We start from the raw sequence: 54880 nt of genomic DNA, 5'->3' as shown, positions 1-54880 counted from the left end.
GCAACTTGCGCCGCTTCCGCCGCCTTGCGCGCCTCGACCTGGGCACGCAGACCGGCGATGCGCTCCTGGATCGAGGCCCGGACATCTTCGAGCGAGGGATACGACGCCTCGATCTCGGCCCGGATCCGCTCGTAGAGCGGATCGCCGGGACGGGGGTCGCGGCGGCTGTTGCGATGGGGGTCGCCATAGCGCTCGGGCAGGCGCTGGCGCAGCAGGAACAGCATGAGCTGGGTATCGTGGCGCGTCCAGGTGGCGACCACTTCGCCCCCGCTGACCACCGGCCGTTCCTCGCCCCGGATCGCCCGTTCGAGCGCGCAGTCCTCCAGCCGCATCATGCCCCGGTCCACCGCGAGGTTCCAGGCCCGCGCAAAGCCTTCCGCGCCGGGCAGGGCGCGCAGCTTGTAGAGCGCCTCCATCGACGCCCCGATCGCCCGCGCCGCCTGGGTGACGATGCCCGAGGCCGCCAGCGCCGCGATGAAGGCGCGCTGCCGCTCCGGCGTGATCGAGTTGGCACGCGGCGCCTTGTGGACATAGGCCGCGAAGCCGAGCAGCGGATCCTCGGGATCGATCGCATCCTCGAAGAAGGCCGCGCGCGATGTCCGCCGCCCCGGCCGCACGGACGCGCAGCGCACCCGTTCCTCCCCGACCCGGGGAGGGCGACTGCCGACGAAGTCGGTATCGGAGGGGCAGGGGCAATCCGCCCCGCCTCGATCGAGAGACGACACCCCCGAACCTGCCCCGCCCCGCTCCCGCCGAGCCGCCTTCCCGCGACGACGTTTCGAGGAACCCTGACCTGAAGATTTTCTGCCGGAAGACATAAGACAACCCCGCTCTCGCTGTTGAACCTGTGTTCCCAATGGCAGGCCGGTTTAACGTGAGCGGGTGGCTGTAGGAAAATTGTTTGCAGGAAGGGCCAATTCGCGGGCTTTCATAGACTTTCGATGCACCACTTATCAGCTTCCGGCGTTCGGTTGCGAGCGTTCTACGTCATATAGGGGGGGCGGTCAGGCAGCTTTCGGAGTAAAATCGTGCAATCATGCCATTCCGGTTTCGGCAGCGCGGCTGCGCGCCGCCTGTGACGGAAACGGGTGGCTAGCTGCCATTGCGCCGCTCGCGACAGCTTTGCTCAGCGGTCGCATGCCAATCTCTGGCCACTCCGTGGAGCATCACCATGCAGGCGGGAAGAGCAAGCGCGATCAAGAACACTCGAAGCTTCGGCGCGAACTTCATTTTTTCCATAAAGATCGCGCTCAAGCCGAAAATGGGGATTAGGCCCACCTTCGTGAGACCGTAGAAATAGCCATACGGTTCGCAAGGGGTTGCGGTGCTGAAAACAAGATAAGCGACCGACGCGAGCGCAGCGACAAAAAACAAAAGGCTCAGTACGGTAGCGAGAGCGGGAACTAGCCAGCGTTCGAACATGAAGCTGTTTGATAATCGCAAATCGAACGACGGCAATGGGGCGGATCCGGTCAGGCAGCTTTCGGAGTAAAATCGTGCAATTTTACCATTCCGGTCCCGGGAGCGCTGCTGTGCGCGTTCTATGACGAAAACGGTGGGTGAGCCGCCGTTAGGCATCTTACCTCGACGCAATCTGCCTCGGCTGCTGCAACACCCGTTCAGTTCGGAATGTGACGTTTCCGTGTCGCAAGCCAAGCCCCGCAAGCTGAGGAAAGCGTCACGGGAAGGCTCCAAACAGCCAGATAGATTAATTTAGGTTCCTGTAAATCATAGCCGTCCATCGCCGACTTCAAGGCAAGCAAAACGATCAGGGCGGTGGGAAATAGACCAATTGCAGTACGAGTAATCGTCCGGGCTGATAGATCCATCGAGCCGCACCACCTCGATAGGACCCAAGCTGCGAGGAAAGTGAGCAAGAGCAAGATGTAATACACAGCAGCTTCCTTGCGGTAACGCGAATTCACTTCGCTACCAAATTTGCGGATAAATCGCAAAAATGCGGTTGCGAGACATGCTCAAAGGCGGTGCATGAAGTTCATGCCAACGTCCCATCTGGGGGCGGGTCTGGTCAGGCCGCTTTCAGATTGAAGTCGCCAATTCCGGCTCCGGAAGAGCGGCTGCGCGGCGCCTAGGCATGAAGTAGCGCCTAGCTTCCGTTCGATCCGGCCACCGTCCCGGACTTGATCCGGGACCGCTGGCAGGGCCGCTCGAAGCCTGAAGGCAGCAGTGGCCCATCGCAAGCTCTCGCCTCAAGAGTACCTGGCGGTTCCGGATCAAGTCCGGGAGGACGCAAATACGCGAGCATGGGAATGCGGGCGGCTTTCCCGCAAGGATGACCTCTTGGCATCTCTCCGCGAACTGTTTGTCATCAAGGTCGGCGCAGCGGAGGCGACCGGCTGCTCCAAGCGATTTCCGCGAGCCGACCGCATCGGGCGTCGGCCATGCTCGCGTCCCGATTTCCTTGACCCGCCGCGCCAAATCTCCTAAGGGCGCGCATCTCCTGCGGGTGTTCTTGCAGGAAACGACATAGAGCTGAACATTGTCCTGTCAGCTTTTCCGGGCCTTTCCCCGCAGCATGGCTGCGGGAAGGGCGGTTCGAAGCCTTCTTTCGCCGAGTCGCGAAAAGGGTGTTCCTACGGGAAGGCGCAGGGCAAAGTAATCCGGTGCTAACGGCCGGGTGGAGTGTTTTTCGGCTCACGTTCGACGGTCGCCAGGTGCGAACCGCCAGCGGGCACGGCTTCGGTCGGGCGCAGGCAGGTTAGGGGCACTCGGGCGCTTCGGCGTGATCTCTCGAAAATATTCCGTCCTTTCAGATGCTCCGGGCTTGGTGTCGGACAGCCCCTTGGGGTGCGAAGGGTTCGCGCCGGTGCCGCCTGTTTCGACGGGAAGCCGCTCCGGTCCGGATCCATCGCACTCCCATTTGAAAGAAGAGTATAGATGCCCACTATCAACCAGCTGATCCGCAAGGGTCGCGAGCCGCAGAAGGCCAAGTCGAAGGTTCCTGCGATGGAGCAGAACCCGCAGAAGCGCGGTGTTTGCACCCGCGTCTACACCACGACCCCGAAGAAGCCGAACTCGGCTCTCCGCAAGGTCGCCAAGGTGCGCCTGACCAACAGCCGCGAAGTCATCTCGTACATCCCGGGTGAAGGCCACAACCTGCAGGAGCACTCGGTCGTGCTCATCCGCGGCGGCCGCGTCCGCGACCTTCCCGGCGTTCGCTACCACATCCTGCGCGGCGTGCTCGACACCCAGGGCGTCAAGGATCGCAAGCAGAGCCGCTCGAAGTACGGCGCCAAGCGTCCGAAGTAAGCCGGCCCGCGGGGCTTTCCGCCTCGCACGGTACAAGATTTACCGGCCGGTGATGCGCACGCTCCCGCCCGAAAGAACAAGGAATATCAACGATGTCACGTCGTCGTCGTCCCGAGAAGCGGGAAATCCTGCCCGATCCCAAGTTCGGTGATCAGGTCCTGTCGAAGTTCATGAACAACCTCATGCTCGATGGTAAGAAGTCGGTCGCCGAATCGATCGTCTATGGCGCCATGGAAACCATGGAAACCCGCGCCAAGACCGACCCGGTCCAGCTGTTCCACGATGCCCTGAACAACGTGAAGCCGCAGATCGAAGTCCGCAGCCGCCGCGTCGGCGGTGCGACCTACCAGGTCCCGGTCGAAGTCCGTCCGGAGCGCGCCCAGGCTCTCGCCATCCGCTGGCTGATCACGGCTGCCCGCAACCGTCCCGAGACCACCATGTCGGCGCGTCTCTCGGGCGAGCTGCTCGATGCTGCCAACAACCGCGGCAATGCCGTGAAGAAGCGCGAAGACACGCACCGCATGGCGGACGCGAACCGCGCCTTCTCGCACTACCGCTGGTAATGTGCGTGGTGTCGCCCGGATCGACCCCTTCGTTGGCGGTCATCCGGGCGTCACACTTTTAATTCAGGGGGCGAGGTCTTATCTGAAGGCCGCCTTGCTCCCGAAACACTCCTGCTAAGGATTCTCACCATGGCACGCAGCCATCCGCTGAACATGTACCGCAACATCGGTATCATGGCGCACATCGACGCTGGTAAGACCACCACTACCGAGCGTATCCTCTACTACACCGGCAAGTCCTACAAGATCGGCGAAGTCCACGACGGCGCTGCGACCATGGACTGGATGGAGCAGGAGCAGGAACGCGGCATCACCATCACCTCGGCTGCGACGACCTGCTTCTGGACCTCCGAGGGCCAGGAATACCGCATCAACATCATCGACACCCCCGGGCACGTCGACTTCACCATCGAAGTCGAACGCTCGCTGCGCGTGCTCGACGGTGCGGTCGCCTGCTTCGACGGCGTTGCCGGCGTCGAACCGCAGTCCGAAACCGTATGGCGTCAGGCCGACAAGTACGGCGTTCCACGCATGTGCTTCATCAACAAGCTCGACCGCACCGGTGCGAACTTCAAGTACTGCGTGCAGTCGATCATCGACCGCCTCGGCGCGACGCCTGCCGTGCTTTACATGCCGATCGGCCTCGAAGCCGACCTGAAGGGCCTGGTCGACCTGGTTCACAACCGCGCGATCGTCTGGAAGGACGAATCGCTCGGCGCCGAATTCTTCTACGAAGAAATCCCGGCCGAACTGGCTGACGAAGCCGCCGAGTACCGCACCAAGCTCATCGAACTTGCCGTCGAGCAGGACGACGAAGCGATGGAAGCCTACCTGGAAGGCAATGAGCCGGACGTCGCCACGCTCAAGAAGCTGATCCGCAAGGGCACGCTGGGCCACGCATTCGTGCCGGTCGTCTGCGGTTCGGCGTTCAAGAACAAGGGCGTTCAGCCCCTGCTCGACGCCGTCGTCGACTACCTGCCTTCGCCGCTCGACATCGAAGACGTCCAGGGCGTCAAGGTCGACAGCGACGAGGCCGACAGCCGTCCGCCGGAAGACACCGCACCGTTCTCGGCGCTCGCCTTCAAGGTCATGAACGATCCCTTCGTGGGCTCGCTCACCTTCATCCGCATCTACTCGGGTACGCTCTCGAAGGGCTCGTACCTGAACTCGGTGAAGGGCAAGAAGGAAAAGGTCGGCCGCATTCTCGAAATGCACGCCAACGACCGTAAGGACATCGAAGAAGCCTTCGCGGGCGACATCGTTGCTCTTGCCGGCATGAAGGAAACCACCACGGGCGACACGCTCTGCGCGGAAAAGGCGCCGATCGTTCTCGAACGCATGGAATTCCCCGAGCCGGTCATCGAACTCTCGGTGGAACCGAAGACCAAGGCCGACCAGGAGAAGATGGGCGTCGCGCTCAACCGTCTCTCGGCCGAGGATCCCTCGTTCCGCGTCTCTACCGACCACGAGTCGGGCCAGACGATCATCAAGGGCATGGGCGAACTTCACCTGGACATCATCGTCGACCGCATGCGTCGCGAGTTCAAGGTCGAAGCCAACGTCGGCGCTCCGCAGGTCGCCTATCGCGAATACCTCGCCAAGGCTGTCGATGTGGACTACACCCACAAGAAGCAGTCGGGCGGTACCGGTCAGTTCGGCCGCGTGAAGATCAAGGTCACGCCGGGCGAGCGCGGTGCGGGCATCACCTTCAAGGACGAGATCAAGGGCGGTAACATTCCGAAGGAATATATCCCCGCGATCGAAAAGGGCATGCGCGAAACCGCTGCCTCGGGTTCGCTGGTCGGCTTCCCGATCATCGACTTCGACATCGTCCTCTACGACGGTGCCTACCACGACGTCGACTCGTCTGCCCTGGCCTTCGAAATCGCCGGTCGCGGTGCTATGCGTGAAGTCGCCCAGAAGGCCGGCATCAAGCTGCTCGAGCCGATCATGAAGGTCGAAGTCGTCACCCCCGAGGAATACCTCGGCGACGTCATCGGCGACATGAACAGCCGTCGTGGGCAGATCCAGGGTACCGACAGCCGCGGCAACGCCCAGGTCGTGGAATCCATGGTCCCGCTGGCCAACATGTTCGGTTACGTGAACCAGCTCCGCTCGTTCACCCAGGGCCGTGCAAACTACTCGATGTTCTTCTCCCATTACGACGAAGTCCCGGCCAACGTCGCGGCTGAAGTCAAGGAGAAGCTTGCCTAACAGGCAAGATAAGACTACGGGCGGCGCCTGTTTCAGCGGGCGCCGTCCATTCCCGCAGATTCGATTTCAAGCGAAAAGAAGGTTTGAACAATGGCGAAGGCAAAATTCGAGCGGAACAAGCCGCACTGCAACATCGGCACCATCGGTCACGTCGACCACGGCAAGACGACCCTGACGGCTGCCATCACCAAGGTCATGTCGGAAGTGTTCGGCGGTGAAGCCGTTGATTTCGCCAACATCGACAAGGCTCCGGAAGAGCGCGAGCGCGGCATCACCATCTCGACCGCTCACGTCGAGTACGAGACCGACGCCCGTCACTACGCGCACGTCGATTGCCCGGGTCACGCCGACTACGTGAAGAACATGATCACCGGTGCTGCCCAGATGGACGGCGCGATCCTGGTCGTGAACGCCGCTGACGGCCCGATGCCGCAGACCCGCGAGCACATCCTGCTTGCTCGCCAGGTCGGCGTGCCGCAGCTCGTCGTGTACATGAACAAGGTCGACCAGGTCGATGACGCCGAGCTCCTGGAGCTCGTTGAACTCGAAGTTCGTGAACTGCTCTCGTCGTACGACTTCGACGGCGACAACATCCCCGTCGTCAAGGGTTCGGCCCTGGCCGCTCTCGAAGGCCGTGACGACGAGATCGGCAAGAACTCGATCCTCGAGCTGATGAAGGCCGTCGACGAATTCATCCCGCAGCCCCCGCGTCCCACCGACAAGGCATTCCTGATGCCCGTCGAAGACGTGTTCTCGATCTCGGGTCGTGGTACGGTCGTCACCGGCCGCGTCGAAACCGGCATCGTCAAGGTTGGTGAAGAAGTCGAAGTCGTCGGTATCCGCGACACGCAGAAGACCACGGTCACCGGCGTCGAAATGTTCCGCAAGCTGCTCGACCAGGGTGAAGCCGGCGACAACATCGGCGCACTGGTGCGCGGCCTGAAGCGTGACGACGTTGAGCGTGGCCAGGTTCTCGCCAAGCCGGGCACCGTGACCCCGCACACCGAGTTCTCGGCTGAAGTCTACGTTCTGTCGAAGGACGAAGGCGGCCGTCACACGCCGTTCTTCGCCAACTACCGTCCGCAGTTCTACTTCCGCACCACCGACGTGACCGGCGAAGTGATCCTGCCCGAGGGCACCGAGATGGTCATGCCCGGCGACAACGTTTCGCTGTCGGTGAAGCTGATCGCTCCGATCGCCATGGACGAAGGTCTCCGCTTCGCAATCCGCGAAGGCGGCCGCACCGTCGGTTCGGGCGTCGTTGCCACGATCACGAAGTAATTCGTCGATCTACAGCTACGGCTAAGTGATTGGCCCGGGCTTCCGAAAGGAAGCCCGGGCTTTTCGTGTCCGGAAGGGTAGGGGCAAAAGACACTTTGTCGGCGCCCTGCAGATTCCCGCAAACTAGGGCTTGATCGACTCGGCGTCCCCGTGTAGGGGCGCGGTTCGAATTTGACGGGACTTTACGTCCTTTGGCTCTTTCTCATCGGTAGTAGGTAATGGAAGCTCAGAACATCCGTATCCGCCTGAAGGCGTTTGACCATCGCGTGCTCGACCAGGCCACTGGTGAAATCGCTGACACGGCCCGTCGCACCGGCGCTCTGATTCGTGGGCCCATTCCCCTGCCGACGAAGATCGAGAAGTTCACGGTCAACCGTGGTCCGCACATCGACAAGAAGTCGCGTGAGCAGTTCGAAGTCCGCACCTACAAGCGCCTGCTTGACATCGTGCAGCCGAACGCAGCTACCGTCGACGCTCTGATGAAGCTCGACCTGGCTGCCGGCGTGAATGTCGAGATCAAGCTGGCCTAAGCCGGTTTGCGAGGCTGCCTTCGGCGGCCCCGACAGTCTTTTGATCGGACTTTAAACGATCGGTGAAATTCGGATCCTCGGATCCAAATTACCTTGTCGGCCCATGGCCGGCTTTGCGGGCCACAGCCTGCAGAGACAGCGCCCCGGACAAAAGGTTCGGGGACACAAGGGATACCTCCGCTGCCTTCCTTCGGGAAGGTGTCGGGAATGCGTCCCCCGTCTCGTTTCCGCGGTCCATGATGGGCTTGCAGGGAACACCTGACCCGGACGGGGTTCGTATCATAGCAGGGTTGGACACGCGTGCGAGGGATGGTCCTGCGTACGCCTCTGTAAGGAGAAAGGTCATGCGTACAGGCGTGATCGCCAAGAAAGTCGGGATGACCCGCCTGTTCCAGGAGGACGGTCGCCATGTGCCCGTCACTGTCCTGGCACTTGAAGACTGTCAGGTGGTTTCGGTTCGTACTGCTGATCGTGACGGCTACGTCGCGGTTCAGCTCGGTGCGGGCGAAGCAAAGCAGAAGAACGTTGCCAAGCCGCAGCGCGAACATTTCGCCAAGGCTCAGGTTCCCCTGAAGATGCGCGTCGCGGAATTCCGCGTCGCCGACGACGCCCTTCTGGAAGTCGGCGCCACGATCGCAGCCTCGCACTTCGTGCCCGGCCAGCTGGTCGATGTAGGCGGCCACACCCAGGGCAAGGGCTTCCAGGGCGCCATGAAGCGCTGGGGCTTCGGCGGTATGCGCGCCACCCACGGTGTTTCGATCTCGCACCGTGCGCACGGTTCGACGGGTAACCGTCAGGATCCGGGCAAGGTGTTCAAGAACAAGAAGATGGCCGGCCACATGGGCGACCGTCAGCGCACCCAGCAGAACCTCGAAGTCGTCCGCGTGGACGACGAGCGTGGCCTGATCTTCGTCAAGGGCTCGGTCCCCGGTTCGAAGAACGCCTGGCTCACCGTGTCGGACGCCGTCAAGGTCAACCGTCACGCCGAGGCTCCGTACCCCGCCGGCATCAAGTCGGTTGCCAACACCAATGATACGGCCGCTGCCGTGACCCCGGCCGAAGCCGCGGCTCCCGAAGCGACCGAAGGCCAGGAGGGCTAATCATGAAGGTTCAGGTCCTCAACATCGACGGTTCGGCCGCCAACGCCGATATCGAGCTTTCGGACGACGTGTTCGGCCTCGAGCCGCGCGCGGACATCCTGCACCGCGTCGTTACCTGGCAGCTCGAAAACCGTCGCGGCATCGCCCGCGCGACCCGCGAGCGTTCGGACGTTGCCCGCACAGGCAAGAAGTTCGGTCGCCAGAAGGGCGGCGGTACGGCGCGTCACGGCGACCGTGCAGCTCCGGTCTTCATCGGCGGTGGTAAGGCTCACGGTGCCCGTCGCCGCGAGTTCAACATTTCGCTGAACAAGAAGATCCGTGCACTCGGTCTGAAGATGGCCCTTTCGGCCAAGGCTCAGAACGGTCTCGTGATCGTCGACTCGCTCGACGTTTCCGACGCCAAGACCAAGGCGCTCGCCGGCCAGCTCGCCAAGGCGAACTTCGGCAAGAAGGTTCTCGTCATGGACGGTGAGCAGGTCAACGAGGGCTTCGCCCTGGCTGCCCGCAACATCGTCGGCGTGAACGTGCTCCCGGCTGTCGGCGCGAACGTCTACGACATCCTGAAGCACGATACGCTGGTGCTGACGCGCGCCGCTGTCGAAAAGCTGGAGGCGCGTTTCAATGGCTAAGAGCAACGTGGATATCCGTCACTTCGACGTGATCCTCTCGCCCCACATCACCGAGAAGTCGACCCTGCTTTCCGAGCAGAACGCGGTCGTCTTCAAGGTTGCTGACAAGGCGACCAAGCCCGAGATCAAGGCCGCCGTCGAGGCTCTGTTCGACGTCAAGGTCACCGGCGTGAACACGCTGGTCATCAAGGGCAAGACCAAGCGCTGGCGCGGTAAGGCTTACCGCCGCAGCGACGTGAAGAAGGCGATCGTCACGCTGGCCGAAGGTCAGTCGATTGACATCACCGAAGGCGCGCGGGGTTAATTTCCGATGGCACTCAAGACTTACAACCCGACCAGCCCCGCCCGTCGCGGCCTGGTCCTCGTCGACAAGTCGTCGCTCTGGAAGGGCAAGCCCCTCAAGGCGCTGACCGAAGGCAAGAGCAAGACCGGCGGCCGCAACAACAAGGGTCACGTGACCTCGCGCGGCATCGCTGGCGGCCACAAGCAGAAGTACCGCTTCATCGACTTCAAGCGTCGTAAGTGGGACATGGAAGCGACCGTGGAGCGTATCGAATACGATCCCAACCGCACCGCTTTCATCGCACTCGTGAAGTACACGGATGGTGAACTGACCTACATCATCGCGCCGCAGCGCCTCGCCGTGGGCGATGTCGTCGTCGCCGGTGAGAAGACTGACGTGAAGCCCGGCAACGCCATGCTTCTGTCGCAGATGCCGGTCGGCACGATCTGCCACAACGTCGAGATGAAGCCCGGCAAGGGTGGTCAGATCGCCCGTTCGGCAGGCACCTACGTGCAGGTCGTCGGTCGTGACCGCGGCATGGTCATCGTTCGTCTGAACTCGGGCGAGCAGCGCTACCTGCGCGGCGACTGCATGGGCACCGTTGGGGCCGTGTCGAATCCCGACAACGCCAACCAGACCCTCGCCAAGGCCGGTCGCGGCCGTTGGCTGGGCCGTCGCCCGCTGACCCGCGGTGTTGCCAAGAACCCGGTCGACCACCCGCACGGTGGTGGTGAAGGCCGTACCTCGGGCGGCCGTCACCCGGTCACTCCGTGGGGCAAGCCGACCAAGGGCGCTCGCACTCGCAACAACAAGCAGACGGACAAGATGATCATCCGTTCGCGCCACGCCAAGAAGAAGAGGTAAGACACGATGGCACGTTCCGTCTGGAAAGGCCCCTTCGTCGACCTGTACCTTCTCAAGAAGGCCGAGGTCGCGCAGGATGCCGGTGCAAAGGCTTCTCCGATCAAGACCTGGTCGCGTCGCTCCACCATCCTTCCGCAGTTCGTTGGCCTGACCTTCCAGGTCTACAACGGACACAAGTTCATCCCTGTCTCGGTCAACGAGGACATGGTCGGCCACAAGCTCGGTGAATTCGCGCCCACGCGCACCTTCCCCGGCCACGCTGCCGACAAGAAGGGCAAGCGCTAATGAGCAAGCAGGCAGCACCCCGCCGCGTAGGCGAGAAGGAAGCTCTTGCGGTCGGAACCACCATCCGTGGTTCCGCCCAGAAGCTCAACCTCGTCGCCGCCCTCATCCGTGGCCGCCGTGCCGAGGACGCGATGAACATCCTGGCCTTCTCCAAGAAGGCGATGGCCCAGGACGCCCGCAAGATCCTCGCATCGGCGATCGCGAATGCGGAAAACAACCACAACCTCGACGTCGACGCGCTCGTCGTCGCCGAGGCGTCGGTCGGCAAGTCGATCACCATGAAGCGTTTCCACGCTCGCGGTCGCGGCAAGTCCACCCGGATCCTCAAGCCGTTCTCGCGCCTGCGGATCGTCGTTCGCGAAGTCGAGGAGGCCTGAGCCATGGGTCACAAGAGCAATCCGATCGGTCTGCGTCTGCAGATCAACCGTACCTGGGACAGCCGCTGGTTCGCGGAAGGCCGGGACTACGGCAAGCTGCTTGAGGAAGACCTCAAGATCCGCAAGTTCATCATGGAGACGGTGCCCCAGGCTGCGGTCTCCAAGGTGGTCATTGAGCGTCCGGCCAAGCTGTGCCGCATCTCGATCTACGCTGCCCGCCCCGGTGTCATCATCGGCAAGAAGGGCGCGGACATCGAGAAGCTGCGCAAGCAGCTTGCGAAGATGACCTCGAGCGAAGTGAAGCTGAACATTGTCGAAATCCGCAAGCCGGAAATCGACTCCAAGCTCGTCGCCCAGGGCATCGCCGATCAGTTGATCCGCCGTGTGGCGTTCCGCCGTGCGATGAAGCGCGCCGTTCAGTCGGCTCTTCGTCTCGGCGCCGAAGGCATCAAGATCACCTGCGGTGGTCGCCTTGGTGGTGCGGAAATCGCGCGTACCGAATGGTACCGCGAAGGCCGCGTGCCGCTTCACACCCTGCGTGCCAACATCGACTATGCCGAAGCCGAGGCGCTGACCGCCTATGGCATCATCGGCATCAAGGTCTGGATCTTCAAGGGCGAAATCCTTGGCCACGACCCGATGGCGCAGGACCGCCTGATGATGGAGGCGCAGACCTCCGGCGTGCGTCCGGCACGCGATGACCGCAGGAACTAAGAGTCATGCTGCAACCGAAGAAGACCAAGTTCCGCAAGGCCTTCAAGGGCCGGATCAAGGGTGATGCCAAGGGTGGCACCGACCTGAACTTCGGCTCGTACGGCCTCAAGGCCCTCGAGCCGGAGCGGATCACCGCCCGCCAGATCGAAGCGGCTCGCCGCGCGATCACGCGTCACATCAAGCGCCAGGGCCGTCTCTGGATCCGCGTTTTCCCCGACGTGCCGGTTTCGAAGAAGCCTGCAGAAGTCCGTCAGGGTAAGGGCAAGGGTTCGGTCGAATACTGGGCTGCCCGCGTCAAGCCGGGCCGCATCCTGTTCGAACTGGACGGCGTCGCTGGCCCCCTCGCAGCCGAGGCTTTCAGCCGCGCTGCGATGAAGCTGCCGATCAAGACCAAGGTCGTGGCTCGCCTCGGCGACACCTCGCACCTTGGCGGCGAGTAAGGAAGTCGAATCATGGCTAACAAGATCGAAGACCTTCGCGCCAAGACCGACGACCAGCTCACCGCTGACCTCGTCGAGCTGAAGCGCGAGCAGTTCAACCTGCGGTTCCAGGCCGCGACCAGCCAGCTTGAAGCGCCCGCGCGCATCAAGCAGGTGCGTCGTGACATCGCCCGCATCAAGACGCTCCAGGCCGAGCGTGCGGCGCAGGCCTAAGGAGGAAACACGATGCCCAAGCGTATTCTGATCGGGACCGTCGTTTCCGACAAGACCGACAAGACCGTGACTGTGCTGGTCGAGCGCAAGGTGAAGCACCCCCTTTACGGGAAGATCATCCGCCGCTCGAAGAAGTATCACGCTCACGACGAAGACAACGCCTTCAAGACCGGCGAGCGCGTCCGGATCGAGGAGACGAAGCCCTTCTCGAAGACCAAGACCTGGAAGGTTCTTGACCGTCTTCAGGCGAGCAAGGGTACGGCGCTCGAAGCCGAGGTATAAGATTTGGACCGGCCATGTCCTTGGCGACATGGCCGGTTCGATCTGCCTCGGCCTCAGGGCCAGACAAGAGTGTTGACCTGGACGGGTGAATGCGTCAAATGCGCGCACTTCGCCCGTCGGGGCGACTCGGGCCCCTCGTGGGCCTGTCTTTTTAGGAACTGCCGGACTTGTTCCGGCAAGCCAGTTGAGAAGGACTCGGATCGATGATCCAGATGCAATCCAATCTCGACGTCGCGGACAACAGCGGCGCAAAGCGCGTTCAGTGCATCAAGGTACTGGGCGGCTCCAAGCGTCGTTTCGCAGGCGTCGGCGACATCATCGTGGTGTCGGTGAAGGAGGCGCAGCCCCGCGCTCGCGTCAAGAAGGGCGACGTTCACCGTGCGGTGATCGTGCGTACTCGCAAGGACGTCCGTCGTACCGACGGCAGCGTCATCCGCTTCGACAGCAACGCGGCGGTGCTCATCAACAAGAACGAGGAGCCGATCGGCACCCGTATCTTTGGCCCCGTCGTGCGCGAGCTTCGCGGCAGAGGCTTCATGAAGATCATCTCGCTTGCTCCGGAGGTGCTGTAATGGCTGCCGCGAAGATCAAGAAGGGTGACTCCGTCGTCGTCCTGTCCGGCAAGGACAAGGGCCGCACCGGCACCGTGCTTCAGGTTCTCCCGAAGGACGCCAAGGTCGTGGTCGAGGGCGTGAACGTTGCTACCAAGCACCGCAAGCCGACCCAGCAGAATCCGCAGGGTGGCATTGAGCGTGTTCCGGCCCCGATGGCGATCAGCAAGATCGCCGTTGCCGACAAGGATGGCAAGCCGACCCGCGTTCGCTTCGAAACCAAGGACGGCAAGAAGGTCCGCGTGGCCGTGAAGTCCGGGGAGACCATCGATGGCTGAGAAGTACACTCCGCGTCTGCGCTCGAAGTACGACGCTGAAATCGCGAAGGCGATGACCGAGAAGTTCGGTTACAAGAACGTGATGGAAGTGCCGAAGATCGAGAAGATCACGCTCAACATGGGTGTCGGCGAAGCGAGCCAGGACAAGAAGAAGGTCCAGACCGCTGCTGCCGAGATGGAAGCCATCGCCGGCCAGAAGCCCGTCGTGACCAAGGCCCGCAAGTCGATCGCGCAGTTCAAGCTGCGTGAAGGCATGCCGATCGGCTGCAAGGTGACGCTCCGCCGCGAGCGCATGTACGAGTTCCTCGATCGTCTCGTGACCATCGCAATGCCCCGCATCCGCGACTTCCGTGGCCTGAACCCCAAGTCGTTCGACGGTCGCGGCAACTACGCGATGGGTCTCAAGGAGCAGATCATCTTCCCGGAGATCAGCTACGACAAGATCGAGAAGGTGCGTGGCATGGACATCATCGTCACCACCACTGCGAAGACCGACGAGGAAGCACGCGAACTGCTTCGTCTGTTCGGTTTCCCGTTCCCGGCTGAAGAGTCGGAACAGAAGGAAGCGGCGTGAGCCGCTGAGGAAGAGAGCTTAAGTCCATGGCGAAACTGAGTTCCGTGAACAAGAACGAGCGTCGCAAGAAGCTCGTGAAGAAGTATGCAGGCAAGTACGAGCGCCTCAAGGCGGTCGCTGACGATGAATCGCTCGACGAAACCGAGCGTCTCATTGCTCGCCTGAAGCTGGCCGAGATCCCGCGCAACGGCAACCCGACCCGGGTTCGCAACCGCTGCGCCACGACCGGCCGTCCGCGCGGTTACTACCGCAAGTTCGGCCTGTGCCGCGTCGAGCTGCGTGATCTTGCCAACAAGGGCATGATCCCCGGCGTGACCAAGTCGAGCTGGTAAGGGTTAGAAGCAATGGCATTGACCGATCCCCTGGGTGATATGCTCACCCGCATCCGTAACGGACAGCAGGCCAAGAAGGACACCGTCCTTTCGCCCGCTTCCAAGCTTCGTGCTCGCGTGCTCGAAGTGCTTCAGCGCGAAGGCTACATCCGTGGCTTCAGCGATGACGCGACCGGCGCGCACCCGCAGCTTCGCATCGAGCTGAAGTACTTTGAAGGCGAACCCGCCATCAAGCACATCGCTCGCGTCTCCAAGCCTGGCCGCCGCGTCTACTCGGGTTCCAAGGAACTCCCCGTGGTTCGCAACGGTCTCGGCATCACCATCGTCTCGACGCCCCGCGGCGTGCTCTCGGATGCCGAAGCCCGCTCGCAGAACGTCGGCGGCGAAGTGCTGGCGGAGGTGTTCTAATGAGCCGCATCGGCAAGAAGCCGGTCGTGATCCCTGGCGGGGTCACTGCCGCCATCGATAACGGCGTGCTCAGCGTGAAGGGTCCCAAGGGCACTCTGACGCTGGGTCTGTCGGACCTCGTGACCTACTCGGTCGAGGAAGGTTCGATCGCCGTTCAGCCCGCGAACCAGACCAAGGCTGCCCGTAGCCACTGGGGCATGCAGCGCACTCTCGTTTCGAACCTGGTTGAAGGCGTGACCAACGGCTTCTCGAAGGTCCTCGAAATCAAGGGCGTCGGTTACCGCGCGACGGCTCAGGGCAAGAACCTGAAGCTCCAGCTCGGCTACTCGCATGACGTGGACATCGCCGTGCCGGAAGGCATCGAGATCAAGACCCCGGATAACACCACGGTCGAAATCTCGGGTATCGACAAGCAGAAGGTCGGCCAGCTCGCGGCCGAGATCCGTCGCTGGCGCAAGCCCGAACCCTACAAGGGCAAGGGTATCAAGTACCGCGGCGAATTCATCTTCCGCAAGGAAGGGAAGAAGAAGTAATGGCCAAGCTTTCCCTTTTCGAGCGCCGTCGCCGGCGCGTCCGCACGGCCCTCAAGGCCCGTTCGGGTGGTCGTCCCCGTCTGTCGGTGCACCGCACCGGCCGTCACATCTATGCGCAGATCATCGACGATGCGCAGGGTCACACCGTGGCTGCCGCCAACACGCTTGGCGCCAAGGGCACCGATACCGATGCCGCAGTGCGCGTTGGTAAGGAACTCGCCGAGGCCGCCAAGAAGGCGGGCATCACTTCGGTCGTGTTCGATCGTGGCGGTTTCCTCTTCCATGGCCGCGTCAAGGCGCTGGCCGAAGCCGCCCGTGAAGGCGGGCTGGAGTTCTGATCATGGCTGACGAAAACATCAACGAAGCGCCGATCGCGGCCGAGCACCCGCAGGGTGGCGACGCGCAGGACACTCGTGAAGGTCGTGGCCGTGGTCGCGGCCGTGGCGAACGCGGTGAGCGTGGCGGCCGTGGCCGTCGCGATGACCGTCGCGGTCGTGGCAACAACGAGGAAGAACAGGGCGAGGAGCTCATCGAGAAGCTCGTCCACATCAACCGCGTCTCGAAGACCGTCAAGGGCGGTAAGCGCTTCGGCTTCGCAGCTCTCGTCGTCGTTGGCGACGGCAAGGGCCGCGTCGGCTTCGGCCATGCCAAGGCACGCGAAGTTCCCGAGGCGATCACCAAGGCCACCGCTTCCGCAAAGAAGAAGATGGTCCGCGTGGCGCTCAAGGAAGGCCGTACGCTTCACCACGACGGCAAAGGCCACTTCGGCGCCGGCAAGGTGAACGTCCGTTCGGCTCCGGCCGGTACCGGCATCATCGCCGGCGGCCCGATGCGCGCCGTGTTCGAGAGCCTGGGTGTTCACGACGTGGTGACCAAGTCGGTCGGCACCTCGAACCCGTACAACATGATTCGCGCTACCTTCGACGCGCTCGTCAACCAGACTTCGCCGAAGTCGGTTGCTCAGCGTCGTGGCAAGAAGGTCGCAGACCTGCTTGGTCGCGGTGGCGCCAGCGAGGCAGAGGCTGAAGCCGCTGCCGAAGCCATCGCGGAGTAAGTCTCATGGCGAAGATCAAGATCAAGCAGATCGGTTCGCCGATCCGTCGCCCCGAAAGCCAGAAGAAGATCCTCATCGGTCTTGGCCTTGGCAAGATGCACAAGGTCGTCGAGCGCGAAGATACCCCGGAAGTCCGTGGTGCGATCGCGAAGCTGCCGCACATGGTTGCGGTAATCGACTGATCGAGCTGCTTCAGGCACGATAAACGGGAAGGGCCCTGGCGGAAACGCCGGGGCCTTTTTCATTGATGGCACGTCGCGGGAGAAGCGTGCACCATCGGGACAGCGCAAAATCTGTGCGTTGATGCGTCTGCTGCTCCACTTTCGGATACAAGCTGTGCTAAGCGCGGCTCGATTTGGTTTTCCCCGGGGGATACATTGCTTCGCAGGACCATCGCGGCCTCATCCATGTGCCTGGCCGCTCTCGCCGTCTCCGCGTGCGACGGCAGCGAACCGAGCGACAACGGCGAAACCTATGTCCAGGAGAGCCCAGCTGCAGAGCCGGTCTGCAACGACCCGCTCGCTGATCCGGCAACGCTTGAGCGTAATCGCGAGGCCGACAAGACGCTGAAGGCGCTCTTGGCAAGCGGACAGGCGGATGCCGTGGCGGAGGCGAAGAAGGCTGCTGCTTCCGGCGATTTCCGGCTCGTGGCGGCGGTAACGCTCGACGGGATCGACACCCTGGAGTTCGGTGCGGAATGCGTGCTCCGCGGCGGTCTGTCGCCGCGAATGGCGCGCGTCGTGACCTATTTCGGCGATGATGCCATTCCGACGCCGGCCCCGGCGCCTTCTCCGAGCCCGACCGGCACGGAGGCTGCCGGTGAAGGGGCAGAGGACGTGCTGGGGGATTTTGCGCGGACATTCAACGAGACGCTGATTGCCGATCCGGCCTATCCGTATAGGGATGTCTGCCGCGCGCGGCCTGCCTCGAAGCAGGGCGACGACAATGACGCGGCCGATACGAAAAAGCTCAAGGACAGCGCGCAATCTAAGTCGCAATCCAAGGATGCTCCGAAAAGGAGCGGCCGGATCTACGGCTACGCGGATCTCGGGCCGTTGCCGGAAAATCCGACTTTGGCGGATGCTGCGCGGAGAGGGAATGTCGCCGTCCTTCGCAAGCTGCTTCTCGGTACTCCGGCGGCCGAAGCGACCGGCGATGCCTTGGACGGGCCGACGACGATCGATTCTCCCGATCTGTTCGGTATGACCCCGCTTGCCTGGGCCATTGCCTATCGCCGTGAAGCCGCTGCGCGTTTCCTCCTGTCACAACAGGCGAGCCCTTCGGGAGCGCAATGTCAGGCGCTGGTCGACCGCGATTCGCCGATGCAGATCGCGCGGGCGCAAGGCTGGCTTGCGATGGTGCAGAAGATGAAAGCGCTGGTCCCGGAAAACGATTACGCCGCGCTGGCTGAGGATCCCGTGCTGCCTGACGGCAACAAAGCGGAATTCAATCGCGAACTGGCGCAGCTAGGGGAAACGTATGGCAAGATTTTCAACAAGGACGCAATGACGCGCCACGAGTTGAAGTTCACGCTGAACGCCAAAGGCCAAATCACGGCCTGCAGTTTCGAGCCGAAAACGGTATCGACTCAGTTCGACGCGGACATCTGTGCTTTGGGTAAGGACGTGCTGCAATGGAAGCCGGCGCGCGACGCCGAAGGGCGCGCCGTCCGGGGCGATGCGAAGCTGGTCATCCGTCTGCGCGGAAGCTGACGAGCCCTCGGCGATTGCAAGGGACGAGTTAGGGCGTGACAACGTCCTCCGCTTCGCCTATGGCCCCGCCTTCCCATTTAGCGCGATCAAAGCGAAAGCGAGTGCAGACTATGAAACTGAATGATATCCGCGATAATGCCGGCGCCCGTCACCGTCGTATCCGCGTCGGACGTGGCATCGGCTCGGGCAAGGGCAAGACCGCTGGCCGCGGCCAGAAGGGTGCCAAGGCACGCTCGGGCGTTTCGATCAACGGCTTCGAAGGCGGCCAGATGCCGCTTCACATGCGCCTGCCGAAGCGCGGCTTCTCGAACAAGAAGTTCGCCAAGGATTACGCGGAAGTGAACCTGGGCATGATCCAGAAGGCGATCGAATCCGGCAAGCTCGACATCTCGGGCGTGGTCGATCATGCGGTCCTCCAGGCCGCTGGCCTGGCCCGCGGCGGCAAGGACGGCGTGCGCCTCCTCGCCAAGGGCGAACTGACCGAAAAGGTCGAGTTTAACGTTGCCGGTGCTTCGAAGAGCGCCGTGGCCGCTGTCGAGAAGGCCGGCGGTTCGGTTATCCTTCCTGCCAAGGAAGCCGCCGAGGCCTGAGGCATCGCGATCGCGATATGCTCATAGGGGAGGGCGGGCGCCATGCGCTTCGCCCTCTCTTCATTATGACTTGCGCCGCGCTGGGGCCTTCCAGACCCGCCGTGAATGTCTATATGAGCGGACCAGAACCGGTGTTCGACAAGCCTTCATGCAGTCGCTAAGGCTGGACCCGAACCGACTATCGAGGCTTTACAAATCGTCATGGCTTCACGCGCCGACAATATCGCCAGCACACTGAGCCTGGCCAACTTCTCGAAGGCGACCGAACTCAAGAACCGAATCTGGTTCACGATCGGCGCGCTGATCGTTTTCCGATTCCTGAGCTTCGTTCCGTTGCCCGGGGTCAACCCGCTGATTCTCTCGCAGCTTTACAGCAAGACCCAGGGCGGCATTCTCGACCTGTTCAACACGTTCTCGGGCGGCTCGCTTTCGCGCATGAGCCTGATCGCACTTGGTGTGATGCCGTACATCACCAGCTCGATCGTCGTACAGCTGGCCGCGTCGCTCCATCCGGCGCTGGTGGCGCTGAAGAAGGAAGGCGAGGCTGGTCGCAAGAAGCTGAACCAGTACACGCGCTATGGCGCCGTGCTGCTCTGCGCTATCCAGGGCTGGTTCCTGGCGGTGAGCCTTGAAGCTTACGGCGCATCCAGCGGCCTTCAGGCCGTGGTCGACCCGGGCATGGTCTTCCGGATCGGCGCGGTCATCTCGCTGGTCGGCGGCACGATGTTCCTGCTGTGGCTCGGTGAGCAGATCACCTCGCGCGGGATCGGCAACGGCGTTTCGCTGATCATCATGGCGGGTATCGTCGCACAGATGCCCACTTTCGCCAGCAACGTCGGTCAGGCCTACAGCGCCGGCGACACCGGTTCGATCCTCATCATCTCGCTGATCGTGCTGATCGTGGCCATGATCCTGATGATCTGTTTCGCCGAGCGTGCCCAGCGCCGTCTGCTGATCCAGTATCCGAAACGCGCTACCCAGCGCGGTATGATGCAGGCCGATCGCAGCCACCTGCCGCTGAAGATCAACACCGCGGGCGTGATCCCACCGATCTTCGCCAGCTCGCTGCTCTTGCTGCCGCTGACCATCACGCAGTTTGCCGGCAATTCGCTGAATCCCGAATCGACTTGGGGCAAGATCGTCGTCGCGCTCAACCAGTACCTGGGCCACGGCAAGCCGCTCTATATGCTGCTCTATGCCGGCGGCATCATCTTCTTCTCGTTCTTTTACACCGCGGTCGTCTTCAATCCCGAAGAGACGGCGGAGAACCTCAAGAAGAACGGCGGTTTCATCCCGGGCATTCGTCCGGGCAAGAATACCGCGAACTATCTGGATTACGTGCTGACCCGCGTAACCGTGATCGGCGCGATCTACTTGACCATCGTCTGCACCGTTCCCGAGTATTTTCTCTCGATGACCGGTCTGCCGTTGCTGTTCATGGGCGGAACCAGCCTGCTGATCGTCGTCAACGTCACGGTGGACACGATCACCCAGATCCAGTCGCACCTGCTGGCACACCAGTACGGCGACCTGATCAAGAAGGCTAAACTCAAGGGACGTATGCGCTGACAGCGCGTTCAGGGACAGATGAGGGGTAAGGCGTGAATATCATCCTGTTAGGCCCGCCGGGGGCGGGCAAGGGAACGCAAGCGCAGCGATTGGTCGAGCGGCACGGCATGCGCCAGCTTTCGACCGGGGACATGCTCCGCGCAGCCGTGAAAGCGGGCACCCCGACCGGGCTCGAAGCCAAAGCGGTGATGGAGCGAGGCGAGCTGGTCTCCGATGCGATCGTCTCGGCGCTGATCGGCGATGAGCTCGATGCCATGGGTGCGGATGTCGGCGCGATCTTCGACGGCTATCCCCGCACCGCCGCTCAGGCGGAATCGCTCGACGAGATCCTCCGTGTTCGCGGTCGCCAGCTCGACCATGTGATCGAGCTGGAGGTCGATGAGGAAGCACTGGTCGAGCGCATCACCGGCCGCTTTACCTGCGCTTGCTGCGGCAAGGGGTATCACGATACGTTCGAGCAGCCCAAGGTTGCCGGCGTCTGCGACAAGTGCGGCGGTACGGAATTCAAGCGTCGTCCGGATGACAATGCGGAAACCGTCCGCACGCGTCTCGCCGAATATCGCGCCAAGACGGCGCCGATCCTGCCGATCTACGAGGCGCGCGGGATCGTCGCCAAGGTTGACGGCATGGCCGACATGGATCAGGTATCCGGCGCGATTGAAGCTATTCTCAAGTCCTGACATAGCCGGCGGGGTCTTCGCCCCGCCGGTTAGAGGGACGTTCGATGAGAACGCCGCATTGCTTCGCCTGAGCGTCATCGCGGCGGCAGGCGTCTTGTCATGGCAGCCCGTGCAGGCGCGGGTTGCCGTACTTTCGAACAAGGCCATCGTGTTGCGCTATGTCGCGGCGGTGCCCGGTCCTCCTGAAAAGACCTGGGATGTTCTTGTCGCCCCCGCTTCGTGGTGGGACGGCGCGTACAGTCATTGTGGTGACGTCGCAAATCTGAGCATCGATCCACGCCGAGGAGGATGCTTCTGCGAAACATCGCCCTCGCACAGCGGTGATGGGGACAGGAATCGGGGCGGTGTGGAGCATATGCGGGTCTCCACGCAGATAAAGGCAAACTGCTCCGCATGAGCGGTGCCGTCGGCCTAGTCCAGGCCGACGCGGTGCAGGGAGCGATCACGTTCCGTCTCGACCCGGACAGGGGCGGTACGCGGATCGTCGCCGAATACGTCCTAGCGGTTACGCCAGTTCCGGCCTGGATCGCATCGCTCCTGCCGCGGATGCCGTGCTGGAAGTACAGATCGGCCGACTCGCCGCCATTTCGGGTGGGGAGATCGAGCAGGAAGCGAGATAGCGGTGAATCGTAGGGCCCACGAAAGGCGTTGCATCGACTGCCGTCTTTTTGACTAACCTTGCGGGATGCGATAAACGGTTCCGGCGCACCCGCTCTCTTAGGCTGATGGTCTGGCCGGGATCGAGCGACGCTGTTCGCAGGCGTTGACATGCCTTGCGAATCGTCTTATGCGCGCCCTTCACTCAAAAGGTTTCGGCAAGTCCGGGTGGCGATGGCACCGAGCGTGCCGCCTACCGGACCTTTTCGTCATTTCGCTTTTCGAGTGAGGAAGCGTTGAGATGGGGCCCGCCGAGCGGCGTTCCCTGTGGAGCATGGAGATTTAAGTGGCTCGTATTGCCGGGGTAAACATCCCCACCAACAAGCGCGTTATCATTGCGCTCACCTACATCCATGGTATCGGTCGTACCAAGGCTCTCGAGATCGCCGACAAGCTTGGCATCGATCACAGCCGCCGCGTTCAGGACCTGTCGGACGCCGAAGTCCTTCAGATCCGCGAAACGATTGACGCCGATCACACGGTGGAAGGTGACCTTCGTCGCGAAACCGCGATGAACATCAAGCGTCTCATGGACCTCGCTTGCTACCGTGGCCTGCGTCACCGCAAGGGTCTGCCGGTTCGTGGCCAGCGCACGCACACCAATGCGCGCACCCGCAAGGGCAAGGCCAAGCCCATCGCCGGCAAGAAGAAGTAAGCCGCGCGGGCCGAGCGATCGGCCCAGTCGGTTTCCCCCAGCGATTTTTCGACAGGATACACGGATATGGCACGCGAACCTCAGCGCATTAAGCGCCGCGAGCGCAAGAACATCACGAGCGGCATCGCGCACGTGAATGCAAGCTTCAACAACACGATGGTGACCATCACCGATGCCCAGGGCAACGCGATTTCGTGGTCCTCGGCCGGTATGATGGGCTTCAAGGGCAGCCGCAAGTCGACTCCCTATGCCGCCCAGGTTGCTGCCGACGATGCCGGCAAGAAGGCCGCCGAGCACGGCGTCCGCACCCTCGAAGTCGAAGTCAAGGGCCCTGGTTCGGGTCGTGAGAGCGCCCTGCGTGCGCTCCAGGCCGTCGGCTTCACCATTACCTCGATCCGCGATGTGACGCCGATCCCGCACAACGGCGTGCGTCCTTCCAAGCGTCGCCGCGTCTGATCGAGCTAATCCGAACGGCGAACCGGTCGTCGTTCGGCTTCGGAACGTCCCGGGCCTTTCCACCAGGCCGCGGGACGTAACCGCCATCACTCCCAGGGGAAGTCCATGACTGTCAACATCAAGAACTGGCAGGAACTCAAGAAGCCGAACAGCCTTGAGATCAAGCCGGGACCCGACCCCAAGCTGAAGGCGACTTTCGTCGCCGAACCTCTCGAGCGCGGCTTCGGCCTGACGCTTGGCAACGCGCTGCGTCGCGTGCTGCTCTCCTCGCTGCAGGGCGCCGCGATCACCTCGATCAAGATCGAGAACGTGCTGCACGAATTTTCGTCGCTTGCCGGTGTGCGCGAGGACGTCACGGACATTGTCCTGAACGTCAAGCAGATCGCTCTCAAGATGCAGGGTGAAGGCCCCAAGCGTCTGCAGCTCTCGGCCACGGGTCCGGGTGAGGTGAAGGCCGGCGACATTGCGGTGTCGGGCGACATCGAGGTCATGAACAAGGACCTCGTGATCTGCCACCTCGACGATGGCGCAGTTCTGAACATGGAATTCACCGCCGACACCGGCAAGGGCTACGTCCCGGCCGTGTCGAACCGCCCGGTGGATGCGCCGATCGGTCTTATCCCGGTGGACTCACTGTACTCGCCGGTCCGTCAGGTCAGCTACAAGGTCGACAACGCCCGTATCGGTCAGGAACTCGACTTCGACAAGCTGAGCCTCACGGTCGAGACCGACGGCACCGTGGCACCTGAAGATGCGGTGGCTTATGCCGCTCGCATCCTTCAGGACCAGCTGGCGCTGTTCGTCCATTTCGAGGATATCGCTCCCGTTGGACAGTCGCCGATGATCGGCATGGCTGCCGGCAGCGCTGCCGCCTCGGAAGAGAGCGACACCAACCAGCTCAACCGCTACCTTCTCAAGAAGGTGGACGAGCTGGAACTGTCGGTCCGTTCGGCCAACTGCCTCAAGAACGACAACATCATCTACATCGGCGACCTGGTCCAGAAGACCGAAGCCGAGATGCTGCGCACGCCGAACTTCGGCCGCAAGTCGCTCAACGAGATCAAGGAAGTCCTTTCGTCGATGGGCCTGCGCCTCGGCATGGACATCCCGGGCTGGCCGCCCGAGAACATCGAAGAGATGGCCAAGAAGCTGGAGCAGGAACTGCTCGGCTGATCGGTTCTCACGATCGGAATGAAGAGGGCTTCGCGAGCAATCGCGAAGCCCTTTTTCGTTATGGCCCTCTGGGCGTGAGCTAGGCGTGGCGCATATGGCCGAAAATCGCTGGGTCCTTATTTCCGGTTGTTCGGGTGGAGGCAAATCGTCTTTGCTCGCTGAACTCGAGGCTCGCGGCTTTGCCTCCGTGCCGGAGCCCGGCCGGCGTATTGTTATGGCGGAAACGAAGAGGGGCGGTCGAGTGCTACCATGGATTGATTTGGCGGCCTTCGCGGAACGGGCCATGGCGGTCGCTCGGGCCGACCGTGCCGCTGCTGCGGATAGCGACCAGTGGGTGTTCTTCGACCGTGGGCTGGTAGATGCCGCCGTCGCGCTTGAACTGGCTTTGGGGGAGCCGGTCCTGGGCCGAATTGCCGCGGAGCGTTATCATCGCCGCGTATTCGTAGTTCCTCCTTGGCCTGAAATTTACATCAATGACGCTGGTCGCAGGCATGGGCTGCGCGAAGCGGTCGACGAGTACGAGAGGTTGTTGAAGGCCTTCGATACACTGGATTATTATGTCGAAGTGCTGCCGAGAACCACTGTCGAAGCTCGCGCGGACTTCATCTTGGAGAAGTTGGGGTAGGTCCCCGCTTTTCCTGACACGAAGCGGCTGCAACGCTGCTTTACCTTGACTCTCCGTCCGTTTTCGTCTTGAGGGCAGCGCTTCACGAAGAGAGAATCGGCTTAGGGCGGTGGCCGCACCGCATCGCCCGGCAGGCAGTACCTGAAACGGCTGCCTGACAAACAGGAAGATAAGACATGCGTCACAAGCACGGTCAGCGCAAGCTGCAGCGCACCTCCGGCCACCGTGCCGCCCTTCTGCGCAACATGGCCGCCGCGCTTATCAAGCACGAGCAGATCCAGACCACGACGCCGAAGGCGAAGGAACTGCGTCCTTACCTCGAGAAGCTGATCACCCTTGCCAAGCATGGTGGTCTTTCCAACCGTCGTCTGGCGCATGCTCGCCTGATGGACGAAACGCAGGAAAAGAAGCTCTTCGAAGTTCTCGCCGAGCGTTATGCCGGTCGCAGCGGCGGCTACACCCGGATCATCAAGGCCGGCATCCGCGCTTCGGACGCCGCTCCGATCGCGATCATCGAACTCGTCGATCGGGACGTCGAGGCCAAGGGTCAAGATTCGGGTCCGGTTGCTGCTGAGACCGAGGAATACGCGGAAGCCTGATAGCTTCGGCCTTCGCTTTCCACAGGGAAGCGGATGAAACATTGCAAGAGCGGTCGCGAGTGCTAAGCTCGCGGCCGCTTTTTGTTTTTTGTTTCAGGGGAATGGAATGCCTTGGAAAGGCGGGCTCGGCGGGGCCTTAGGCGCGATGACTTTCAGCTTGCTCTCGGCGCTGCCGGTATCGGCCCAGACGGTATCTGAGCCGGCGGTATCTATAAAGAAGGGGGCGACGATGAACTATCCGGAAACCCGCCGCGACGATGTGGTGGACACGCAATTCGGCGAGAAGGTCGCGGATCCCTATCGCTGGCTCGAGGCGGACGTCCGCCAGGATGCGAAGGTGGCCGACTGGGTCGACCGCGAATCGCGCTTTACCCAGGCCTATCTGGAGACTCTGCCGCAGCGGGCATGGTTCAAGCAGCGCATCAGTACGCTCATGGATTTCGAGCGTTATGGCCTGCCGGTGAAGGCGGGTAAGCGCTACTTCTATACGCGCAACAGCGGGTTGCAGAACCAGTCCCAGCTTTTCGTGCGGGATGGTCTGAACGGAAAGCCGCGTCTCCTGATCGATCCGAACGCCTGGGCCAAGGACGGCGCCACCGCGCTCGATGCCTGGGAGCCTTCGCAGCAGGGCCGCTACGTTCTCTACAGCGTGCAGGACGGCGGCAGCGACTGGCGCATTCTGCATGTCATGGATGCGACAAGCGGCAAGGTTCTGGATGACGAACTGCGCTGGGTCAAGTTCAGCGGTCTGGCCTGGATCGGTGAGGAAGGCTTCCTCTACTCCCGCTTCCCGGCTCCCAAGGAAGGCGCGGCGTTCCAGAGCCTGAACTACAACCAGGCGATCTACTACCACCGTCTGGGCACGCCTCAGAGCGCCGACGAACTCGTCTATGCCACTCCCAAGCACCAGGACTACGGGCATACCGCCGAGGTGACGCAGGACGGGCGACTGGCGGTAATCACGACGCACGTCGGAACCGATTCGCGCTACGACGTTCGCGTCATCGATCTGTCCCGTCGGGGCAAGGACGGTTGGGCCGCACGTCCGATCGTCACCGGCTTCAAGGATGACTGGCGGCTTGTGGAAGGCGCGGGCCAGAAGCTCTGGTTCGTGACGAACGAGAACGCGCCGCGCTACCGATTGGTCAGCATCGATCTTGGCGCAAGTGCGCCCTCGTTCACCGAAATCGTGCCCCAGCGAGACGATATTCTGGAAAAGGCGGGCATCGTCGGGCGACAGTTGGTGCTCAACTACATGCGCGATGCCGCGAGCCATGCGGAGATCGTGGGGCTCGACGGCAAGCAGGGGCGGGCGCTGGCTCTGAACGGCATCGGAACGGCGTCCGGTTTCCGGGGCAAGCCGGGCGATCCGGAAACGTTCTACTCGTTCACAAGCTTCAATCGCCCTGCCTCGATCTTCCGCATGAACCTCGATACCGGCGTGTCGGAGCCCTTTGCTGAACCGGCGATGGACTTCGATCCCGCCGAGATCGCGGTCGAGCAGCGCTTCTACACCTCCAAGGACGGAACGCGGGTGCCGATGTTCCTGGTTCGCCGCAAGGATGTGGCAAACGCCGGCAAGGCGGTGCCGACGCTGCTCTATGGCTACGGTGGTTTCGATATCTCGCTGACGCCCGGGTTTTCGGCGAGCCGGATGGCCTGGGTCCAGGCCGGCGGCGCCTTCGCCATGGCAAATCTTCGCGGGGGCGGGGAATACGGACGTGCCTGGCACGATGCCGGTCGGCGCGCCAACAAGCAGAACGTCTTCGACGACTTCATCGCCGCCGGCGAGTACCTGAAGAAGGAAGGCGTCGCCACGCAGGACGGTCTAGCCATCCAAGGCGGATCGAACGGCGGTCTTCTGGTCGGAGCCGTGCTCAACCAGCGTCCCGACCTGTTCGCCGCCGGCGTGCCGCAAGTCGGCGTGATGGACATGCTTCGCTTTGACCGGTTCACCGCCGGACGCTATTGGGTGGACGACTATGGCTATCCCGATCGCGAAGCGGATTTCCGGGTGCTGCGCGCCTACTCGCCTTATCACAACATCAAGGCGGGAACGAACTACCCGGCCATTCTGGTGACGACGGCCGACACCGACGACCGCGTTGTTCCCGGGCACTCGTTCAAGTACGCGGCGGCTCTCCAGGCCGCTCCGTTGGGCGACAAGCCGCATCTCATCCGCATCGAGACTCGCGCCGGTCACGGCTCGGGCAAGCCGACGGACAAGGTGATCGAGGAAAGCGCGGACGTGCTGTCATTCGTATCGCAGTGGACCGGCTTGGCGGTTCCCAAGTAACGCCCATGCGGTTCCGCAAAGGCGGCGCCGATCGCCGGAGCCCCTTGCGGAGCCTTCAGTCCGCGCCTTCATGGGCGGGCAAGCCTAGCGACCAGTGGATGGCAGCGCCGCGCAATGCGAAGCCGACCGTGGCAGCCACGGCCCAGGTCAGCGCCGGGGAAAAGCCCATGGCGAGGCCTGCGGCCGCCACGGCAGCGGCAAGGGCCCCTGCGGTGACATAGAGTTCGGGCCGCATCAGGATCGAGGGCTGTCCCGCCACGACGTCGCGCACGATGCCCCCGACGCAGCCCGTCACCACGCCCATCACCATGGCCGGCACGGGGGGGACGCCCCAGGCCATCGCCTTGATGGTGCCGAAACCCGAGTAGACGGCAAGGCCAAGCGCGTCGGCCCATTCCAACAACCTGCCCTGCCACCAGCGCACCGGCGTGAACCAGGCGAGAAGCGCCACGGCCAGGCAGACCGGCGCCACGAAGGGATCGCGGACCCAGAATACGGGGGCGCCGATCAGCAGATCGCGCAGGGTGCCCCCGCCCACGCCGGTCATGAGGGCGAAGAAAGCTACGGTCACGAACGTCTGGCGCATCTGCGCTGCCGACAAGGCGCCGGTCAGCGCAAAGACGGCGATGCCCAGGATGTCGAAGGCCGCGGGCAGGGCGGGGGAATCTGGCGGGATGATCGTGGGCATGGTCAAGTCATAGCCGCGTGCCGGGAAAAGCGGGAGCGAAAGCTGGATGGCTCGGGCCGTGGTTTGATCCGGGCGCCCCGTAGAAAAGCGCGCGGCGGAAAGGGGATTAAGCGTCGGAAGCAATTCCAACGCGCGCGGCTCTGTCCTATCACCGAGGCATGACCACGCCCCAGACCAGCCTCGCGACCGACGAAGCCGAAGCCGCCAACGAATTGATGCGCCTGGCACGGCAGATCCATCGCGCCAATCGGCTCTATCATGCCGAGGATGCGCCCGAGATCTCGGACGCCGAATACGATGCCCTCGTTCGCCGCAATGCGGAACTGGAGGCCGCCTTCCCGCACCTCGCGCGGCCCGATAGCCCGAGCAACAAGGTCGGCCATGAAGTCGCCGCTTCGCCGCTCTCGAAAGTGACGCACGAGGTTCGCATGATGAGCCTCGACAACGCCTTCACCGATGAGGAGGTGGCGGATTTCGTGGGCCGGGTGCGGCGTTTTCTCTCGCTCTCGGCCGACGATCCGGTGCTGGTCACGGCGGAGGACAAGATCGACGGCCTCTCCTGCTCCTTGCGCTACGAGCAGGGCAGGTTGGTGCGGGCAGCCACGCGCGGCGACGGGCAAGTGGGTGAGGACGTGACCGCCAACGTCGCCCACATCCCCGACGTGGTACAGGAACTGACCGGCGACGGCGTGCCAGAGGTCTTCGAGGTCCGCGGCGAAGTCTATATGGAAAAGGCGGCGTTCCTCGCGCTCAACGAAACGCTCATGGCCGAAGCCCGCGCGCAGGCGGAAGCGAGGGGAGAGGCGTTCGACGAGACCAAGGTCCGCCAGTTCGCCAATCCGCGGAATGCCGCCGCTGGGTCGCTGCGCCAGAAGGATGCAAGCGTAACTGCCAAGCGCCCGCTGCGCTTCTGGGCCCATGGATGGGGCGCGGCGAGCCGGATCCCCGGCGCAAGCCAGCACGAGGTGATCCGCAAGATTGAGTCCTGGGGCTTGCCGGTCTCGCCGCGGTTCCGGCTTTGTCATTCGGTGAAAGACATGCTGGGGGCTTACCGGGGCATCCGAGACGGCCGTGCGGCTCTGCCGTTCGAGATCGACGGCGTCGTCTACAAAGTCGACCGGCTCGACTGGCAGCAGCGCCTGGGGTTCGTGGCGAAGGCGCCGCGATGGGCTCTGGCGCACAAGTTCCCGGCGGAGCGCGCGGAGACCGTGCTCGAATCCATCGACATCCAGGTAGGTCGCACCGGCAAGCTCACGCCGGTAGGCCGCCTGAAGCCGGTGCTGGTCGGCGGCGTCACCGTCACCAACGTGACATTGCACAACCGCGACGAGATCGCGCGGCTTGGCGTTCGTCCAGGCGACCGGATCGTGCTGCAACGCGCCGGAGATGTGATCCCGCAGGTCGTCGACAACGTCACCCGCGACGAGCAGCGGCCCGCTTTCGTCTTTCCTGACAGGTGCCCGCAATGCGACAGCGAAGCCGTGGCGGAAGAGGGTGAGGTCGATGTGCGCTGCACCGGCGGATTGATCTGCCCGGCCCAGCGTACCGAACGCCTGAAGCATTTCGTCAGCCGGGCCGCGCTCGATATCGAGGGGCTGGGCGAAAAGACCATCGACGAGTTCTTCGCCAAGGGATGGCTGGAAAGTCCCGCCGATATCTTCCGCCTGCGTCGGCGCCGGGAGGCCATTCTCGGGCTTGGCGGATGGAAGGACAAGTCTGTGGACAACCTGTTGGCGGCTGTGGAAAGCAAGCGCAGTCCCGACGCCGCCCGCCTGCTGTTCGGGCTGGGCATCCGCCACATCGGCGCGGTTACGGCGCGCGATCTGCTGAAGCGCTTCGAAACCCTGCCCGCCCTGCGCGCCATCGCCGAGGCCGTGCATGTTCGCGGCGGTGAGGACGCGGCCGCTGCCGGCAGCGAGGCCTATTCGGAACTGGTCTCGATCGACGGCATCGGTCCCGCCGTGGTGGAGGCGCTCGGCGGCTTCTTCCATGAAGAACACAACCGCGAAGTCTGGGACGACCTGCTCTCGGAAGTGTCGCCGCCGCGCTATGTCGTGGAGACCGTGGACAGCGAAGTGGCGGGCAAGACCGTCGTTTTCACCGGTAAGCTGGAGACGATGAGCCGGGACGAGGCCAAGGCCCAGGCCGAGCGGCTCGGCGCCAAGGCGGCAGGGTCGATTTCGGCAAAGACGGACCTCCTGGTCGCAGGGCCGGGGGCAGGGTCCAAACTGAAGAAGGCCGCCGATCTCGGCATCCGGGTCATCGACGAGGCCGAGTGGGCGCAGATCGTTCAGTCAGCGGATCGAACTGGCCGTTGAACGACGGGCCCGAGATTTAAAGGCGCAAGGGCGGGCGGCGGCACCGTGCCGACGTCCGCCCTCCAGCTACTGCGCGTATGGGCGCGCGCGATCAGGTATGCCGAGCCTGTCGTTCGTGCAGGTGTCGGTAGTGCTGAACCCGGGTTGCGCGCAGTCCTGCCATGCCCTCGCGCTCGACGGCGCGTTGCCAGGACGCCAGTTCCTCAAGCGTGAGGTCGTAGCGGTCGCATGCCTCGGCAATCGTCAGCAGGCCTCCGTTCACGGCGGCGACGACTTCCGCCTTGCGGCGGACGACCCAGCGTGAAGTATTGCGCGGCGGCAGGCTGCTCTTGTCGAGAGCTTCACCCAGGGGTCCGACGACGGCACGCGGCCGATCTAGATCAGATTGAAGCATTTTGGCCTCTCGAGCTGTTGTTACCAGCCCCCCTTGGCCTTAATTCTTGGTGGAAACCCTTAATTCAACGTAACTGTGCATGATTAACGAGAAATTACCACGACTCATGCAAGGTATTGATTGTTCATGAAAAGCCCCGACGAGAGATCGAGGCTAACCCTTTATAGGGCGTTTACGCAGAATAATTGAACGGCGCCCCCCCAATGGATCTTCGCCATCGGACGGGGCGGGACACATTCCGTGTCATCTGCGCCGGGCGCGCATCCACAGGATGGACCAGTCACCGTTCACCAGGCGTCCCGCCAGGCGCAGCCCGGCACGGCGGCAGGCGCGGCGAACCGCTTCTTCTTGGGTTTCGAGCAGGCCGGCAAGGACCAGGCTGCCGCCCGGTGCCAGCGAACGGGCGAAGTCGGGTGCCAGCGACACCAGCGGCCCCGCGAGGATGTTGGCCATGATGAGGTCGTAGGGCCCGCGTGCCGCGATCAGGGGGTGGTCCATGCCATCGGCCACGGTCATTACCAACTCGCCGCCGCGCGGGCCCATCCTGACGCCGTTGGCCTTGGCATTGTCTTCCACGACGCCGACGCAGACCTGGTCGATGTCGCTGGCGGTGGCGAGAGCGCGAGGCCAGAGCGCCATGGCGGCGAAGGCAAGCAGGCCGGTGCCGGTCCCGATGTCGGCATGGTTGCGGAAGATCAGCCCTTGCGCCTTCATGTGCGTCAACATGGCGAGGCAGCCGGCGGTCGTGGCGTGCTGGCCGGTGCCGAAAGCCTGGCTGGCTGGGATCGTGAAGTCGATCACGCCACGCTCGTCCGTTGCCGGATGGTCGGGCGTGTGAACGTGGAACCGGCCCGCCCGGATCGGTTCGAGGCCTTGCTGGCTGGTCACGAGCCAATCGGTTTCGGGCAGTTCCTCGATAATGAATTCGGGGGTCTTGCCGCCTGACGGCGCGCCTTCGAACAAGGCTGCGACCGCGTTCTTCTCCGTGTCGCCGGGCTCATGGGCCAGCCAGGCCTCGAGCTGCCAGTCATCCGGCTTGTCTTCCGCGATCTCGCTGCCCGACAGGACGATGTCGGGATCCCAATCAAAGGCATCTTCATGCGCGATCAGGGCGCTCTCGATCACGGCGCGGGGGGCGTAGGCGGTAATCTTCCAACTCACGAACGGATCTCCTTTGCCTCGGGAGCGGTCTCTTCGGAAAGGCGCGTCTCGAAGCGGGCTTTGGCGGTGGCCGCATAGCGGCGGCAGGCGGCGGGATCGACCAGCGGGGCTGCACCCGAAAGCCGCGCGAAAAGATCGCTCGCGCCGGGGTGGGGGGTGATCAGCAGATCGCAGGGAAGCGTAGCGATGCGGTCGAGGCCCTTGCGGACGGCTTCGACGCGCACCGGGTGGTCGGTGAAGCGATAGCCCTTGGCCGAGATGGCCGACGCGCTGTCAGCATAGGCGACCGTCAGGCATTGCTTCTGCTCGTCGCAGGCGCGCCAGGTCCAGCTTGTCGAGCCAGCGGCATGGGCCAGAGTGGCGTGGGCGGTCAGCGAGAGCTTGCCCACTGCCACGTGCTCGCCGTCCGCCAGGTGCCTGTCGACGCGGACGGCGGGGAAAGCGTCGAGACCACCGAACTGCGGATCTTCCGGATCGGCTTCGCCGGTTTCCAGCACCTGTGCAGCAGCTGGCAGTGCGGCGACGCGGGCTCCGGTTGCGCGCTGGAGGGCTGCCAGCGCCCCGGCATGGTCGAAATGCTCATGGCTGGAAAGTATCCAGCGAACGTCGCGCGCCTTGAAACCCGCAGCGGCGATGTTGGCGAGAACCAGCGGTGCCGCTTCGGGAAGCCCGCCGTCGATCAGGACGTGGCCATCCGTTCCGGTGACGAGGATTGCGGAAATACCGCAAGTACCGACGTACCAGGTGTTTCCGAAAAGCTTGGCGGGCGGCGCTGCTTCCGCCCACCCGTCGCGCCCTTTGCAGGCATTGGTCAGCTTTGCTCCGTCGGCACTCGGCTCTACTGTGCGGGGCGAGGCGGGCGGAGCGGCTTGTTCGGCTCGGACCTCCTGCGCGGTTTCCGCATTGCCGGACGACGGCGCGCAGGCAGGCAGCAGCGCGAGGGCAAGGATGTTAGGGACAGATCTCATAGGACCGCGCTTTAGGCTCACGAGGGCAGCAAGGCCAGTGGCGGAAGGATCGCAAGGGACTTTGTCGCGGCGAACGGCCATGCTCTCTCGAAGGGCGTTGTGCGCGACGCATGCGCGATGTGCTTCGCGGAACTTGCGCGAAGCGGCGATTTGTCTAAGGGGACTTTCGACAGGGGCAGCCTCGAGGCTGCTGCATAAGGCAAAAGGGATTCGAAAGAGCCATGGCCAAAGACGGCACCAGGAACCGTCCGCTTTCGCCCCATCTCCAGATCTGGCGTTGGGGCCCTCACATGTTCGTCTCGATTCTGCACCGCGTGACGGGTGACGGAATGGCGTTCGCCGGACTCGGCGTGCTGCTGTGGTGGCTCGGAGCGCTCGCGGGCGGCCCGGCCTCTTACGAGACCTTCAGTTGGGCGATGACGACGCCGATCGGCTATCTCGTCCTCGTCGGCATCTCCTGGGCGTTTTTCTCCCACATGATGAGCGGCCTGCGCCACTTCGTGCTCGACGTGGGTGGCGGCTTCGAACTCAAGACGAACAAGACCTGGTCGGTCGTCTGCCCGATCCTGGGCGTGCTCGCCACCGTCGCCTTCTGGGCGATCCTGCTGCTTCGCTGAGGAACGGGAATCATGGGTAACGGAACTTCCATCGGCCGCGTTCGCGGCCTCGGCTCTGCGAAGCACGGTGTTCACCACTGGCTGCTCCAGCGCTTCACCGCCATCGGCAACCTTCTTTCGGTGCTGTTCCTGGTCGTCTCGATCCTGCTGCTGCCGGACATGAGCTACGCCACCGTCGTGGAATGGATCTCGCGTCCGGTTCCGGCCGTGGTGATGATCCTGCTCGTCTTTTCGACCTTCTGGCATGCGCGCCTGGGGCTCCAGGTCCTGGTCGAGGACTATGTCCATGACCACGCCAACAAGTTCGCCTGCATTGCCGCGCTGAACCTTGCCGCCGTCGGCGGTATCGCCTTCGGCGCCTTCTGCATCATCCGTCTCGCGCTGGGAGCACACGCCTGATGTCCGCGCCTGCTTACAAGATTATCGACCACGTCTACGACACCGTCGTCGTCGGCGCCGGTGGCTCGGGTCTGCGCGCCACTATGGGCTCTGCCGAAGCCGGCCTGAAGACTGCGTGCATCACCAAGGTCTTCCCCACCCGCTCCCACACCGTCGCGGCGCAGGGCGGCATCGCCGCCTCGCTCCAGAACAACACGCCGGACCACTGGACCTGGCACATGTACGACACCGTCAAGGGGTCGGACTGGCTGGGCGACCAGGACGCCATCGAATACATGGTGCGCGAAGCTCCGGCCGCGGTTTACGAACTGGAGCACGCTGGCGTGCCCTTCAGCCGCAATGCCGACGGCACGATCTACCAGCGCCCGTTCGGCGGCCACATGCAGAACATGGGCGAAGGCCCGCCGGTGCAGCGCACTTGTGCCGCTGCCGACCGTACCGGCCACGCCATGCTCCACGCGCTCTACCAGCAGTCGCTGAAGTACGACGCGGACTTCTTCATCGAATATTTCGCGATCGACCTGATCATGGACGCAGGCAAGTGCGTCGGCGTGATCGCGCTCTGCATGGATGACGGCTCGATCCACCGCTTCCGTTCGCAGGCTGTCGTGCTCGCGACCGGCGGCTACGGTCGCAGCTACTTCACCGCCACTTCGGCCCATACCTGCACCGGCGACGGCGGCGGCATGGTCCTGCGCGCGGGCCTGCCCCTCCAGGACATGGAATTCGTTCAGTTCCACCCGACCGGCATCTACGGCGCGGGCGTGCTCATCACCGAAGGCGCGCGCGGCGAGGGCGGCTACCTCACCAACTCCGAGGGCGAGCGCTTCATGGAGCGCTATGCGCCTTCCGCGAAGGATCTCGCCTCGCGCGACGTCGTCTCGCGTTCGATGGCGATGGAAATCCGCGAAGGACGCGGCGTCGGCCCGCACAAGGACCACATCTACCTGCACCTCGATCACATCGATCCCAAGGTGCTGGGCGAGCGTCTGCCGGGCATTACCGAGAGCGGCAAGATCTTCGCGGGCGTGGATCTTACCCGCCAGCCTCTGCCTGTCGTCCCGACCGTGCACTACAACATGGGCGGCATTCCCTGTAACTATCACGGCGAAGTCGTAACCATCGGCCCGGACGGCAACCCGGACACCGTGGTTCCCGGCCTCTTCGCGGTCGGCGAAGCTGCCTGCGTCTCGGTCCATGGCGCCAACCGTCTCGGCTCGAACTCGCTGATCGACCTCGTGGTCTTTGGCCGTGCCACCGGTCACCGCCTTAAGGAAATCGTGAAGGCCGGCGCCGCGCAGCCCGAGCTGCCGAAGGATTCGGCCGATCTTGCGCTGACCCGTCTCGACCACTTCCGCAATGCCAACGGCGGCTCGTCCACGGCGGAAGTCCGCACCGAGATGCAGCGCACGATGTCGGGCCACGCCGCCGTGTTCCGCACCGACGAACTCATGGTCGAAGGCAAGGAAAAGCTCGCCAAGACCTACGAGCGCATGAACGACATCAAGATCGCCGATCGCGGCCTGATCTGGAACTCGGACCTGGTGGAAACGCTGGAACTGGACAACCTGATCTCGCAGGCTTCGGTCACGCTCCACGGCGCCCAGGCGCGCAAGGAAAGCCGCGGTGCCCACGCGCACGAGGATTTCCCGAACCGCGACGATGCCAACTGGATGAAGCACACCGTCGGCTGGTTCAATGGCTGGGGCGGCAAGGGCGGCGAAATCCGCCTCGATTACCGTCCGGTTCACGAATATACGCTGACCGAAGACATCCAGTACATCAAGCCGAAGGCGCGCGTGTACTGATCCGTCAATCGGATAGAGATGAAAAAGGGGCGGCGTACCGGAAGGTGCGCCGCCCCTTTTGCGGTCACAAGAGCACCTTCGTCCGCAACCGATCTGCATTTCACGCTTTTTCTGCCCGACGCGCCGCAAAGTGCAGGAGGCAGAGGCATGACTCGTACGCAGATGGATCCGCTACTCGAACCGCATGTTGAGAACGATCCCCTGGTCGGTTCACTCGCAGAGGCGCCGGGGAAAGCCTGGGGCTGGGTGCTGGCTTATGGCGTTCTGCTTTTGCTGATCGCGCTGATCGTCATTGCCAATCCTCTGGTGGCGGGCATGGCGACGGGGCTGCTCATCGGCGTCGTTCTCGTGATCTACGGCATCGCCGCCGTAGCCTCCGGCTGGACCTCGCTTTCGCGCCGGGCGCGCTGGGTGGAAGTCCTGCTCGGTCTGCTCGCTTTGGCGGCAGGGGTATTCGCGATTTTCAACCCCGTGGCAGGCGCTCTTTCGCTGGTCTGGGCGATCGGGGCCTGGCTCGTCGCATCGGGAGTTTTCCAAATCGCTTTTGCGCTGAAGGCCCAGCACGACCGGGGATGGCGACTCTTTCTTGGCGCGCTCGATGTAGTGCTGGGGCTGGTCCTGCTCTTTGCAAATCCTGCGACGGGCCTGGCGTTCCTGGCGGTAATCATCATGATAAGCCTCGTCGTTCGCGGCATCTTTCTGATCCTCCTGGCTCTATCGCTTCGCAAGCTGGGGGTCTGACCCGTTCATCTGGCGTTCATGTTTACACACGTAGTCGATTACGTATGTAAACGATGGAGCCAGGCGTGTCGCAGTCTCACGAACAGCCCGAACGCATATCGGACGCTGAACATGCCGTGATGGAAGTGCTGTGGGAACGCAGCCCGCTGACCGCCGCTGAAGTCTGCGAGCAGGTTTGCGAGCCGCGTGGCTGGAGCCTGGCTACGGTGAAAACCCTGCTTTCGCGTCTGGTGGCGAAGCAGGCGCTCGCCACCGAGCCCGACGGCAAGCGCTTTCTCTATTCTCCGCGCGTTGCGCGCGACTCTTACGTTGGCAGCGAAAGCCGCCGCCTCGTGGATCGTCTCTTCGGCGGCCGCGCCGCGCCGCTGTTCGCGCATCTTGCCGAATCGGACGCACTCACCGAAGATGACATCGCCGAGATCGAAGCCCTGTTGAAGGAGCTGAAGTCATGATCGAATGGCTTACCGATACGCTCGTCATGACTGGCGCGCTGATGGCGCTGGTGCTGCTCGTTCGACGCCCGGTCTCACGCTGGTTCGGACCGGCTGCCGCCTACGCCTTGTGGGCGCTGCCCATGCTGCGCCTGATCCTGCCGCCGCTGGCGCTACCGATCGGGATTTTCGGCAGACCCGAGATTTCGGTAGAAACGGTCACGGCAGTAGCGCACCCGGCGCCGCCGGTTGCAGTCGAGGCCGGGGATGGCGTGTCCCCGATCATGGATAATGGGATCGACCACGCCTCGGTCGAGCCCGACGTCTTGATGCAAGTGCCCTGGTTGCAGGTTCTTGTGGCCGTCTGGCTGATCGGTGCGGCGGTGTTCCTCGTGCAGCGTTTCCGCAATTACCGGCTGATGCGCGCCGAACTGCTGGCAGGCGCACGGCAGGTGGCCCACGCCGGAGACATTCGCATCGTCGAGAGCCCGGCTGCCGCCGCGCCTCTCGCTTTCGGAGTGCGTGAGCGGATCGTGGCGCTGCCTGAAAACTTCCTCGCGACCGTCGACTCGGAAAGCTCCGACTTCGCGATCGCCCATGAACTCGAACACCACGCCGGCAACGATCTCCTCGCGCTCATGGTCCTGCAGCCCCTGTTCGCGCTCCACTGGTTCAACCCGATCGGGTGGGCGGCATGGCGGGCGTTGCGGGCGGATCAGGAAGCGGCATGCGATGCGCGCGTGATGGCGGGCTGCAATCGTGACGTGCGGACCCGGTATGGCCGGGTGATCGCCTCCTTCGCCGCAGGAACGCGCCTGACATTGGCCGCGCCGATCGCGGGGGCGCTAGCAGGCGAAAAGCCGATCATCCAGCGCCTGAAGGCACTTGCCACCGTTGAGGTCTCGCCCGCTCGCAGAGTGATGGCGCGCAGCCTCTTCGCCTTCGCGGTAGTGGCGGTGCCCTGCACGGCAACGGTCACTTACGCGGCCATGGAAGAGCAGGGCATGCCCGAAGTGCCGCAGGTGCCGGATGCGCTTTCGGCGTCGATAACGCCTGCGGCTCCTGCCGTACCCTCCGTCCCTGAAGCGGCCGATGCACCGGCCGCACCGGAGCCGCCCCAGCCTCCCGAAGCGGTAGCCGAGCCGGACACTCGTTTCGACAACTGGCCCACTCCTGCAGCGCCGCGTCTGATCGGCGGCCTGGACGTTCCACCGCCGCCCCCCGCGCCGCCGGCTCCTCCTGCGCCTTCGTCTTACGAACGGATGGAATCGATCCAACGGGCGGCTGCTCGTGCGCAGGAGAAAGCGGCACAAGTCATGCGCAACATTCCGCAGGTCGAGCAGTCCGTGACGGCCGAGGGGAAAGTGCAGACTATCCGCGTCGTGCACCGGGACGAGAATGGTCGTCGCCAGATCCAGCAGACCATTACGATCGATGGTACATGCCCCGCCGACAAGCAGCGCAGTCCCAGCGCCGGCCGTCACGGTTCCAGTACCTATGTCTGCACCGGCGTTCCGCGTCAGGCGATGAATGCGGCTATGCGGTCGATCTCCTCGGCACGCGCGTCCGTAGCCTCGAACCGCATGCTGGCCGCTGAAGTTCGCGCCGAGATCATCGCGGAACTGGATCGCGAGATGGCGGAAACCAGGGCGGAGATGATCGGCGAGGCCGACTGACCGCAATGTGGCGGCCGGCGAGGCCAGGCGGCCTCACCGTCACGCGGTCAGGGCACCTTCTGGACCACTGCGTCCGAGGTATAGGCAACGCCGTCCTTCGTTTCGTTCTTGCGGTTCTGCGCGGCAGACTTGTCGTCGGCCTTGGTTCCCTTGGCCGCTTCGATGCGCGCATCTTCCTGATGCTGCTGCAGCGCCTTGGCCTGAATGATCGAAGCGGTGGCGGGAGAAGCCGGGTACTTGCAGCCACGCTGCGCACCCACGCCCTTCAGAAAGCCGCGACGCGCCACGCCGGCTTGAACGGCCGCGAGCACCGCGCGTTCCTGCGCATTTGCGCCGGAGATCTCGCGGATCAGACCGCGGAAGGGAATGAAGGAACTCACCACCCATTTCGCGACTTTGCCCGTGCTCACGCGGTCCCGCGCTTCCTGCGGTAGGTCGATGTCGTCGCCGAGAATGCCGTCCAGTTCCTCGACCGCCTTGCCGATCTGACTGCAAGACCGCAGCGAAGCCAGGTCGTATGGCTTCTTGGTGGCGGCGATGAGCACCGGCGGGATCTCGGTCTTGTCCAGATTGAGGTCGGTGACCGGCGTTTTCGCCACGTCGATCGCGTTCGGATCGTTGTCGGTGATCGGCCTGTCCTGACGGGCCTCGGCGGTGGTCGCCGTCAGCGTTCCGGCCAAAGCGGCCATGATCAGGAAATTGCGCATAGTGTCCTCCTGTACCCCCGGGGGCGGTCGCATCCACGCAGATGGAGGAAAGCGCCGGCCTCTGGTCGATCAGAGCAGTTTTTAGCCGTCGGGTGATCCGCCGATCGCAACACGCTCTACTGCTGGGTGAACGTGTTGCAGGCGTCCTCGTTCCCTGTCTCCAGTCCCCGTCGCAGCCATTCCATTCGCTGGGCGCTGGAGCCGTGGGTGAAGCTTTCCGGGCTGACGCGCTGGCCGGCATTCTTCATCAGGGTATCGTCACCGATGGCGCTGGCAGCAGTGAGCCCCTCCTCCATGTCGCCCGGCTCGATCCGGTCTTTGTTCCGGCCCGCCCAGACTCCCGCATAGCAGTCTGCCTGGAGTTCCATCCCGATCTGCAGGGCATTGGCCTGCTGCGGATTCTGGCGTTGGGCGCGGCGGACCTGGGTATCGAGTCCGAGCAGGTGCTGAATATGATGGCCATATTCGTGGGCGACTACATAGTAGCGCGCAAAGTCTCCCTTCGCCCCCATCTTGCGGTCAAGCTCGTCGTAGAAGCTGGTGTCGATGTAGATGCCTTGGTCCGCAGGGCAGTAGAACGGTCCCATGGCGCTTTGTGCAGCGCCGCACCCGGACTGGTCGGAGCCGTTGTAGAAATGCAGGTTGGGCTGTTCGAAGGAGATGTTCGCCTTCTGGAACAGCGGCCGCCAAGTCTTGTTGAGCGAAGAGAGGGCATTGCACGATTCAAGCGAATAGGCGTTTTCCCGGCAGATCGTGGACGTGTCGGAAGACCGACCCTGTTCGGTCTGGGTGGGCGCCTGCTGCTGCTGGACGCTGTCCAGCGTGCCCAGCATCTGGGCCGGGTCGACGCCGAATACCAGAGCGCCGATCAGCACGATCACCAAGGATCCGCAGCCGAGCTTGCCGCCGCCGCCTCCTGGAAATCCGCGTCCCCCCTGGCTGACACGAATATTGCTGGGGTCGAAATCGTCGAGCCGCATCGTATCTGATCCTCTTCGACAGAGCCGGTCGGTCCGGCGGGACATTCTCGGTCGTTGCAGGCGAGACTAGCTACAGCGGCGAGATCTGTTCAATGGAATTCACGAGCAGAGGTTCCGGCGTTGCCCTGCGGCCACAAGCTGTCATCCTCTTCGAGGGCTTGCGAGAAATTGTAACAGCCCAGCGAATTCCATCGTATAGGCAGCGATGCGATGAACAGGGGATACAAGGCAGGACTGGCTCGTGCAGCCGGCGCGGTGGCGCTCGGCGCTCTTCTGCTGAGCGCCAACCCTGTGCTTTCTGCGATCTCCCGCGCGGATCAGGATCTGGCGGCACGACTGCGCGCCCACATCGAGGTTCTGGCCAGCGACGACTTCGACGGCCGTGAGCCGGGCACCGATGGCGAAGCGAAGACGCTGCGCTACCTGGGCAAGCAGTGGTTCGACATCGGGCTGGTGTCCGGCACCAACGATCCGGGTCACGAGTGGTTCGCGCCGGTCACTCTGGTTGCGCGCGAACCTGCCTCCTCGGCCGCCCGGTTCCTGCGCAAGGGCGCGCGGGCCACGGTCTCTCCCGCGGGCGTGCTCGTGCTGACTTCGGGGCAGCGCAGCCTCGTCCGCAACGTGCCGATGCTGTTTCTCGGCAGCGGGCGTGGACGTGATTATACCCGTAACGAACTGGCGGGCCGCGTTGCCGTCGTCCTCGACGGTGATACGCCCGACGGTGAACGTCAGAACGACCTGTTGGCACTCGGTGCGTCGGCCGTGCTCACGGTGCTCGACGGAGAGCGCAGCCTCGATCAGGTGGCGGCGCGGCGCAAGCGGACCGGTTATGCCCTGTCCCAAGATTCGCTGGGCGGGGACCTGGAAGCCTTCATCACGCGTGAAGCCATGGCGGCGCTGCTCAAAGGCACCTCCCGTTCGCTCGGCAGTCTCGAAGCGGCTGCGGCGAAGCCCGATTTCGTGCCGCTGACGCTGGATCTTACGGCATCGCTCGAAGCGACTACGCGAGAGACGACGATCCGCACCCACAACCTCATCGGCAAGCTTCCCGGAAAGCGTCCGGAGTCCGGTGCCGTACTGTTTCTTGCGCATTGGGATCACTTCGGAGAGTGCGGCGAGCCGCCTGCCGAGGATGTGATCTGCAACGGCGCGATCGACAATGCGAGCGGCCTGGCGGCGCTGACCGAAGTGGCCCGCCGTCTGGCCCGAGGCCCGCAGCTCGATCGCGACATCTATTTCCTGGCGACCACGGCCGAGGAACTGGGGCTCCTGGGGGCTCATGCCTTTGCGGAAAACCCGCCCCTGCCGCCGGAAAGGATCGTGGCGGCCTTCAACATAGACTCGATCGCGATCGCTCCGCGCGGTACGCCCTTCGCCATCGTCGGGCGCGGCATGACCGGGCTCGACAGGGAGATCGCCAAAGTCGCCAAGGCCGAGCGCTTCAAGCTGCGTCCTAGCGACGAGGCCAACGAATATCTGCGGCGGCAGGACGGCTGGGCGCTGATCCAGCACGACATCCCGGCGGTGATGGTGACGACAGCCTACGGCGACATTGCGCGCATGCGGAAATTCTTCGACGGCGATTACCACCGGCCCAGCGACGATCTCGCGAATATGGACCATGCCCTCGAACTCGGCGGTGCCGTGGAGGACGTAAAGATGCTCGGCGCTCTGGCCCGGTGGTTCGGAGACGTGCGCCGCGTACCTCCCGAGCCTGCCGGGCAGCAGGCTCCTGCGGCCGACAAGAAGCGCTGAAGGGCGGTTCGGCGGCGCTCGAAAAGGCTCTAGCCCTGACGCCCCCGTTTGATTACATGGGCCGCCACGAATCTCCCCGGTAAAGGTTATGGTGGCGCTCATGGATATCCAGCTCGGACTTACTTTCGACGACGTACTGCTTCGTCCCGCGAAGTCCGACATCGTCCCCACCCAGGCCGATACCCGCACGCGCCTCACCCGCGGCATCTCGCTCAACATTCCCGTGATTTCCTCGGCGATGGACACCGTGACCGAAGCCGACATGGCCATCGTCATGGCCCAGCTCGGCGGCATCGGCGTGCTGCATCGCAACCTCACGATCGAGGAACAGTGCGCCGCCGTCCGCGCCGTGAAGCGCTTCGAGAGCGGCATGGTCGTCAATCCGATCACGATTTCGCCGGACGCCACGCTTGGGGAAGCGCAGGCGATCATGCAGGCCAACAAGATCAGCGGTATCCCGGTGGTCGAGAACTCGGGCATTCTCGTAGGCATCCTCACCAACCGCGACGTGCGCTTCGCGGCCAATCCGGCGCAGCCGGTGCGCGAGCTGATGACGCATGAGAACCTCGCCACCGTGAAAGTCGGCGTCGATCAGGACGAGGCGCGCCGCTTGTTGCACGCCCGCCGGATCGAGAAGCTGCTGGTGGTCGACAACGACTTCCGCTGCGTCGGCCTCATCACCGTCAAGGACATCGAGAAGGCCGTCACCTATCCCGATGCCACCAAGGATGCCGCCGGCCGCCTGCGCGTCGCGGCCGCCACCACGGTAGGCGACAAGGGCTTCGCGCGCACCGAGGCGTTGCTGGCCGCCGAATGCGACGTCGTCGTGATCGACACCGCGCACGGCCATAACAAGGACGTGGCGCTCGCGGTGGAGCGCGTCAAGAAGCTGTCGAACTCGGCACAGGTCATCGCCGGCAACATCGCCACCGCCGAAGCGGCGCGCGCGCTGATCGACGCCGGTGCGGACTGCGTGAAGGTGGGCATCGGGCCCGGCTCGATCTGCACCACGCGCATCGTCGCCGGTGTCGGCGTACCGCAGCTCACCGCGATCATGGATGCCGCCGAGGAAGCCGACAAGGCGGGCGTTCCGGTGATCGCCGACGGCGGTCTGCGCACGTCGGGCGATGCTGCCAAGGCGCTGGCCGCCGGTGCTTCGACCATCATGGTCGGCTCGATGCTCGCGGGCACCGAGGAAGCGCCGGGCGAAACGTTCCTCTATCAGGGCCGCGCCTACAAGTCGTATCGTGGCATGGGTTCGGTGGGCGCGATGGGCCGCGGTTCGGCGGACCGCTACTTCCAGGGCGACATCAAGGACCAGATGAAGCTGGTTCCCGAAGGCATCGAAGGCCAGGTCGCCTACAAGGGCCCGGCCAGGGACGTGATCCACCAGCTCGTCGGCGGCGTGAAGGCGGCCATGGGGTATACCGGTTCGGCTACCATCGACGACTTGCGGCAGAATGCGCAGTTCGTGCGCATCACCAATGCCGGCCTGCGCGAGAGCCACGTCCACGACGTGACCATCACCCGCGAGGCGCCGAACTACCCGACCCGCTGATTCCGGCGAAGGTACGGGCAGGGCGATGACACCGGGTGCGCGCGTTCAGGCGGCGATCGAGATACTCGATCTCGTGATCGACGCCGCGCGCGCCAACGGGGCGCCTGCCGACCGGCTGATCGCCGACTGGTTCCGTGCCCGCCGCTTCGCCGGCAGCAAGGATCGCCGCGCTATCCGGGAACTGACCTATCGCGCGATCCGGGCCTGTGGCGAAGTGCCGGAGACGGGCCGTGCGGCGATGCTGCGCGTCGCCGCCGACGAGCCGGACCTTGCGGCGCTGTTCGACGGCGTCGGTCATGCGCCCGCTACCATCGATCCGGATGAACCGGTGGCCCAAGCGGGTCTCGCGCCGCGCTGGCTGGTCGAACGCTTCGCCGCCAGCGGAGTGGCCGAAGCCGATGCCCTGGCGCTGCTCGACCGTGCGCCGCTCGACGTTCGCGTCAACACGTTGCGTCCCGGGCGGATCGATCTGCCCGAGGGCGGAGAGCGTTCGGTGGCTGCGCACGGCTGGCGCTATCCGCCTGAAACCAGCATCGAGCAGTCCGACGCCTACGTGCACGGCGCCATCGAGGTACAGGATACCGGCTCGCAGCTGACCTGCGAAGCAGTGGCCGCGCAGCCGGGCGAGATGGTGATCGATCTCTGCGCAGGGGCGGGGGGCAAGACGCTCGCGCTCGCCGCCGCCATGGAGAACATCGGGACGCTGGTCGCCTGCGATACCGACCGCGCGCGCCTTTCCCGCCTGGCGCCTCGTGCCGAGCGGGCCGGAGCGACGGGGATCGACACCGCCCTGCTCGACCCGAACAAGGAAGCGCAGGCGCTCCAGCGCTTTGTGGATGCCGCCGATGCCGTTCTGGTCGATGCTCCGTGTTCGGGGACCGGTACCTGGCGCCGCAATCCGGAGGCGCGGTGGCGGTTCACCGAAGCGCAGCTCGCCCGCTATGTCGCGGTACAGGCTCGCCTGCTCGATGTCGCTGCGGGTCTCGTGAAGCCGGGCGGCCGCCTCGTTTTCGTGACCTGTTCGCTGCTCGACGAAGAAGGCGCAAGCCAGGCAGAGAGCTTTCTCAAGAGGAATGCCGGATGGCGGGCTGTGGCTCTGGAACTGCCTGCGGGAACCCGGCGCGGCTTAGGCCTCAGGCTCTCGCCCTGGCAGGACGGCACCGATGGCTTTTTCGTCGCGCGCTTCGCGCGGCTGTGATAGCGTCCGCCGCATGATGAGGACGAAGCCCTCGGCCAAGGACATTTTGATGCGTTACACGCCTGTCGCGATTGCTCTTTCCCTTGTGGTCGCCGTCTCCTCCAGCGCTATCCTTTCCGCGCCGACCGCCACGCTCGATTCGCGCGCGGCCGCGCTGATGACCGAAGGACATGCGGCGTTCGGCGCAGGGAACGTGAACGGCGCGATCGATGCGTTCGAAGCTGCGCTGACGGTCGAGCCGGGCAATGTCACCGTCCTTCTCGCGTTGGCCGACGCCACTCGCCAGCAGGGGCTCCAAGGCAAGGCGCTGCATTACTACCGCGTGGCGCTGACCAGCGATCCGCGCAACGTGGCGGCGCTGGCCGGGGAAGGCATGGCGCTGGCGGAGAAGGGCGCGAAGGACAAGGCGGGCCGCAATCTCGCGCGCCTCCAAAGCCTTTGCGGCAAAGATTGCGCGGAAACCGAGGAACTGGCCGCAGCCATTGCCAAGGGCCCCGCGGCTCGCGTGATGACCGCCGAAGCCACGGCGCCGAAGCCGATCGTTTCCGAAAACTGAATCGGGCCGCCGGGCCTCGACAGTTCGGCCTGACTGATAGGACTTCCGCTGCCTAGCGGCACCAGAATGTGCTGACGGGAAGAAACAGTACAAGAGCACCGTGGGCGAAGCGAGGGCATGAATCCTCGCCAGCGCCCAGACGGATCAGATCAGCGCGCGAAATTCTTCCAGCACCGCGCGGTAGACGCGCTTCTTGAACGGCACGATCAGTTCCGGAAGCAGTTCGGGTTCGATCCACTTCCAGTCGGCGAATTCCGGCGGGGTATGGGCCTCAAGGTCGATATCGCCGTCCTTGCCGTCGAATCGGGCAAGGAACCAGGTCTGGCGTTGGCCGCGATACTTGCCCTTCCACAGCTTGCCGATGAGTTCTTCCGGCAGATCGTAGAGAAGCTCCTCCTTGGTCTGGGAGAGGATGGTGACGTGCGTTTCGGTGGCGCCGGTCTCCTCCCAGAGTTCACGCAGGGCTGCGGCTCGCAGGTCTTCGCCGTCATCGACGCCGCCTTGGGGCATCTGCCACCAATCGCCTTCCTTGGTGTCGATCCGCTTGCCGACGAAGACCTTGCCGTCGGAGTTGACGAGCATGACGCCGACGCAGGGGCGATAGGGCAGGGACGCGAAGTCTTTCATCGTTGGAAGCGATTCCATGTGCGTTGGGAATGGCAATATCCGAAAACCGGCGGCGGATTGACGGAGTGCATGGCCCTAGAATGGCCCAAGCCTCCGTGCAATGCCAGCGCGATTTAAGCTTGCCTGCCCGGTAACCCAGCGGCGGAAGTGGGGTTCGCACACAGAGGTTTGTGGCGACAGGCGTTTTTCTGTCTTGCACGGACACCCAACGGGCATAGTCTGGAACGCGGGAAGCAATTTGCCGGCGTCAGACCGGCCTTCCCCGGAGAGAGCGATGATGGCGACAATCTCATCGGATGATCGCGGCGCAGGGCCTGCCGCGCCGGAGGGCGCAGCAGTGGAAGCCGTGGTCGTGCGCTTTGCCGGCGACTCGGGAGACGGCATGCAACTGACCGGCGGGCAGTTCACGCTCTCTACGGCACTGGCTGGCAACGACTTGGCGACCTTCCCCGACTTTCCGGCAGAGATCCGGGCTCCGCAGGGCACCCTGTTCGGTGTATCGGCGTTCCAGATCAATTTCGGCTCGAGCGAGATCACTACGGCAGGCGATGCGCCGGATGTGCTGGTGGCGATGAACCCTGCCGCGCTCAAGACCAATATCCACGCGCTGAAGCCCGGCGGCATGGTCATCGTCGACACCGGCGAATTCGGCAGGCGCAACCTGGAGAAAGCGAAATATGCCGAGAGTCCGTTGGAGGACGGCAGCCTTGCCCGGTGGGATGTGCTGGCCTTCGACATCTCCGCCCTGACCTTGGAGGCGGTCAAGCCGTTCGGCCTCGGCAACAAGGAGGCGCTGCGCTGCAAGAACATGTGGACGCTGGGATTGGCGCTCTGGATGTTCGATCGCGATCGTGGACCCCTGGTAGACTGGCTGAACGCCAAGTTCGCGAAGAATCCCGTCCTTGCTGCAGCCAACATCGCCGCGCTCAATGCCGGACATGCCTATGGTGAGACGGCTGAACTGGCCGGACCGATGCAGCGATTGCATGTCGATCCGGTGCCGAGCGCCCCTGGGCTCTATCGCACGGTGACGGGAGCGGAGGCGATTTCGCTGGGCCTCGTCGCCGGGTGCCGACTGGCGGGACTGCCGATGTTCTTCGGCGGCTATCCCATCACCCCGGCCTCCGCGATCCTGCATCACCTGGTGAAGATGAAGGAATTCGGCGTCACGACGTTCCAGGCCGAGGACGAGATCGCCGCGATCTGCTCGGCGATCGGCGCAAGCTACGCGGGGCAGCTCGGCGTGACCTCTTCGTCGGGGCCGGGGATCGCCCTCAAGGGCGAGGCTATGGGTCTGGCGGTTATGACGGAATTGCCGCTCGTCATCGTCAATTCCCAGCGCGGCGGCCCGTCCACCGGTCTGCCCACCAAGACCGAGCAGTCGGACCTTTATCAGGCCGTCTATGGCCGTAATGGCGACGCGCCTTTGCCGGTGATCGCTGCGCGGTCCCCCGCCGACGCTTTCCGTTGCGCGATCGAGGCCTGCCGGATCGCGACGGCGTTCATGACGCCCGTCATCCTGCTGACGGATGGCTACACCGCCAATGCTTCCGAGCCGTGGCAAGTGCCGGATCCCGAGACGTTCGAGGCGTTTCCCGTCCGTTTTCTGGAAGAGCGGAACGGCGTGGACAGGGTACTGCCCTACAAGCGCGACGAACGCGGGGTTAGGCCGTGGATCCGGCCCGGCACGCCCGGGCTCATGCACCGCATCGGCGGGATCGAGAAGGCCCTCGACACGGGCAACATCGACTATGCTCCGGACGTGCACCAGGCCCAGACCGACGCTCGCAAGGCCAGGATAGACGGTATTGCAAGCGCCATTCCGCCGCAGGACATCTGCCTGGGAGAGGACAGCGGATCACTGCTGGTGGTCGGCTGGGGGTCGACCTTCGGACCGATCCATCAGGCCGTGCGCCGAGCCCGCACCAAGGGTCTGGCCGTCAGCCACCTTCATGTCCGGCATGTCTGGCCGCTGCCACCCAACCTTGGCACCTTGCTGGCGGAATTCGAGCATGTGCTCGTGCCGGAGATGAATACCGGCCAGCTCAAGACCCTGCTGCGGGATCGCTATCTCGTCGATGCGGTATCGCTGAACAAGACGAGCGGCCAGCCTTTCGCGATCGCCGAACTGGAAGATGCCATCGCCCGCTTCTTCGACGGTGTTGCCGGAAACGAAGGTGGGGAAGTCGAGGTCAACGAGAACCAGCTTCCGGCTCCGGGGATCGAACGCCCCTGAGATATGGGCGAGGGAGACGCACCTTGAACGACATGACCCCTATCGAAACCACGCTCAAGGACTGGGAGACCGATCAGGAAGTGCGCTGGTGCCCTGGCTGCGGCGACTACGCGATCCTCAAGGCGGTGCAGCGAACCTTGCCGATGCTGGGGGCGGATCCGAAGAACACCGTCTTCGTATCCGGGATCGGCTGTTCGAGCCGGTTTCCCTACTATGTCCAGAGCTATGGCTTCCATTCGATCCACGGCCGGGCGCCTGCCGTGGCTACCGGGATCAAGCTGGCCAATCCGCAGTTGGACGTCTGGCTGATAACGGGCGACGGCGACGGCATGTCGATCGGCGGCAATCACACGATGCATGTGCTCAGGCGCAATCTCGACTGCCAGATCATGCTGTTCAACAACGAGATCTACGGCCTGACCAAAGGGCAATATTCGCCGACCAGCCGCACCGGCACACCGTCGCCGACATCGCCCGCCGGGTCTGTCGATCGTCCGGCCAGCCCTTGCGCTTTCGCGCTGGGCTCGGGCGCGCGCTTCGTGGCGCGCAGCTACGACGTCTCGAAGGATCTGCCGGAGGTTCTGAAGGCTGCCTATCGCCACAAGGGAGCCGCCTTTGTGGAGATCTTCCAGAACTGCATCGTCTACAACAAGGACCGCTTCGACGACTTCATCGAAAAGTCGGTGGCGGCGGAGAGCCAGGTTCAGTGCCGTGACGGAGAACCGCTGCTTTTCGCCAAGGGAACCAAAGGACTAGCGCTGGATTTGGAGACGCTTTCGCTCAAGGTCGTCGAGGTTACGGACGGGGATTGGCAAGGCGCGGGCGTGCTGGTCCACAATGTGCGAAATCGCGGACTGGCTCACATGCTGGTGGAGATGCCTTTCCGCCCGTTCCCCATGGCGCTCGGCGTGATCTACGACGATCCGGCGACGACGTTCGAGAGCGCGGTGATCGCGGAGCGGCAAAGCCTGATCGCCGGCAAGACGGCGGACCTTGGCAAATTGCTCGCCCAGGGCCAGACTTGGACGGTTCCCTGACTCGACCGGCGTTCCTGCCGCAAGGGATTACGCCCTAAGCTCAAAGGCCTGGCTCCTGGACAATATCACTCACAGCCTCGCGGGCTGGGCGCTGGCCGAAACCGGCCTCAAGCGGCGCACCCGCAAAGGACTGGCGGCCTGCGTGCTCGCCGCCAACATGCCGGATATCGACGTGTTCTTCGGCTGGGCACCGTGGGAGCCGCTCGCCATGCACCGGGGCTTCACGCACGGTCTGGTCGGCGGCGTGCTGCTCATGCCGCCGATCCTGGCGGGGCTGCTCTGGCTGCTCGATCGCTGGCAGCTGCTGCGGCAAGGCGCCATAAGACAGAATGCCTTGCCGATGCATTTCGGCTGGCTCACGGCGCTATGTTATCTCGGTGCACTGACGCATCCGCTGCTCGATCTTCAGAACGTCTACGCCGTCCAGCTTCTGTCGCCGCTGAGCGGGTATTGGTATCATACGGACGGCCTGTTCATCGTCGATCCCTGGATCTGGATCATGCTCGGGCTGGGCATCTGGCGCAGCCGCCGCAGGCGAAGCGGAGGCCCCGTGATCGCAGCGCTCCTTGCTGCCATCGTCTACATCGGCGCGAACATCGGCATAGCCCGCCTTGCCTATTATGCCGTGCGCAACGAAGTGCCCTACGCCGCGCCGGACAGGATTTTCGCCGGACCAAAGCCGCTGGCGTTCTGGCGGCGCGAAGTGATCTGGCGCCAGTCGGGCCGAATCGCGCGCGGCGAGTACGACCTGCTGCAGCGCCCCTTCGACCTTGTCGCCTATGGCCCGCCCGCGCCCGATCACATGGAAGATCCGTTGACGCGCCGGGCACTGCATGCCGATCGCCAGGTCGAGCGGTTCCTCGACTGGTCGATCATGCCGATTGCGCAGATCACGCCGAGCGGCTGCACCGCCCGGGTGACGTTCCGAGACGCGCGTTTCCAGGGACCGCGCTTCGAGGACAGCTTTTCCGCCTCGGCCGATCTGCCTAGCGGCCGCCCCGGCTGCCCGCCTCGGTAAGCTCGTCGGCGGCATGGACTACGCTTTCGGCGGGGCGGTAGAGCAGGGCGCTGGCCAGGAAGGCCCAGCCGGCGCCGCCGAGCCAGCCGGCCATGACGTCGCTGAGCCAGTGGACACCCAGCCAGACGCGGCTCCAGGCCACGGCCAGGCTGAGGAGCATTGCGCCCGCGACCAGCGTGTGGCGCACCGAGGCGCGGGGGCTCAGCGCCGCAAAGGCCAGCGCGAAAGCGATGTAGCTGGAGGCGGCATTGAAGCTGTGCCCGCTGGGGAAACTGGCGCCGCCGGCTTCGGTGAGGTGCGGGACGATCTCGGGGCGGGGGCGGCCGAACACGGCCTTGAAGCCGACATTGACCAGACTTGCGCTCAGCACCGTCAGGGCAAGGAGCACGCCTTCGCGGCGGCACCGCAGCCAGAACAGCGCAACGACCGCGAAGATCGTGTAGAGCTTCAGTTGCAGGAACCCGCCCATCGCGGTTAGGTCGCGCACCCATTCCAGTAGCCAGGTCGGCCCGATGGGGCGCAAGTCGTGCGTGCGCCAGAACAGCAGGCCGAGCCGGTCGAACTGCGTGGTGCGCCCGGCGGGCACCGCCCAGGCAAAGAAGGCGAACGCTGTCCAGCACGCAGCGGCCGTGAGGGACGCCTTGCGGGGATCCATGCGATGCCGCAGCACGATGGGGCTTTCGGAAGAAGTGGGCATTGGCCTAGGGAACGCCCATGACCGACAAGCGTTCCGGCAACATGAATCCCCCCGTCATCGTCTGGCTTCGGCGCGACCTGCGCCTGTCCGATCAGCCTGCCATCGTCGAAGCCGCGAGCCAAGGCCCCGTCGTGCCCGTCTATGTGCTGGACGACGAGACCCCGAAGCACCGCCGCATGGGGGCGGCGTCTCGCTGGTGGCTGCACAACTCGCTGGAGAAGCTGGACGCCGCGCTGCGGGCCAAGGGCTCTCGGCTGATCCTGCGAAAAGGGCGCAGCGAGGAGGTGCTGAAAGCGGTCGCGGAAGAGGTCGGCGCCAGCTCGGTTCATGCCCTTCATCATTACGAGCCCTGGTGGCGCAATGCCGAGAAGGCCGTGGCTCAGGTGCTCGACCTCCACCTTCATCACGGCAACTATCTCGCTCCCCCGGGATCGGTGCTCAACGGCTCGGGACGGCCCTACAAGATCTATACGCCGTTCTGGCGGGCGCTTCACGAACGGTTGCCCCCGATCGAGCCTCTGCCGGCACCTCGCAAGCTCGACGCGCCAGGCAATTGGCCCGGATCGGACAGCCTGAAGGAATGGCGATTGCTCCCCTCCGCGCCCGATTGGGCAGGCGGCATGCGCGACACATGGGAGCCGGGAGAGGCCGGAGCCCAGGCGCGGCTTCAGGCCTTCGTGGAGGAGGCCTCGGCCTATGAATCCCAGCGCAATCTGCCGAGCGTGGAGGGAACCTCGATGCTCTCACCGCACCTGCATTTCGGGGAAATCTCGCCCTCGCAGGCGTGGCATGCCGTGGCCGATGCCGGCGGCTCGGTGGAGACCTTCCTTGGCGAGTTGGGCTGGCGGGACTATGCGCAAAACGTGATCCTGCAATTTCCCGAATACGGAAATCGCTCGGCCAAGGAGGACTTCGGGCACCTTCCCTGGCGCTCCGGCAAGGGGGCCGATTCGGATCTGGCGGCGTGGCAGCAGGGCAGGACCGGCTATCCCATCGTCGATGCCGGCATGCGCCAGCTCTGGCACACCGGATGGATACACAACCGCGTGCGGATGATCGTCGCCAGTTTCCTTATCAAGCACCTGCTGATCGACTGGCGCGCCGGCGAGCAGTGGTTCTGGGACACCCTGGTCGATGCCGACTACGGCTCGAATGCGGTAAACTGGCAATGGAGCGCCGGCTCCGGCGTCGATGCGCAGATGTTCGTGCGAATCATGGCGCCGCTCACCCAATCGGAAAAGTTCGACGCGGCGGGCTACATCAGGGACTGGGTGCCCGAACTCGCCGACTTTAGCGATGCCGAGATCCACGATCCCGGAAGCGCCTCGCGCCTGCGCGGTTACCCTGCAAAATTGGTCGAACACCGGGCGGCGCGCGAACGCGCGCTCGCTGCCTGGGCGCACTCGAAAGGGCATTAGTCCTGTATTCTAAGACATTGCTCACCGAGGATTTACGGATACTATCACCCTCATGAACGTAAGCGCGCCAGGCAGGGGAGAGGAACTGGTCGATGGTGGCCGCTCCATCGGCATAGGTCCGCAGTGGCTGGCCAGGGTCTGGTCCGGCGGCGTGTCCAGGGTTCTCGACCGGATCGATCTGGGGCTGCAACGGGGCTCTATCGAAGCGACCTTGCCGGGAGGCGAGACGCGCCTTCTGGGCGGGCGCTCGCCGGGCTTCGAGGCCGTCGTTCATATTCACAGCTGGCGCGCGCTGCTGAGGCTGGCCACATCGGGATCGGTGGGCTGGTACCAGGCGTGGGAGGAGGGCGAGTGGCAGAGCCCGGATCCGGTGCCGATCTTCGCGCTGTTCATGGACAATGCCTCCGGGCTTGGCGATGTCGGCCGCGCGCAGGGTCCATGGCGGATCGCGGCGAAGTTCCTGCACTGGCTTCACCGCAACACGCGCACGGGCGCTCTGCGCAACATCCACGCGCACTACGATCTCGGCAACGACTTCTACGAACAGTGGCTCGGCGAGACGATGCTCTATTCGAGCGGCATCTTCCCCTCGCCGGGGGGCGCGCCCAACGCCTTGAGCCAGTTCGTCACCGAACTCGACGTCGCGCAGTCCAACAAGATCGGCGCGATCGCGCACAGGCTGGGGTTGGACGAAGGGGCGCGCGTGCTCGAAATCGGGTGCGGCTGGGGCACGCTGTCGGCTTTCTTGGCCGAAACCGGAGGTGCGCGTGTCGATGCCATCAGCCTTTCCGACGAACAGCTTGCCTATGCACGGGACCGCTGGGGAGGACGCGGGCAAGCACGCGCGGACGGGCGAGGCTCCGTAAACTTCCTGAAGCAGGATTACCGCGACGTCTCAGGCGCCTACGACGGTATCGCCTCGGTGGAGATGGTGGAAGCGGTGGGGCGGCAGTTCTGGCCGGACTTCCTCGACTGCGTGGCGCGAAACCTGAAGCCGGGTGGCCGGGCGGCGATCCAGTACATCGCCATGCGCGATGATATCTTCGAGTCCTATGCCCGCAGCGCGGATTTCATCCAGACCTTCATTTTTCCGGGCGGCATGCTGATCCACGAGCCGGAGTTTCGCCGACTTGCGGAAGAGCGCGGTCTTCTGTGGCAGGATCGGCAGGGATTTGGGCTCGACTATGCCCGAACGCTGCGCGAATGGCGGCGCAATTTCGATCAGGCTGCGGCAGCGGGACGCCTGCCCGCGGGGTTCGACCAGCGCTTCATGCAACTCTGGCGCTTTTATCTGATGTATTGCGAAGGTGGCTTCCTAGGAGGCGGCATCGACGTTGCGCAAGTGACCCTCGTAAAGCCGAGGTAACGCGCGGGGCTGAGTCCCTTCAGTTACCGGGCGCGCTTCCCTGACTGCGCCAGCGGGCAAGAACGGTCTCCAGGACGGTGGGGTTCAGCAACTGCTCGAAAGCGCAACCTACCAGCCCGTCTTCCCACCAGATGACTCGCGCCGGCAGGGCCTCCATCTCCGGCAGCGTCAACCAGCACATCGTGCGCGGCGGGATGCGGCTGATCGCCGTGGCCGAAAACCCCGACAGCGACAAGTCGCGCACCGCCGTCTGGAAGCCCTTGGTGCCCGACGCTCGAAACCCTGCGGGTATCGATATACGCTGGCGTATCGCGCTGCGGTCTTCCTGAGCGGCGAGTTCGTAGATGTCCTGCGGCGATTTCGTCGTCATTTCCCGAGACCCGTAGATTGGAGCGATGCAGCGAATACACCGTCAATGGGAAGAAATCAGGAGGATGAAATCAGTAAAGAGTTACCACTGGGTTAAAAATCCGCAGGGACAGTCTCGCGGTGGCCGCTTTCGAAAGGCTCGCCGAGCAGCGCGACAAGGCGCCGCGCCACCGTTTCGGGCGGTTTGACCGATGCGGGCGCTTCGCCGGGATAGGCGCGGGCGCGCATCGCCGTACGCGTGGCGCCGGGATTGACCACGGCGACCCGAACTTTCGACGTGTTGCGCGTTTCCTCGGCATAGCATTCGAGA

Annotated in this window: 62 protein-coding genes (2 of these 62 only partly in view); 50 read left to right on the top strand and 12 right to left on the bottom strand. The window is 63.9% G+C overall.

From position 1 onward, the window contains the following. Nucleotides 1-632 carry the 5' portion of a hypothetical protein gene (locus L284_RS32325; protein ID WP_021233451.1) on the bottom strand. Its footprint begins 13 nt before the window's first position, so the window shows 632 of its 645 coding nt (coding positions 1-632); it begins with the start codon at nucleotides 630-632; its stop codon lies off the left edge, out of view. Nucleotides 633-1092: 460 nt separating this feature from the next. Continuing rightward, complete coding sequence (locus tag L284_RS32320) at nucleotides 1093-1578, bottom strand: hypothetical protein (protein ID WP_152524633.1); 486 nt, start codon at nucleotides 1576-1578, stop codon at nucleotides 1093-1095. Nucleotides 1579-2898: 1320 nt separating this feature from the next. Here L284_RS32320 and rpsL point away from each other — a divergent pair. The 34 genes from rpsL to L284_RS32155 all read left to right on the top strand — a co-directional run bounded on the left by rpsL (nucleotide 2899) and on the right by L284_RS32155 (nucleotide 27847). Beyond that, a complete protein-coding gene (gene rpsL / locus L284_RS32315; protein ID WP_007682177.1) occupies nucleotides 2899-3270 on the top strand; it encodes a 30S ribosomal protein S12 in 372 nt (123 codons plus the stop codon). Nucleotides 3271-3362: 92 nt separating this feature from the next. Further along, nucleotides 3363-3833 carry a 30S ribosomal protein S7 gene (gene rpsG / locus L284_RS32310; protein ID WP_021233449.1) on the top strand — a complete coding sequence of 157 codons (471 nt, stop codon included), beginning with the start codon at nucleotides 3363-3365 and terminating at the stop codon, nucleotides 3831-3833. A 129-nt stretch (nucleotides 3834-3962) separates the two neighbouring features. After that, nucleotides 3963-6047 (top strand): elongation factor G, encoded by a 2085-nt coding sequence (gene fusA, locus L284_RS32305; RefSeq protein WP_021233448.1) that lies wholly within the window; start codon nucleotides 3963-3965, stop codon nucleotides 6045-6047. A 90-nt stretch (nucleotides 6048-6137) separates the two neighbouring features. After that, nucleotides 6138-7328, top strand: coding sequence for an elongation factor Tu (gene tuf, locus L284_RS32300; RefSeq protein WP_021233447.1), 1191 nt, complete (start codon nucleotides 6138-6140; stop codon nucleotides 7326-7328). Between the two features lie 218 nt (nucleotides 7329-7546). Next, the gene (rpsJ, locus tag L284_RS32295) at nucleotides 7547-7858 is read left to right on the top strand and encodes a 30S ribosomal protein S10 (RefSeq protein ID WP_007011873.1); all 312 of its coding nucleotides are present in this window, start codon (nucleotides 7547-7549) and stop codon (nucleotides 7856-7858) included. A 344-nt stretch (nucleotides 7859-8202) separates the two neighbouring features. Next, on the top strand, nucleotides 8203-8958 hold the full coding sequence (gene rplC, locus L284_RS32290; protein WP_021233446.1) for a 50S ribosomal protein L3: 756 nt from the start codon (nucleotides 8203-8205) through the stop codon (nucleotides 8956-8958). Nucleotides 8959-8960: 2 nt separating this feature from the next. Next, complete coding sequence (rplD, locus tag L284_RS32285; RefSeq protein WP_021233445.1) at nucleotides 8961-9587, top strand: 50S ribosomal protein L4; 627 nt, start codon at nucleotides 8961-8963, stop codon at nucleotides 9585-9587. Next, entirely contained in the window at nucleotides 9580-9891 is a 312-nt protein-coding gene (locus L284_RS32280) for a 50S ribosomal protein L23 (RefSeq protein WP_021233444.1), read from the top strand. The genes rplD and L284_RS32280 overlap by 8 nt, the downstream gene beginning before the upstream one ends. A gap of 6 nt (nucleotides 9892-9897) precedes the next feature. Further along, nucleotides 9898-10734: a 50S ribosomal protein L2 gene (rplB, locus tag L284_RS32275; protein ID WP_021233443.1), complete on the top strand. Its 837-nt coding sequence runs from the start codon at nucleotides 9898-9900 to the stop codon at nucleotides 10732-10734. Between the two features lie 6 nt (nucleotides 10735-10740). Then, complete coding sequence (gene rpsS, locus L284_RS32270) at nucleotides 10741-11019, top strand: 30S ribosomal protein S19 (RefSeq protein ID WP_021233442.1); 279 nt, start codon at nucleotides 10741-10743, stop codon at nucleotides 11017-11019. Next, nucleotides 11019-11396 carry a 50S ribosomal protein L22 gene (rplV, locus tag L284_RS32265; RefSeq protein WP_021233441.1) on the top strand — a complete coding sequence of 126 codons (378 nt, stop codon included), beginning with the start codon at nucleotides 11019-11021 and terminating at the stop codon, nucleotides 11394-11396. The genes rpsS and rplV overlap by 1 nt, the downstream gene beginning before the upstream one ends. Nucleotides 11397-11399: 3 nt before the next feature. Beyond that, on the top strand, nucleotides 11400-12110 hold the full coding sequence (gene rpsC, locus L284_RS32260; RefSeq protein WP_021233440.1) for a 30S ribosomal protein S3: 711 nt from the start codon (nucleotides 11400-11402) through the stop codon (nucleotides 12108-12110). A 5-nt stretch (nucleotides 12111-12115) separates the two neighbouring features. Further along, nucleotides 12116-12550, top strand: coding sequence for a 50S ribosomal protein L16 (rplP, locus tag L284_RS32255; RefSeq protein WP_021233439.1), 435 nt, complete (start codon nucleotides 12116-12118; stop codon nucleotides 12548-12550). A gap of 12 nt (nucleotides 12551-12562) precedes the next feature. Next, nucleotides 12563-12763 (top strand): 50S ribosomal protein L29, encoded by a 201-nt coding sequence (rpmC, locus tag L284_RS32250; protein WP_021233438.1) that lies wholly within the window; start codon nucleotides 12563-12565, stop codon nucleotides 12761-12763. A gap of 12 nt (nucleotides 12764-12775) precedes the next feature. Further along, a complete protein-coding gene (gene rpsQ, locus L284_RS32245; RefSeq protein WP_021233437.1) occupies nucleotides 12776-13045 on the top strand; it encodes a 30S ribosomal protein S17 in 270 nt (89 codons plus the stop codon). 203 nt (nucleotides 13046-13248) lie between these two features. Further along, on the top strand, nucleotides 13249-13617 hold the full coding sequence (rplN, locus tag L284_RS32240; RefSeq protein ID WP_021233436.1) for a 50S ribosomal protein L14: 369 nt from the start codon (nucleotides 13249-13251) through the stop codon (nucleotides 13615-13617). After that, complete coding sequence (gene rplX, locus L284_RS32235; protein ID WP_021233435.1) at nucleotides 13617-13934, top strand: 50S ribosomal protein L24; 318 nt, start codon at nucleotides 13617-13619, stop codon at nucleotides 13932-13934. The genes rplN and rplX overlap by 1 nt, the downstream gene beginning before the upstream one ends. After that, nucleotides 13927-14508 (top strand): 50S ribosomal protein L5, encoded by a 582-nt coding sequence (gene rplE, locus L284_RS32230; RefSeq protein WP_021233434.1) that lies wholly within the window; start codon nucleotides 13927-13929, stop codon nucleotides 14506-14508. The genes rplX and rplE overlap by 8 nt, the downstream gene beginning before the upstream one ends. 26 nt (nucleotides 14509-14534) lie before the next feature. Continuing rightward, a complete protein-coding gene (gene rpsN / locus L284_RS32225; protein WP_021233433.1) occupies nucleotides 14535-14840 on the top strand; it encodes a 30S ribosomal protein S14 in 306 nt (101 codons plus the stop codon). 12 nt (nucleotides 14841-14852) lie between these two features. Then, on the top strand, nucleotides 14853-15248 hold the full coding sequence (rpsH, locus tag L284_RS32220) for a 30S ribosomal protein S8 (protein WP_021233432.1): 396 nt from the start codon (nucleotides 14853-14855) through the stop codon (nucleotides 15246-15248). Then, nucleotides 15248-15781, top strand: coding sequence for a 50S ribosomal protein L6 (rplF, locus tag L284_RS32215; RefSeq protein WP_021233431.1), 534 nt, complete (start codon nucleotides 15248-15250; stop codon nucleotides 15779-15781). Before rpsH ends, rplF begins: the two co-directional genes overlap by 1 nt. Next, nucleotides 15781-16119 carry a 50S ribosomal protein L18 gene (gene rplR, locus L284_RS32210; RefSeq protein WP_021233430.1) on the top strand — a complete coding sequence of 113 codons (339 nt, stop codon included), beginning with the start codon at nucleotides 15781-15783 and terminating at the stop codon, nucleotides 16117-16119. The genes rplF and rplR overlap by 1 nt, the downstream gene beginning before the upstream one ends. Before the next feature lie 2 nt (nucleotides 16120-16121). Further along, nucleotides 16122-16835 carry a 30S ribosomal protein S5 gene (rpsE, locus tag L284_RS32205; protein ID WP_021233429.1) on the top strand — a complete coding sequence of 238 codons (714 nt, stop codon included), beginning with the start codon at nucleotides 16122-16124 and terminating at the stop codon, nucleotides 16833-16835. A gap of 5 nt (nucleotides 16836-16840) precedes the next feature. After that, nucleotides 16841-17017 (top strand): 50S ribosomal protein L30, encoded by a 177-nt coding sequence (rpmD, locus tag L284_RS32200; protein WP_021233428.1) that lies wholly within the window; start codon nucleotides 16841-16843, stop codon nucleotides 17015-17017. A 195-nt stretch (nucleotides 17018-17212) separates the two neighbouring features. Next, nucleotides 17213-18547 (top strand): hypothetical protein, encoded by a 1335-nt coding sequence (locus tag L284_RS32195; RefSeq protein WP_152524632.1) that lies wholly within the window; start codon nucleotides 17213-17215, stop codon nucleotides 18545-18547. Nucleotides 18548-18657: 110 nt separating this feature from the next. Further along, the gene (gene rplO / locus L284_RS32190) at nucleotides 18658-19137 is read left to right on the top strand and encodes a 50S ribosomal protein L15 (protein WP_021233426.1); all 480 of its coding nucleotides are present in this window, start codon (nucleotides 18658-18660) and stop codon (nucleotides 19135-19137) included. A gap of 201 nt (nucleotides 19138-19338) precedes the next feature. Beyond that, complete coding sequence (secY, locus tag L284_RS32185) at nucleotides 19339-20706, top strand: preprotein translocase subunit SecY (protein WP_021233425.1); 1368 nt, start codon at nucleotides 19339-19341, stop codon at nucleotides 20704-20706. 32 nt (nucleotides 20707-20738) lie between these two features. Then, nucleotides 20739-21386 carry an adenylate kinase gene (locus tag L284_RS32180; protein WP_031341790.1) on the top strand — a complete coding sequence of 216 codons (648 nt, stop codon included), beginning with the start codon at nucleotides 20739-20741 and terminating at the stop codon, nucleotides 21384-21386. Between the two features lie 943 nt (nucleotides 21387-22329). Further along, nucleotides 22330-22698, top strand: coding sequence for a 30S ribosomal protein S13 (rpsM, locus tag L284_RS32175; protein ID WP_021233423.1), 369 nt, complete (start codon nucleotides 22330-22332; stop codon nucleotides 22696-22698). Nucleotides 22699-22764: 66 nt separating this feature from the next. Next, nucleotides 22765-23154, top strand: a complete 390-nt coding sequence (gene rpsK / locus L284_RS32170) for a 30S ribosomal protein S11 (RefSeq protein WP_007011846.1) — start codon at nucleotides 22765-22767, stop codon at nucleotides 23152-23154. A gap of 105 nt (nucleotides 23155-23259) precedes the next feature. Continuing rightward, nucleotides 23260-24327, top strand: a complete 1068-nt coding sequence (locus L284_RS32165; protein WP_021233422.1) for a DNA-directed RNA polymerase subunit alpha — start codon at nucleotides 23260-23262, stop codon at nucleotides 24325-24327. 94 nt (nucleotides 24328-24421) lie between these two features. Next, nucleotides 24422-24952, top strand: a complete 531-nt coding sequence (locus L284_RS0123930; protein ID WP_031341787.1) for an AAA family ATPase — start codon at nucleotides 24422-24424, stop codon at nucleotides 24950-24952. Nucleotides 24953-25128: 176 nt separating this feature from the next. Then, nucleotides 25129-25551 carry a 50S ribosomal protein L17 gene (gene rplQ, locus L284_RS32160; RefSeq protein ID WP_021233420.1) on the top strand — a complete coding sequence of 141 codons (423 nt, stop codon included), beginning with the start codon at nucleotides 25129-25131 and terminating at the stop codon, nucleotides 25549-25551. A 145-nt stretch (nucleotides 25552-25696) separates the two neighbouring features. Further along, nucleotides 25697-27847 carry a prolyl oligopeptidase family serine peptidase gene (locus tag L284_RS32155; RefSeq protein ID WP_081673932.1) on the top strand — a complete coding sequence of 717 codons (2151 nt, stop codon included), beginning with the start codon at nucleotides 25697-25699 and terminating at the stop codon, nucleotides 27845-27847. A 55-nt stretch (nucleotides 27848-27902) separates the two neighbouring features. On the opposite strand, the gene L284_RS32150 is transcribed toward L284_RS32155, so the two are convergent. Further along, nucleotides 27903-28535: a trimeric intracellular cation channel family protein gene (locus L284_RS32150; protein ID WP_031341784.1), complete on the bottom strand. Its 633-nt coding sequence runs from the start codon at nucleotides 28533-28535 to the stop codon at nucleotides 27903-27905. 158 nt (nucleotides 28536-28693) lie between these two features. On the opposite strand from L284_RS32150, the gene ligA reads away from it, so the two are divergent. Continuing rightward, the gene (gene ligA, locus L284_RS32145) at nucleotides 28694-30853 is read left to right on the top strand and encodes an NAD-dependent DNA ligase LigA (protein WP_021233417.1); all 2160 of its coding nucleotides are present in this window, start codon (nucleotides 28694-28696) and stop codon (nucleotides 30851-30853) included. Nucleotides 30854-30944: 91 nt separating this feature from the next. Here the strand turns inward: ligA and sciP are convergent, their stop codons facing one another. The 3 genes from sciP to bla form a co-directional block, all read right to left on the bottom strand. Further along, nucleotides 30945-31247: a CtrA inhibitor SciP gene (gene sciP / locus L284_RS32140; RefSeq protein ID WP_021233416.1), complete on the bottom strand. Its 303-nt coding sequence runs from the start codon at nucleotides 31245-31247 to the stop codon at nucleotides 30945-30947. A gap of 243 nt (nucleotides 31248-31490) precedes the next feature. After that, nucleotides 31491-32408, bottom strand: a complete 918-nt coding sequence (locus L284_RS32135) for a 50S ribosomal protein L11 methyltransferase (protein ID WP_021233415.1) — start codon at nucleotides 32406-32408, stop codon at nucleotides 31491-31493. Next, nucleotides 32405-33376: a subclass B3 metallo-beta-lactamase gene (gene bla, locus L284_RS32130; protein ID WP_021233414.1), complete on the bottom strand. Its 972-nt coding sequence runs from the start codon at nucleotides 33374-33376 to the stop codon at nucleotides 32405-32407. The genes L284_RS32135 and bla overlap by 4 nt, the downstream gene beginning before the upstream one ends. A 221-nt stretch (nucleotides 33377-33597) precedes the next feature. Here bla and sdhC point away from each other — a divergent pair, with 221 nt between their 5' ends. The 6 genes from sdhC to L284_RS32100 all read left to right on the top strand — a co-directional run bounded on the left by sdhC (nucleotide 33598) and on the right by L284_RS32100 (nucleotide 39048). Continuing rightward, complete coding sequence (gene sdhC / locus L284_RS32125) at nucleotides 33598-33993, top strand: succinate dehydrogenase, cytochrome b556 subunit (protein WP_021233413.1); 396 nt, start codon at nucleotides 33598-33600, stop codon at nucleotides 33991-33993. Nucleotides 33994-34005: 12 nt separating this feature from the next. Then, nucleotides 34006-34392 (top strand): succinate dehydrogenase, hydrophobic membrane anchor protein, encoded by a 387-nt coding sequence (gene sdhD, locus L284_RS32120; RefSeq protein ID WP_021233412.1) that lies wholly within the window; start codon nucleotides 34006-34008, stop codon nucleotides 34390-34392. Further along, on the top strand, nucleotides 34392-36200 hold the full coding sequence (gene sdhA / locus L284_RS32115) for a succinate dehydrogenase flavoprotein subunit (protein WP_021233411.1): 1809 nt from the start codon (nucleotides 34392-34394) through the stop codon (nucleotides 36198-36200). The genes sdhD and sdhA overlap by 1 nt, the downstream gene beginning before the upstream one ends. 147 nt (nucleotides 36201-36347) lie before the next feature. Continuing rightward, a complete protein-coding gene (locus tag L284_RS32110) occupies nucleotides 36348-36941 on the top strand; it encodes an HdeD family acid-resistance protein (RefSeq protein WP_021233410.1) in 594 nt (197 codons plus the stop codon). A gap of 53 nt (nucleotides 36942-36994) precedes the next feature. After that, entirely contained in the window at nucleotides 36995-37393 is a 399-nt protein-coding gene (locus tag L284_RS32105; protein ID WP_021233409.1) for a BlaI/MecI/CopY family transcriptional regulator, read from the top strand. Then, entirely contained in the window at nucleotides 37390-39048 is a 1659-nt protein-coding gene (locus tag L284_RS32100; RefSeq protein ID WP_021233408.1) for a M56 family metallopeptidase, read from the top strand. Before L284_RS32105 ends, L284_RS32100 begins: the two co-directional genes overlap by 4 nt. A gap of 47 nt (nucleotides 39049-39095) precedes the next feature. Here L284_RS32100 and L284_RS32095 read toward each other — a convergent pair whose 3' ends face one another. Both L284_RS32095 and ypfJ read right to left on the bottom strand, forming a co-directional pair. Beyond that, nucleotides 39096-39755 (bottom strand): hypothetical protein, encoded by a 660-nt coding sequence (locus L284_RS32095; protein ID WP_021233407.1) that lies wholly within the window; start codon nucleotides 39753-39755, stop codon nucleotides 39096-39098. Nucleotides 39756-39871: 116 nt separating this feature from the next. Beyond that, entirely contained in the window at nucleotides 39872-40735 is an 864-nt protein-coding gene (gene ypfJ, locus L284_RS32090) for a KPN_02809 family neutral zinc metallopeptidase (RefSeq protein WP_021233406.1), read from the bottom strand. 210 nt (nucleotides 40736-40945) lie between these two features. Here ypfJ and L284_RS32085 point away from each other — a divergent pair, with 210 nt between their 5' ends. The 4 genes from L284_RS32085 (at nucleotide 40946) to L284_RS32070 (ending at nucleotide 45802) form a co-directional block, all read left to right on the top strand. After that, entirely contained in the window at nucleotides 40946-42490 is a 1545-nt protein-coding gene (locus tag L284_RS32085; protein WP_021233405.1) for a M28 family peptidase, read from the top strand. 100 nt (nucleotides 42491-42590) lie between these two features. Continuing rightward, nucleotides 42591-44048, top strand: a complete 1458-nt coding sequence (guaB, locus tag L284_RS32080; RefSeq protein ID WP_031341782.1) for an IMP dehydrogenase — start codon at nucleotides 42591-42593, stop codon at nucleotides 44046-44048. 25 nt (nucleotides 44049-44073) lie between these two features. After that, complete coding sequence (locus tag L284_RS32075; RefSeq protein WP_021233403.1) at nucleotides 44074-45246, top strand: RsmB/NOP family class I SAM-dependent RNA methyltransferase; 1173 nt, start codon at nucleotides 44074-44076, stop codon at nucleotides 45244-45246. Nucleotides 45247-45295: 49 nt separating this feature from the next. Further along, nucleotides 45296-45802, top strand: a complete 507-nt coding sequence (locus L284_RS32070; protein ID WP_235054329.1) for a tetratricopeptide repeat protein — start codon at nucleotides 45296-45298, stop codon at nucleotides 45800-45802. Nucleotides 45803-45946: 144 nt separating this feature from the next. Here the strand turns inward: L284_RS32070 and L284_RS32065 are convergent, their stop codons facing one another. Beyond that, on the bottom strand, nucleotides 45947-46429 hold the full coding sequence (locus tag L284_RS32065) for an RNA pyrophosphohydrolase (protein WP_031341781.1): 483 nt from the start codon (nucleotides 46427-46429) through the stop codon (nucleotides 45947-45949). 277 nt (nucleotides 46430-46706) lie between these two features. Between L284_RS32065 and L284_RS32060 the strand changes: the two genes are divergently transcribed. From L284_RS32060 to L284_RS32050, 3 genes are read left to right on the top strand one after another with little or no spacing between them, the layout of a single operon-like run. Next, nucleotides 46707-48665, top strand: coding sequence for a 2-oxoacid:acceptor oxidoreductase subunit alpha (locus L284_RS32060; protein WP_031341779.1), 1959 nt, complete (start codon nucleotides 46707-46709; stop codon nucleotides 48663-48665). Nucleotides 48666-48688: 23 nt separating this feature from the next. After that, the gene (locus tag L284_RS32055; RefSeq protein ID WP_021233399.1) at nucleotides 48689-49702 is read left to right on the top strand and encodes a 2-oxoacid:ferredoxin oxidoreductase subunit beta; all 1014 of its coding nucleotides are present in this window, start codon (nucleotides 48689-48691) and stop codon (nucleotides 49700-49702) included. Beyond that, nucleotides 49659-50720: a metal-dependent hydrolase gene (locus L284_RS32050; protein WP_235054328.1), complete on the top strand. Its 1062-nt coding sequence runs from the start codon at nucleotides 49659-49661 to the stop codon at nucleotides 50718-50720. The genes L284_RS32055 and L284_RS32050 overlap by 44 nt, the downstream gene beginning before the upstream one ends. On the opposite strand, the gene L284_RS32045 is transcribed toward L284_RS32050, so the two are convergent. Beyond that, complete coding sequence (locus L284_RS32045; RefSeq protein ID WP_021233397.1) at nucleotides 50689-51417, bottom strand: phosphatase PAP2 family protein; 729 nt, start codon at nucleotides 51415-51417, stop codon at nucleotides 50689-50691. The two genes, L284_RS32050 and L284_RS32045, sit on opposite strands and share 32 nt — an antisense overlap. Before the next feature lie 41 nt (nucleotides 51418-51458). On the opposite strand from L284_RS32045, the gene L284_RS32040 reads away from it, so the two are divergent. Continuing rightward, on the top strand, nucleotides 51459-52835 hold the full coding sequence (locus tag L284_RS32040; RefSeq protein ID WP_040712870.1) for a cryptochrome/photolyase family protein: 1377 nt from the start codon (nucleotides 51459-51461) through the stop codon (nucleotides 52833-52835). Nucleotides 52836-52887: 52 nt separating this feature from the next. Next, complete coding sequence (locus L284_RS32035) at nucleotides 52888-54201, top strand: class I SAM-dependent methyltransferase (RefSeq protein ID WP_021233395.1); 1314 nt, start codon at nucleotides 52888-52890, stop codon at nucleotides 54199-54201. A 19-nt stretch (nucleotides 54202-54220) separates the two neighbouring features. On the opposite strand, the gene L284_RS32030 is transcribed toward L284_RS32035, so the two are convergent. Together L284_RS32030 and L284_RS32025 are read right to left on the bottom strand one after the other, a co-directional pair. Beyond that, nucleotides 54221-54571: a PilZ domain-containing protein gene (locus L284_RS32030; protein WP_021233394.1), complete on the bottom strand. Its 351-nt coding sequence runs from the start codon at nucleotides 54569-54571 to the stop codon at nucleotides 54221-54223. A 92-nt stretch (nucleotides 54572-54663) separates the two neighbouring features. After that, nucleotides 54664-54880: the 3' end of an SDR family NAD(P)-dependent oxidoreductase gene (locus L284_RS32025; RefSeq protein ID WP_021233393.1), read on the bottom strand. It continues 515 nt past the right edge of the window; 217 of the gene's 732 nt are visible here — the last part of the coding sequence; the start codon falls outside the window, past its right edge — the gene reads right to left on this strand; it ends in the stop codon at nucleotides 54664-54666.

Source organism: Novosphingobium lindaniclasticum LE124 (assembly GCF_000445125.1).
Taxonomy (GTDB): Bacteria; Pseudomonadota; Alphaproteobacteria; order Sphingomonadales; family Sphingomonadaceae; genus Novosphingobium; species Novosphingobium lindaniclasticum.
Note: the sequence above shows the minus strand (reverse complement) of the source record. Positions and strands in the feature narration are given on the sequence as shown.

Bases quoted from the DNA above. Each gene is read 5' to 3' on its own strand.
- L284_RS32060 (WP_031341779.1), top strand. From the start codon at position 46,707: ATGGCGACAATCTCATCGGATGATCGCGGCGCAGGGCCTGCCGCGCCG.
- sdhA (WP_021233411.1), top strand. From the start codon at position 34,392: ATGTCCGCGCCTGCTTACAAGATTATCGACCACGTCTACGACACCGTC.
- L284_RS32075 (WP_021233403.1), top strand. From the start codon at position 44,074: ATGACACCGGGTGCGCGCGTTCAGGCGGCGATCGAGATACTCGATCTC.
- bla (WP_021233414.1), bottom strand. From the start codon at position 33,376: ATGAGATCTGTCCCTAACATCCTTGCCCTCGCGCTGCTGCCTGCCTGC.
- L284_RS32150 (WP_031341784.1), bottom strand. From the start codon at position 28,535: ATGCCCACGATCATCCCGCCAGATTCCCCCGCCCTGCCCGCGGCCTTC.
- rpmC (WP_021233438.1), top strand. From the start codon at position 12,563: ATGGCTAACAAGATCGAAGACCTTCGCGCCAAGACCGACGACCAGCTC.
- L284_RS32155 (WP_081673932.1), top strand. From the start codon at position 25,697: ATGACTTTCAGCTTGCTCTCGGCGCTGCCGGTATCGGCCCAGACGGTA.
- rplD (WP_021233445.1), top strand. From the start codon at position 8,961: ATGAAGGTTCAGGTCCTCAACATCGACGGTTCGGCCGCCAACGCCGAT.
- L284_RS32070 (WP_235054329.1), top strand. From the start codon at position 45,296: ATGCGTTACACGCCTGTCGCGATTGCTCTTTCCCTTGTGGTCGCCGTC.
- rpsN (WP_021233433.1), top strand. From the start codon at position 14,535: ATGGCGAAACTGAGTTCCGTGAACAAGAACGAGCGTCGCAAGAAGCTC.
- rplN (WP_021233436.1), top strand. From the start codon at position 13,249: ATGATCCAGATGCAATCCAATCTCGACGTCGCGGACAACAGCGGCGCA.
- L284_RS0123930 (WP_031341787.1), top strand. From the start codon at position 24,422: ATGGCCGAAAATCGCTGGGTCCTTATTTCCGGTTGTTCGGGTGGAGGC.
- rplP (WP_021233439.1), top strand. From the start codon at position 12,116: ATGCTGCAACCGAAGAAGACCAAGTTCCGCAAGGCCTTCAAGGGCCGG.
- L284_RS32085 (WP_021233405.1), top strand. From the start codon at position 40,946: ATGAACAGGGGATACAAGGCAGGACTGGCTCGTGCAGCCGGCGCGGTG.
- L284_RS32165 (WP_021233422.1), top strand. From the start codon at position 23,260: ATGACTGTCAACATCAAGAACTGGCAGGAACTCAAGAAGCCGAACAGC.
- rpsE (WP_021233429.1), top strand. From the start codon at position 16,122: ATGGCTGACGAAAACATCAACGAAGCGCCGATCGCGGCCGAGCACCCG.
- rpsS (WP_021233442.1), top strand. From the start codon at position 10,741: ATGGCACGTTCCGTCTGGAAAGGCCCCTTCGTCGACCTGTACCTTCTC.
- L284_RS32110 (WP_021233410.1), top strand. From the start codon at position 36,348: ATGACTCGTACGCAGATGGATCCGCTACTCGAACCGCATGTTGAGAAC.
- rplO (WP_021233426.1), top strand. From the start codon at position 18,658: ATGAAACTGAATGATATCCGCGATAATGCCGGCGCCCGTCACCGTCGT.
- L284_RS32105 (WP_021233409.1), top strand. From the start codon at position 36,995: ATGGAGCCAGGCGTGTCGCAGTCTCACGAACAGCCCGAACGCATATCG.
- rplR (WP_021233430.1), top strand. From the start codon at position 15,781: ATGGCCAAGCTTTCCCTTTTCGAGCGCCGTCGCCGGCGCGTCCGCACG.
- L284_RS32320 (WP_152524633.1), bottom strand. From the start codon at position 1,578: ATGCCTAACGGCGGCTCACCCACCGTTTTCGTCATAGAACGCGCACAG.
- rpmD (WP_021233428.1), top strand. From the start codon at position 16,841: ATGGCGAAGATCAAGATCAAGCAGATCGGTTCGCCGATCCGTCGCCCC.
- rplC (WP_021233446.1), top strand. From the start codon at position 8,203: ATGCGTACAGGCGTGATCGCCAAGAAAGTCGGGATGACCCGCCTGTTC.
- sdhC (WP_021233413.1), top strand. From the start codon at position 33,598: ATGGCCAAAGACGGCACCAGGAACCGTCCGCTTTCGCCCCATCTCCAG.
- rplX (WP_021233435.1), top strand. From the start codon at position 13,617: ATGGCTGCCGCGAAGATCAAGAAGGGTGACTCCGTCGTCGTCCTGTCC.
- rpsL (WP_007682177.1), top strand. From the start codon at position 2,899: ATGCCCACTATCAACCAGCTGATCCGCAAGGGTCGCGAGCCGCAGAAG.
- secY (WP_021233425.1), top strand. From the start codon at position 19,339: ATGGCTTCACGCGCCGACAATATCGCCAGCACACTGAGCCTGGCCAAC.
- L284_RS32065 (WP_031341781.1), bottom strand. From the start codon at position 46,429: ATGAAAGACTTCGCGTCCCTGCCCTATCGCCCCTGCGTCGGCGTCATG.
- ligA (WP_021233417.1), top strand. From the start codon at position 28,694: ATGACCACGCCCCAGACCAGCCTCGCGACCGACGAAGCCGAAGCCGCC.
- rplQ (WP_021233420.1), top strand. From the start codon at position 25,129: ATGCGTCACAAGCACGGTCAGCGCAAGCTGCAGCGCACCTCCGGCCAC.
- rpsG (WP_021233449.1), top strand. From the start codon at position 3,363: ATGTCACGTCGTCGTCGTCCCGAGAAGCGGGAAATCCTGCCCGATCCC.
- rpsC (WP_021233440.1), top strand. From the start codon at position 11,400: ATGGGTCACAAGAGCAATCCGATCGGTCTGCGTCTGCAGATCAACCGT.
- rpsK (WP_007011846.1), top strand. From the start codon at position 22,765: ATGGCACGCGAACCTCAGCGCATTAAGCGCCGCGAGCGCAAGAACATC.
- rplE (WP_021233434.1), top strand. From the start codon at position 13,927: ATGGCTGAGAAGTACACTCCGCGTCTGCGCTCGAAGTACGACGCTGAA.
- guaB (WP_031341782.1), top strand. From the start codon at position 42,591: ATGGATATCCAGCTCGGACTTACTTTCGACGACGTACTGCTTCGTCCC.
- L284_RS32095 (WP_021233407.1), bottom strand. From the start codon at position 39,755: ATGCGCAATTTCCTGATCATGGCCGCTTTGGCCGGAACGCTGACGGCG.
- sciP (WP_021233416.1), bottom strand. From the start codon at position 31,247: ATGCTTCAATCTGATCTAGATCGGCCGCGTGCCGTCGTCGGACCCCTG.
- tuf (WP_021233447.1), top strand. From the start codon at position 6,138: ATGGCGAAGGCAAAATTCGAGCGGAACAAGCCGCACTGCAACATCGGC.
- rplV (WP_021233441.1), top strand. From the start codon at position 11,019: ATGAGCAAGCAGGCAGCACCCCGCCGCGTAGGCGAGAAGGAAGCTCTT.
- rplB (WP_021233443.1), top strand. From the start codon at position 9,898: ATGGCACTCAAGACTTACAACCCGACCAGCCCCGCCCGTCGCGGCCTG.
- rpsJ (WP_007011873.1), top strand. From the start codon at position 7,547: ATGGAAGCTCAGAACATCCGTATCCGCCTGAAGGCGTTTGACCATCGC.
- L284_RS32040 (WP_040712870.1), top strand. From the start codon at position 51,459: ATGAATCCCCCCGTCATCGTCTGGCTTCGGCGCGACCTGCGCCTGTCC.
- L284_RS32030 (WP_021233394.1), bottom strand. From the start codon at position 54,571: ATGACGACGAAATCGCCGCAGGACATCTACGAACTCGCCGCTCAGGAA.
- L284_RS32045 (WP_021233397.1), bottom strand. From the start codon at position 51,417: ATGCCCACTTCTTCCGAAAGCCCCATCGTGCTGCGGCATCGCATGGAT.
- L284_RS32280 (WP_021233444.1), top strand. From the start codon at position 9,580: ATGGCTAAGAGCAACGTGGATATCCGTCACTTCGACGTGATCCTCTCG.
- L284_RS32035 (WP_021233395.1), top strand. From the start codon at position 52,888: ATGAACGTAAGCGCGCCAGGCAGGGGAGAGGAACTGGTCGATGGTGGC.
- rpsH (WP_021233432.1), top strand. From the start codon at position 14,853: ATGGCATTGACCGATCCCCTGGGTGATATGCTCACCCGCATCCGTAAC.
- rpsQ (WP_021233437.1), top strand. From the start codon at position 12,776: ATGCCCAAGCGTATTCTGATCGGGACCGTCGTTTCCGACAAGACCGAC.
- L284_RS32100 (WP_021233408.1), top strand. From the start codon at position 37,390: ATGATCGAATGGCTTACCGATACGCTCGTCATGACTGGCGCGCTGATG.
- ypfJ (WP_021233406.1), bottom strand. From the start codon at position 40,735: ATGCGGCTCGACGATTTCGACCCCAGCAATATTCGTGTCAGCCAGGGG.
- rplF (WP_021233431.1), top strand. From the start codon at position 15,248: ATGAGCCGCATCGGCAAGAAGCCGGTCGTGATCCCTGGCGGGGTCACT.
- fusA (WP_021233448.1), top strand. From the start codon at position 3,963: ATGGCACGCAGCCATCCGCTGAACATGTACCGCAACATCGGTATCATG.
- sdhD (WP_021233412.1), top strand. From the start codon at position 34,006: ATGGGTAACGGAACTTCCATCGGCCGCGTTCGCGGCCTCGGCTCTGCG.